The organism is Streptomyces antarcticus (assembly GCF_026627255.1).
Lineage (GTDB): Bacteria > Actinomycetota > Actinomycetes > Streptomycetales > Streptomycetaceae > Streptomyces > Streptomyces antarcticus.
The window spans coordinates 1-56,219 of record NZ_JAPNLM010000022.1 but is presented as its reverse complement, the minus strand read 5'-3'; the positions used below and the strand labels follow the sequence as shown (position 1 = coordinate 56,219).

47 protein-coding genes and 5 pseudogenes (1 of these 52 running past the window's edge) are annotated in these 56,219 nt (G+C 75.0%); 28 read left to right on the top strand and 24 right to left on the bottom strand.

Features of this window, described 5'->3' with window-relative positions:
* On the top strand, positions 1-725 hold the 3' portion of the coding sequence (locus OTB16_RS28190) for a helix-turn-helix transcriptional regulator (protein ID WP_267723696.1). It extends 97 nt beyond the left edge of the window; only the last 725 of its 822 coding nucleotides appear in the window; its start codon lies beyond the left edge, outside the window; the stop codon is at positions 723-725.
* 98 nt (positions 726-823) lie between these two features.
* Here the strand turns inward: OTB16_RS28190 and OTB16_RS28185 are convergent, their stop codons facing one another.
* The gene (locus OTB16_RS28185) at positions 824-1,768 is read right to left on the bottom strand and encodes a nucleoside hydrolase (RefSeq protein ID WP_267723611.1); all 945 of its coding nucleotides are present in this window, start codon (positions 1,766-1,768) and stop codon (positions 824-826) included.
* Between the two features lie 248 nt (positions 1,769-2,016).
* Here OTB16_RS28185 and OTB16_RS28180 point away from each other — a divergent pair, with 248 nt between their 5' ends.
* Positions 2,017-3,375 (top strand): erythromycin esterase family protein, encoded by a 1,359-nt coding sequence (locus tag OTB16_RS28180; protein WP_267723610.1) that lies wholly within the window; start codon positions 2,017-2,019, stop codon positions 3,373-3,375.
* A gap of 38 nt (positions 3,376-3,413) precedes the next feature.
* On the opposite strand, the gene OTB16_RS28175 is transcribed toward OTB16_RS28180, so the two are convergent.
* Positions 3,414-3,626: a hypothetical protein gene (locus tag OTB16_RS28175; RefSeq protein WP_267723609.1), complete on the bottom strand. Its 213-nt coding sequence runs from the start codon at positions 3,624-3,626 to the stop codon at positions 3,414-3,416.
* 54 nt (positions 3,627-3,680) lie between these two features.
* Entirely contained in the window at positions 3,681-4,769 is a 1,089-nt protein-coding gene (locus tag OTB16_RS28170; RefSeq protein ID WP_267723608.1) for a DUF2330 domain-containing protein, read from the bottom strand.
* A gap of 164 nt (positions 4,770-4,933) precedes the next feature.
* On the opposite strand from OTB16_RS28170, the pseudogene OTB16_RS28165 reads away from it, so the two are divergent.
* Positions 4,934-5,308 (top strand): annotated as a pseudogene (locus OTB16_RS28165) (TauD/TfdA family dioxygenase); the annotation flags it as partial.
* 144 nt (positions 5,309-5,452) lie between these two features.
* On the opposite strand, the pseudogene OTB16_RS28160 reads toward OTB16_RS28165, so the two are convergent.
* The 6 genes and pseudogenes from OTB16_RS28160 to OTB16_RS28135 form a co-directional block, all read right to left on the bottom strand.
* A pseudogene (locus tag OTB16_RS28160) lies at positions 5,453-5,878 on the bottom strand (GntR family transcriptional regulator); the annotation flags it as partial.
* A gap of 209 nt (positions 5,879-6,087) precedes the next feature.
* A complete protein-coding gene (locus OTB16_RS28155; protein WP_267723607.1) occupies positions 6,088-6,753 on the bottom strand; it encodes an HAD family hydrolase in 666 nt (221 codons plus the stop codon).
* A complete protein-coding gene (locus OTB16_RS28150; RefSeq protein WP_267723606.1) occupies positions 6,750-7,853 on the bottom strand; it encodes an ABC transporter ATP-binding protein in 1,104 nt (367 codons plus the stop codon). The genes OTB16_RS28155 and OTB16_RS28150 overlap by 4 nt, the downstream gene beginning before the upstream one ends.
* Before the next feature lie 4 nt (positions 7,854-7,857).
* A complete protein-coding gene (locus tag OTB16_RS28145; RefSeq protein WP_420717817.1) occupies positions 7,858-8,781 on the bottom strand; it encodes an ABC transporter permease in 924 nt (307 codons plus the stop codon).
* Positions 8,778-9,683 carry an ABC transporter permease gene (locus OTB16_RS28140; protein WP_267723604.1) on the bottom strand — a complete coding sequence of 302 codons (906 nt, stop codon included), beginning with the start codon at positions 9,681-9,683 and terminating at the stop codon, positions 8,778-8,780. The genes OTB16_RS28145 and OTB16_RS28140 overlap by 4 nt, the downstream gene beginning before the upstream one ends.
* Positions 9,683-10,849, bottom strand: coding sequence for an ABC transporter substrate-binding protein (locus tag OTB16_RS28135; protein WP_383905682.1), 1,167 nt, complete (start codon positions 10,847-10,849; stop codon positions 9,683-9,685). Before OTB16_RS28135 ends, OTB16_RS28140 begins: the two co-directional genes overlap by 1 nt.
* A gap of 274 nt (positions 10,850-11,123) precedes the next feature.
* Here OTB16_RS28135 and OTB16_RS28130 point away from each other — a divergent pair, with 274 nt between their 5' ends.
* Positions 11,124-11,870 carry a GntR family transcriptional regulator gene (locus OTB16_RS28130; RefSeq protein WP_267723694.1) on the top strand — a complete coding sequence of 249 codons (747 nt, stop codon included), beginning with the start codon at positions 11,124-11,126 and terminating at the stop codon, positions 11,868-11,870.
* 39 nt (positions 11,871-11,909) lie between these two features.
* Here the strand turns inward: OTB16_RS28130 and OTB16_RS28125 are convergent, their stop codons facing one another.
* Positions 11,910-12,854: a Rossmann-fold NAD(P)-binding domain-containing protein gene (locus OTB16_RS28125; protein ID WP_267723603.1), complete on the bottom strand. Its 945-nt coding sequence runs from the start codon at positions 12,852-12,854 to the stop codon at positions 11,910-11,912.
* Between the two features lie 71 nt (positions 12,855-12,925).
* Between OTB16_RS28125 and OTB16_RS28120 the strand changes: the two genes are divergently transcribed.
* From OTB16_RS28120 to OTB16_RS28110, 3 genes are all read left to right on the top strand, one after another.
* On the top strand, positions 12,926-13,873 hold the full coding sequence (locus OTB16_RS28120) for a LysR family transcriptional regulator (protein ID WP_267723602.1): 948 nt from the start codon (positions 12,926-12,928) through the stop codon (positions 13,871-13,873).
* 150 nt (positions 13,874-14,023) lie between these two features.
* Positions 14,024-14,158 (top strand): hypothetical protein, encoded by a 135-nt coding sequence (locus OTB16_RS28115; protein ID WP_267723601.1) that lies wholly within the window; start codon positions 14,024-14,026, stop codon positions 14,156-14,158.
* Between the two features lie 122 nt (positions 14,159-14,280).
* Entirely contained in the window at positions 14,281-14,700 is a 420-nt protein-coding gene (locus tag OTB16_RS28110) for an STAS domain-containing protein (RefSeq protein WP_267723600.1), read from the top strand.
* On the opposite strand, the gene OTB16_RS28105 is transcribed toward OTB16_RS28110, so the two are convergent.
* Positions 14,690-15,418: an ABC transporter ATP-binding protein gene (locus OTB16_RS28105; RefSeq protein ID WP_267723599.1), complete on the bottom strand. Its 729-nt coding sequence runs from the start codon at positions 15,416-15,418 to the stop codon at positions 14,690-14,692. The genes OTB16_RS28110 and OTB16_RS28105 overlap by 11 nt on opposite strands.
* Before the next feature lie 170 nt (positions 15,419-15,588).
* Here OTB16_RS28105 and OTB16_RS28100 point away from each other — a divergent pair, with 170 nt between their 5' ends.
* The 4 genes from OTB16_RS28100 (at position 15,589) to OTB16_RS28085 (ending at position 24,195) form a co-directional block, all read left to right on the top strand.
* Positions 15,589-18,876 (top strand): FtsX-like permease family protein, encoded by a 3,288-nt coding sequence (locus OTB16_RS28100; protein ID WP_267723598.1) that lies wholly within the window; start codon positions 15,589-15,591, stop codon positions 18,874-18,876.
* The gene (locus tag OTB16_RS28095) at positions 18,873-21,611 is read left to right on the top strand and encodes a hypothetical protein (protein WP_267723597.1); all 2,739 of its coding nucleotides are present in this window, start codon (positions 18,873-18,875) and stop codon (positions 21,609-21,611) included. The genes OTB16_RS28100 and OTB16_RS28095 overlap by 4 nt, the downstream gene beginning before the upstream one ends.
* Entirely contained in the window at positions 21,608-22,591 is a 984-nt protein-coding gene (locus OTB16_RS28090) for an ABC transporter ATP-binding protein (RefSeq protein WP_267723596.1), read from the top strand. Before OTB16_RS28095 ends, OTB16_RS28090 begins: the two co-directional genes overlap by 4 nt.
* Before the next feature lie 125 nt (positions 22,592-22,716).
* Positions 22,717-24,195: a condensation domain-containing protein gene (locus OTB16_RS28085; RefSeq protein ID WP_267723594.1), complete on the top strand. Its 1,479-nt coding sequence runs from the start codon at positions 22,717-22,719 to the stop codon at positions 24,193-24,195.
* Between the two features lie 97 nt (positions 24,196-24,292).
* On the opposite strand, the gene OTB16_RS28080 is transcribed toward OTB16_RS28085, so the two are convergent.
* Together OTB16_RS28080 and OTB16_RS28075 are read right to left on the bottom strand one after the other, a co-directional pair.
* Positions 24,293-25,513 carry an RNA polymerase sigma factor gene (locus tag OTB16_RS28080; protein WP_267723693.1) on the bottom strand — a complete coding sequence of 407 codons (1,221 nt, stop codon included), beginning with the start codon at positions 25,511-25,513 and terminating at the stop codon, positions 24,293-24,295.
* A 90-nt stretch (positions 25,514-25,603) separates the two neighbouring features.
* Positions 25,604-25,960: a YciI family protein gene (locus tag OTB16_RS28075; protein WP_267723593.1), complete on the bottom strand. Its 357-nt coding sequence runs from the start codon at positions 25,958-25,960 to the stop codon at positions 25,604-25,606.
* Positions 25,961-26,161: 201 nt separating this feature from the next.
* Here OTB16_RS28075 and OTB16_RS28070 point away from each other — a divergent pair, with 201 nt between their 5' ends.
* Entirely contained in the window at positions 26,162-26,536 is a 375-nt protein-coding gene (locus OTB16_RS28070) for a DoxX family protein (RefSeq protein ID WP_267723592.1), read from the top strand.
* A gap of 142 nt (positions 26,537-26,678) precedes the next feature.
* On the opposite strand, the gene OTB16_RS28065 is transcribed toward OTB16_RS28070, so the two are convergent.
* Positions 26,679-26,948 (bottom strand): hypothetical protein, encoded by a 270-nt coding sequence (locus OTB16_RS28065; protein WP_267723590.1) that lies wholly within the window; start codon positions 26,946-26,948, stop codon positions 26,679-26,681.
* Between the two features lie 119 nt (positions 26,949-27,067).
* On the opposite strand from OTB16_RS28065, the gene OTB16_RS28060 reads away from it, so the two are divergent.
* From OTB16_RS28060 to OTB16_RS28040, 5 genes are all read left to right on the top strand, one after another.
* The gene (locus tag OTB16_RS28060) at positions 27,068-27,406 is read left to right on the top strand and encodes a thioredoxin family protein (protein ID WP_267723589.1); all 339 of its coding nucleotides are present in this window, start codon (positions 27,068-27,070) and stop codon (positions 27,404-27,406) included.
* Positions 27,407-27,624: 218 nt separating this feature from the next.
* Complete coding sequence (locus OTB16_RS28055; protein WP_267723588.1) at positions 27,625-28,812, top strand: cytochrome P450; 1,188 nt, start codon at positions 27,625-27,627, stop codon at positions 28,810-28,812.
* 32 nt (positions 28,813-28,844) lie between these two features.
* Entirely contained in the window at positions 28,845-29,039 is a 195-nt protein-coding gene (locus OTB16_RS28050; protein ID WP_420717816.1) for a ferredoxin, read from the top strand.
* A 173-nt stretch (positions 29,040-29,212) separates the two neighbouring features.
* Positions 29,213-29,566: a DUF1304 domain-containing protein gene (locus OTB16_RS28045; RefSeq protein ID WP_267723586.1), complete on the top strand. Its 354-nt coding sequence runs from the start codon at positions 29,213-29,215 to the stop codon at positions 29,564-29,566.
* Positions 29,563-30,135: a TetR/AcrR family transcriptional regulator gene (locus OTB16_RS28040; RefSeq protein ID WP_267723585.1), complete on the top strand. Its 573-nt coding sequence runs from the start codon at positions 29,563-29,565 to the stop codon at positions 30,133-30,135. The genes OTB16_RS28045 and OTB16_RS28040 overlap by 4 nt, the downstream gene beginning before the upstream one ends.
* A gap of 67 nt (positions 30,136-30,202) precedes the next feature.
* On the opposite strand, the gene OTB16_RS28035 is transcribed toward OTB16_RS28040, so the two are convergent.
* Together OTB16_RS28035 and OTB16_RS28030 are read right to left on the bottom strand one after the other, a co-directional pair.
* Positions 30,203-30,409, bottom strand: a complete 207-nt coding sequence (locus tag OTB16_RS28035; RefSeq protein ID WP_267723584.1) for a cold-shock protein — start codon at positions 30,407-30,409, stop codon at positions 30,203-30,205.
* A 179-nt stretch (positions 30,410-30,588) separates the two neighbouring features.
* Positions 30,589-30,969 carry an HGxxPAAW family protein gene (locus OTB16_RS28030; protein WP_267723583.1) on the bottom strand — a complete coding sequence of 127 codons (381 nt, stop codon included), beginning with the start codon at positions 30,967-30,969 and terminating at the stop codon, positions 30,589-30,591.
* Positions 30,970-31,074: 105 nt separating this feature from the next.
* On the opposite strand from OTB16_RS28030, the gene OTB16_RS28025 reads away from it, so the two are divergent.
* On the top strand, positions 31,075-31,569 hold the full coding sequence (locus OTB16_RS28025) for a MarR family transcriptional regulator (protein WP_267723582.1): 495 nt from the start codon (positions 31,075-31,077) through the stop codon (positions 31,567-31,569).
* A gap of 58 nt (positions 31,570-31,627) precedes the next feature.
* The gene (locus OTB16_RS28020) at positions 31,628-33,115 is read left to right on the top strand and encodes a DEAD/DEAH box helicase (RefSeq protein WP_420717812.1); all 1,488 of its coding nucleotides are present in this window, start codon (positions 31,628-31,630) and stop codon (positions 33,113-33,115) included.
* Between the two features lie 95 nt (positions 33,116-33,210).
* Here OTB16_RS28020 and OTB16_RS28015 read toward each other — a convergent pair whose 3' ends face one another.
* The 3 genes from OTB16_RS28015 to OTB16_RS28005 all read right to left on the bottom strand — a co-directional run bounded on the left by OTB16_RS28015 (position 33,211) and on the right by OTB16_RS28005 (position 35,893).
* Positions 33,211-33,678, bottom strand: coding sequence for a hypothetical protein (locus tag OTB16_RS28015; protein WP_267723581.1), 468 nt, complete (start codon positions 33,676-33,678; stop codon positions 33,211-33,213).
* 463 nt (positions 33,679-34,141) lie between these two features.
* Positions 34,142-34,708, bottom strand: coding sequence for an SRPBCC domain-containing protein (locus OTB16_RS28010; RefSeq protein ID WP_267723580.1), 567 nt, complete (start codon positions 34,706-34,708; stop codon positions 34,142-34,144).
* Between the two features lie 129 nt (positions 34,709-34,837).
* Positions 34,838-35,893 carry an NUDIX domain-containing protein gene (locus OTB16_RS28005; protein WP_267723579.1) on the bottom strand — a complete coding sequence of 352 codons (1,056 nt, stop codon included), beginning with the start codon at positions 35,891-35,893 and terminating at the stop codon, positions 34,838-34,840.
* Between the two features lie 221 nt (positions 35,894-36,114).
* Between OTB16_RS28005 and OTB16_RS28000 the strand changes: the two genes are divergently transcribed.
* The 3 genes from OTB16_RS28000 to OTB16_RS27990 all read left to right on the top strand — a co-directional run bounded on the left by OTB16_RS28000 (position 36,115) and on the right by OTB16_RS27990 (position 40,589).
* The gene (locus OTB16_RS28000) at positions 36,115-37,857 is read left to right on the top strand and encodes a VanW family protein (RefSeq protein WP_267723578.1); all 1,743 of its coding nucleotides are present in this window, start codon (positions 36,115-36,117) and stop codon (positions 37,855-37,857) included.
* Positions 37,848-39,083 (top strand): DUF418 domain-containing protein, encoded by a 1,236-nt coding sequence (locus tag OTB16_RS27995; RefSeq protein WP_267723577.1) that lies wholly within the window; start codon positions 37,848-37,850, stop codon positions 39,081-39,083. The genes OTB16_RS28000 and OTB16_RS27995 overlap by 10 nt, the downstream gene beginning before the upstream one ends.
* A 144-nt stretch (positions 39,084-39,227) precedes the next feature.
* The gene (locus OTB16_RS27990) at positions 39,228-40,589 is read left to right on the top strand and encodes an acyltransferase family protein (RefSeq protein ID WP_267723576.1); all 1,362 of its coding nucleotides are present in this window, start codon (positions 39,228-39,230) and stop codon (positions 40,587-40,589) included.
* A gap of 580 nt (positions 40,590-41,169) precedes the next feature.
* Here the strand turns inward: OTB16_RS27990 and OTB16_RS27985 are convergent.
* Positions 41,170-41,421: a hypothetical protein gene (locus OTB16_RS27985; RefSeq protein ID WP_267723575.1), complete on the bottom strand. Its 252-nt coding sequence runs from the start codon at positions 41,419-41,421 to the stop codon at positions 41,170-41,172.
* A gap of 88 nt (positions 41,422-41,509) precedes the next feature.
* Here OTB16_RS27985 and OTB16_RS27980 point away from each other — a divergent pair, with 88 nt between their 5' ends.
* From OTB16_RS27980 to OTB16_RS27960, 5 genes are all read left to right on the top strand, one after another.
* Positions 41,510-42,997 carry a hypothetical protein gene (locus OTB16_RS27980; protein WP_267723574.1) on the top strand — a complete coding sequence of 496 codons (1,488 nt, stop codon included), beginning with the start codon at positions 41,510-41,512 and terminating at the stop codon, positions 42,995-42,997.
* A gap of 145 nt (positions 42,998-43,142) precedes the next feature.
* Entirely contained in the window at positions 43,143-44,987 is a 1,845-nt protein-coding gene (locus tag OTB16_RS27975) for an RNA ligase family protein (RefSeq protein WP_267723573.1), read from the top strand.
* Positions 44,988-44,990: 3 nt separating this feature from the next.
* Positions 44,991-48,029 carry a poly(A) polymerase gene (locus OTB16_RS27970; RefSeq protein WP_267723572.1) on the top strand — a complete coding sequence of 1,013 codons (3,039 nt, stop codon included), beginning with the start codon at positions 44,991-44,993 and terminating at the stop codon, positions 48,027-48,029.
* Between the two features lie 822 nt (positions 48,030-48,851).
* Positions 48,852-51,008 carry a discoidin domain-containing protein gene (locus tag OTB16_RS27965; RefSeq protein WP_267723571.1) on the top strand — a complete coding sequence of 719 codons (2,157 nt, stop codon included), beginning with the start codon at positions 48,852-48,854 and terminating at the stop codon, positions 51,006-51,008.
* Between the two features lie 139 nt (positions 51,009-51,147).
* Entirely contained in the window at positions 51,148-52,227 is a 1,080-nt protein-coding gene (locus tag OTB16_RS27960; protein ID WP_267723570.1) for a DUF1996 domain-containing protein, read from the top strand.
* Positions 52,228-52,488: 261 nt separating this feature from the next.
* Here OTB16_RS27960 and OTB16_RS27955 read toward each other — a convergent pair whose 3' ends face one another.
* From OTB16_RS27955 to OTB16_RS27945, 3 genes and pseudogenes are all read right to left on the bottom strand, one after another.
* Entirely contained in the window at positions 52,489-53,406 is a 918-nt protein-coding gene (locus OTB16_RS27955; RefSeq protein ID WP_267723691.1) for an NADP-dependent oxidoreductase, read from the bottom strand.
* A gap of 195 nt (positions 53,407-53,601) precedes the next feature.
* Positions 53,602-53,799, bottom strand: a pseudogene (locus tag OTB16_RS27950) (family 1 glycosylhydrolase); the annotation flags it as partial.
* A gap of 13 nt (positions 53,800-53,812) precedes the next feature.
* Positions 53,813-54,166: pseudogene (locus tag OTB16_RS27945) on the bottom strand (extracellular solute-binding protein); the annotation flags it as partial.
* Between the two features lie 202 nt (positions 54,167-54,368).
* Here OTB16_RS27945 and OTB16_RS27940 point away from each other — a divergent pair.
* Positions 54,369-55,682 (top strand): ROK family transcriptional regulator, encoded by a 1,314-nt coding sequence (locus tag OTB16_RS27940; protein ID WP_267723569.1) that lies wholly within the window; start codon positions 54,369-54,371, stop codon positions 55,680-55,682.
* A 177-nt stretch (positions 55,683-55,859) separates the two neighbouring features.
* Here the strand turns inward: OTB16_RS27940 and OTB16_RS27935 are convergent.
* Positions 55,860-56,102: pseudogene (locus tag OTB16_RS27935) on the bottom strand (substrate-binding domain-containing protein); the annotation flags it as partial.
* Between the last annotated feature and the right edge of the window lie 117 nt (positions 56,103-56,219).

The window sequence follows — 56,219 nt, the reverse complement described above, 5'->3', positions numbered from 1 at the left end:
TGCTGGCCGGTGTCGGGGTGTCCTGGTACCAGTGGCTGGAACAGGGGCGCGACATCACCGTGTCCTCGCAGGTCCTGGACTCGGTGGGCCGGGTCCTCAAACTGACCAGCGCGGAGCGCCGGCACCTGTACGTACTGGCCGGGCTCAACCCGCCCGCCCTGGAGGTCGCCCCGGGCGACCGGGACATGTGCCACGGCCTGAAGCGGCTGATCGACACCTGGATGCCCTATCCCGCGCACATCATGGACGTGTACTGGAACACGGTGATGTACAACGAGGCGGCCGCGCTGGTGCTCGGGATGCGCCCGGAGACCGTGCAGAACTGCCTGATCGCCTTCTTCACCGACCCGATCTACCGGGTCCGCTCCGCGCGCTGGGAAGAGGTCGCGTGCGAGGTGGTGGCCCAGTTCCGGGCGGCCTGTTCGGAGCACCCGCGGGACGAGGGGTTCCGAGCGGTCATCGCCGAGGCGAGGGAACTCAGTCCGGAATTCGCCGCGTTGTGGGAGCAGCGGGACGTGCGGCCCGGCGGCCAGCTCCGGAAGGAGATGGAGCACCCCGTCGTGGGCACGCTGCACGTGGAGTCGACCCAGCTGCGCGTCCCGGCCCGCCCCGACCTGTCGATCGTGCTCCACACGCCGTTGCCGGGCACCGACACGGCCGCGAAACTGGAGTGGCTGTCGTCGCCGGAGGGCAGGCGCGGCCTGATGTACCCCGTCGCGGGCTGACGCACCCGTCCCGGGCTGACGTACCCGTCGCGGGCTGACGCACCCGTCGAAGGCTGAGCCGGACTCCGAAGACGTGAGGCGGGTTCCGGACCGGCCGGTCAGGGGGTACGGGAGCCGAGGACCGTGACGGCCGCGATCATCCGGTCCCAGAAGCGGCCTGCGTCGAGGGTGACGGCGACCCGCGCGTTCACCGGGCGGTCCAGGTACCGGTGGAGGTCCACGACGGTGGCGCCGCGGGTGTACCGGCCGTGCAGTTCGACCGTGACGTTCGCGTCCGCGCAGCCGACGATCGACCGGTCGATGACCCGGGCCACGGCGACGGGGTCGTGCAGCGGCGGGTGGGGCATGCCCCACAGGCGGAGGTAGGCGGAGGCGAAGTAGGCCAGCAGTCCGGCGCAGGTGTCGCCCAGTTCGGTGCCGAGGCCTTCGAAGCGGGCCAGGACCTCGGGGGTGGCCAGGGCCTGGTGGGTGACGTTGAGCCCGCACATGGTGACGGGGACTCCGCTGCGGAAGACGATGTCCGCGGCCTCCGGGTCGGTGTAGATGTTGAACTCGGCCGCGGGCGTGCGGTTGCCGCGTTCCGTGGAGCCGCCCATCAGCACGATCTCGCGGATGCGGGCGGCGCTCCCGGGATAGCGGGTGAGCAGCAGCGCGATGTTGGTCAGCGGAGCGGTGGGGACGAGGGTCACCGGCTCCGGGTGGTCCTGAAGGATCCGGTGGATGAGGTCCACGGCGTGCTCGGGGACCACGTCGACGGTGGGTTCCGGGAACCGCGGCCCGTCCAGGCCGGACACGCCGTGCACGTCGTCGGCGACGGCCAGCGGCTGGACCAGCGGCCGGTCGCACCCGGCCGCGACGGGGACGTCGGTGATCCCGGCGAGGGTGCACACGCGGAGGGCGTTGAGGGTGGTCTTCTCCAGCGTCTGGTTGCCGGCGACGGTGGTGACGGCCAGCAGGTCGACCGCGGGGTCGGCGGCGGCCAGCATGATCGCGAGGGCGTCGTCGTGTCCGGGGTCGCAGTCGATGATCATCGGAACGGGCACGGGCGCTCCTCCTCGTCGGGGCCGGCCGGTGCGGACGCCTCCGAGCGGGGCCCAGCGGACCCCTCGGTCCCTTCGGGGGCCGCGCCGCCCGGCGTCCGTCCGGGCATGGCACGACGATACGTCGGGGCGGTGGCGGCGGCGCTCGGATCCGGCCGGATCGTGAGGCCGAGTCGGGGTGGAGGTAGCCCCACCCCGAGCCGGGGGTTTGGATCATGGTGGTGGTGGCCGCCGGCCGGGAGGCTGGGGGCATGAGACGACACACTTCCGCGCTTTCCGCCCTGCTGCTCCTCGCGTTCGGAGCGGTGCTCGCCGCCGCGCCGCCGGCCCCGGCGGTGTCGCCGGTGTCCGCCCTGGAACGAAACGCACATCCGCTGCGCACCACCGACCCCTCCGGCGGTCTGGAGGACCTGCGCCCCCTGGGCCGGATGGTCGGTGACGCCCGGGTGGTGGGCCTGGGCGAGGCCACCCACAGTTCGCACGAGTTCTTCACGATGAAACACCGCGTCTTCCGTTACCTCGTCGAGGAGAAGGGCTTCCGCACCTTCGCCCTGGAGGGCAGCTGGAGCACCGGACGGCGGCTGAACGACTACGTGCTGCACGGCAAGGGCGACGCCCGGCAGATCATGCGCGAGGAGTTCCAGAACACGTACTCCTGGTGGAACACCGACGAGCACCTCGGCCTCCTGCGGTGGATGCGCGCGTACAACGTCCAACACCCCTCGGATCCGTTGCAGTTCATGGGCGACGACTTCGCCTACACCGGCCCGGAGCTCTATGACCAGGTGACCGGCTACGTCGCCCGGACCCGTCCCGCGCTCCTGCCGGAGCTCACCGGTCTGTACGACGGCCTTCGGCCCACGACCTCCGCCGACGCCTACATGAACGCGTACCTGACGAAGCCGCCGGCCGAGCGGCAGGAGCTGGCGAACCGGACCGGGCGCGCGCTGGCCCTGCTCAGGGAGCAGCGCCCCGGGGCCGGGTCCGACGGGGAGGCGTACGCCTGGGCCGTGCAGCACGCCACCGCCATCGACCAGACGGCCAGGGGCTACGCCTTCGACTTCGCCGACCCCGCGCAGGTCGCGGCCTGCATGCGCTACCGGGACTCGGTCATGGCCGACAACGTCGACTGGTGGCAGAAGAACACCGGGGACAAGGTGGTGCTGTCGGCGCACAACGCGCACCTCGCCCTGGAGACCCGCGACCCGGCGCAGTACCCGAAGGTGCAGGGCAGCTTCCTGCGCGACAAGCTGGGCACGGACTACCTGAGCATCGGCACCACCTTCGACCGGGGCTCGTTCAACGCCACCGGTGACGACGGGAAGGTGCGCCGCCACACCATGGGTCCGGCGCGACCCGGCAGCAACGAGTACGTCCTGGACCGGGTCGGCCACCGCGACTACGTCCTGGACCTGCGCACCGCCCCGCCCGCCGCCCGCACATGGCTCGCGACGGCCCGTCCCACCAGGAGCATCGGCACCGCCTACACCGGGCCCTCGGGAGCCGAGTACCCGGTCGCGCTCGCGTCCGCGCACGACATCGTCATCCACCTGCACCGGATCACCGCCGCCCGGCTGCTGCCGGCCGGCCCGGCACCCGCCGCGCGGTGAACGGGTCCGTCCGGAGCCGGTTCAGTGCACCGCATCGGTCACCGGATCATCGTCGACCCGAGCTCGCCGGGCGTCTTCGGCACCCAACGCGCGACCGCCGTGGCTTCCGCGGGGTCCGGCTCGGCCATGCTCACCCGCCAGCCGTCACGGTGCTCGGTGGTCCCGGGCAGGACGTGGAGCTGCTTGATCTGGCCGGCGCCGTGCAGGTGGAGCACTACGGTCTGCCGGTACGAACCCTCGCGGAGGCGCACGGCCCCCGGTGCCGGGGGCCGCAGGTGGCTCCGCACCGGCCGACACCGCCGGCGTCAGGTCCCCGTGCGCCCGCGGCGGCGGCGAAGGCGGAGTGACCCGGTGAGGGCGGCCGCCGCGAGGACCAGGGCCACCGCGAGGGTCAGGAGCCAGACCGGGGTGCCGCCCCAGACCGTGAGCAGCTCGTCGTGGTGGATCACCCGCCGGTACGGGGTGTCCGCGGGCGCGGCGCGGAGTTCGTGGTCGGCGTCGATGCGGGACGGGTCCGGGAACCGCTGGTCGATCGCCGTCAGGAACACCGGTCCTGTGCCCGCCAGTTCGGCGAGCGGGCCGTCCTTCGGGGAGACGGTGCCCGCGAACGTCACCTCCGGGGCGGAGCCGCCGATGCGGGAGGCGGGTTCCATGCGGTGGCCGGCCAGGACGTACAGGCCGAGGGACTGCGGTGTCCGGGCGAGGCGGGACAGCCGCATCGGGTAGACGAGCCGCGTGCTGTCGAAGCGGATCTTCAGGGGGTCCAGGTCCCCGCGGAGCACCGCGTCCGGCCGGCGCGGGGCGAGCCGCACCGCGACGTACTCCCAGTTCTGGTCCACGTACGGCTTGACCTCGGCGGCGAGCCGTTCGGGGAGCGTGAAGCCGTTGGACTCCAGCCATTTGCGCAAGGCGTCGGGGTCGGTGGCCGTGAGGCGGGCGACGTCGAAGTCGCCGAGCTGCTCGCGGCCGACGACCCCGACCCCCGCCCCGTCGCTGCCCGGTGGCGCGGCTCCCGCGCTGTCGCCGCGGCCCGAGGAGAACGGCCAGTCGGAGTCCCGCGGCCAGAAGTAGCCGCGGGCCCGGCGCTCGGGCCGGGTGAGCGAGGCGAGTGCGCCGAACAGGTCCCCGTCGCCCAGCTCCACCGTCGCCCGCCCCGGCACCGGCATGATCCAGGCGGCCCGGCGGGCGTCGCCGCCGACCGTGAAGCGCATCACGATCTCTTCCGTACGGCCGTCCCAGCGCACCACCGAAGTCTCCCGGTCGACCCCGATCCGGGACTGCCCGTCGGGCACCATCGCCCCGCAGCCGCAGGCGTACGCCGGGCTGATCAGGGAGCCCAGCTGGGTCGCGAGCAGGGCGAACAGCAGCGCCAGGATCTTTCGTTTCGTCCACACGGGGTCTCAGACGACCGCCCCCGCGTTCCGGTTCCGCACGCCCGCACGCCCGCACGGTCCGGTCCCGCCCTCCCGCCCCGCCCTTCCCCTCGGGGCCACCTGGCCGTCCCCGGCCTTCACCGGCGCCGGGATCGCGCCGCACACCGACAACCCCCCGGGACCCGGTGCCCACGCTCCAGCTGCTGCACTGCCTGGCCAACGCGGCGCCCGGCGGTGACTCCGGGCTCGTGGACGGCTTCCACGCGGCCGCGCTGCTGCGCGCGGAGGATCCGCACGCCTTCGCCGTACTGGCCCGCACCCCCGTGGAGTTCGTGTTCGCGGACGCGCGCACCGAGCTGCGCGCCGAACGGCCGCTGATCGATGTGGACCCGCTCGGGCGCGTCCGCGAGATCCGCTTCAACAACCGGTCCACCGGCACCGTGCACGGGCCCGCCGACGCGGTCGACGCGTTCTACGCCGCCTACCGGAGCTTCGGTGAACTCCTGCTCCGCCCGGCACTGCGGCTGGACTTCCGGCTCGCGCCCGGCGACTGCGTCGTCTTCGACAACACCCGCCTGCTGCACGCCCGTACGGCATTCGCCGAGTCGGGCGAGCGCCATCCGTGCGACGAGCGCGCCGACCGCCCCCGTGTACGCCGTACGTTCCACCATCACGGGGGCACCGGAGAGCGTACGCAGCCTCAGGACGCGGTAGACCTCGGCCCCGGGCGCGATCCGCAGCCGTTCCGCCTCCTCGGCGTCGGCCGCGCCCCGGTCGACGGAGACGGTACGGCCGCCCGGCCGCTCGCCGAGCGAGCGCGCCCAGCGCGTGAAGCTCCGCAGCTCGGCGACGCCGTCCTGTGCCCCGGGGCCGGCCAGGACCACCCGGCGGGTGCCCCGGCGCGAGGTGATCAGGCCGTCGGAGCGCAGCGCGCCCAGCGCCTGGCGGACCGTTCCCCTGGACACGCCGTGGCGGCGGGCGAGTTCGTCCTCGGCGGGCAGTCGGGCGCCGGACCCGTACTCCCCCGCCGCGATGGCGGCCCGCAGGTCCGCGGCGAGCCCTAGGTAGAGCGGGGTCCGGCGGGTTCCGGGCGGCGTCGGGGCCGGTTGCGGTGGCGGTGCCTGGTTCACGCGCCCAGCCTGCCACGGCCTTCGGGGCGAACAGGACCGGGGGCCGCCGGGCGGCGGCCCCCGGTGGCAGGACGCGTCACCGCCGCCGCCCGCTGCCGGGCGGCTGGGGCGAAACGCACCGGGGCCGGCCGCACCACACCGGGCCGGCCGGCGTACCGGAGACCGCTGCACCGTACCGGGCGCGCCCGGACCCCGCCCCGTCCGGCGGCTCACGCCCGGGCCGACGCCCCCAGGCACCGGCGGAGCAGTTCCGGGGTGACGTCCTCCAGCGAGGTGGCGAAGGTGCGCGCCGCCGACGCCGGGACCGCCAGGAGCGACGGCACCACCAGGACCCCGCACCCGGCGGCCTCAGCGGAGGCGGCGCCGTCCGGCGAGTCCTCCACCGCCACGCACCGCCCGGGCGCCAGGCCCAGCCGGGCGGCGGCGGCCCGGTAGGGGTCCGGGTGCGGCTTGGTGCGTTCGGTGTCGTCGGCGGACAGGGTGAACGCGAAGGGGACGTCGGCCAGGGAGCCGCCCACCACCGAGTCCACGACCACCCGCGGCGAGGCGCTGACCAGTGCGAACGGCACGCCCTCGGCCTCCAGCCGGGCCAGCAGCCGCCGGGCTCCAGGGCGTTCGGGCGCCCCGGCGTCGACCCGGCGGAAGAAGTCCTCGGTGAGTGCGGCGGCGACCTCCGCCGTGTCGCCCGCACCCGCGGCCCGTACGAGGTGGGCGGCGGTGTCCGGCACCGCCCGGCCGACGACCTCCGGCGCGTCCGCGCCGGTCAGCGCGTACCCGAGGGTCCGGGCGGTCTCCTCGGTGGTCCGCCACCACAGCACCTCGGTGTCGACGAGCGTGCCGTCCATGTCGAACAGGACCGCTCCGAGGGTGCTCACGCGGGCCCCGCCACGACGAGCACGGGCCGCTGGGCCAGGCCCATGGCGGCGCGGGTGCCGGTCGCCAGGTCTCCCGCGTCCCGCGAGGGCAGGTCCGCCTTGACCCTTACGCCGCCGGGCAGTTCGAGGTGGAGCCGGGTGACGGAGCCGAAGAAGGAGGCGGAGACGACGGTGGCGTCGCCGTCGGGGTCGGCGCTCGCCGTCACGTTCTCGGGGCGTACGAGGACCTCCACGTCCGCGGTGGCCGGCACGGGGCCGTCCACGGGCAGCCGTACGCCCGCCACCTCCACGAGGCCGGAGCCCGCGAGCCGTCCGGGCAGCCGGTTCATGGTGCCGACGAACTCGGCCACGAACGGCGTCGAGGGGCGCTCGTACAGCTCGGCCGGGGCCGCGCACTGCTCCAGCTTCCCGGCGTTGAGGACCGCGACCCGGTCGGCCATCGACAGGGCCTCCTCCTGGTCGTGGGTGACGAACACGGTGGTGATGCCCAGGGACAGCTGGAGCCTGCGGATCTCCTCGCGCAGGTTGGCCCGTACCTTCGCGTCCAGCGCGGAGAGCGGTTCGTCGAGGAGGAGCACGCGTGGGCGCAGGGCCAGGGCGCGGGCGAGCGCGACGCGCTGCTGCTGGCCGCCGGACATCTGGTGCGGGTAGCGGTCGCCGTGGTCCGGCAGGCCCACCAGGTCGAGGAGTTCGGCGGCGCGCTCGCGGCGCTGTGCCGCGCCGACCTTGCGGACGCGCAGGCCGAAGGCGACGTTGTCGCGGGCGCTGAGGTTCGGGAAGAGGCTGTACGACTGGAAGACCATCCCGGCGTCACGGCGGTTGGCGGGGACGCGGGTGATGTCCTGCCCGTCGACCAGGACTTCGCCGGAGTCCGGCTGCTCGAAGCCGGCGACCACGCGCAGGGCGGTGGTCTTCCCGCAGCCCGACGGGCCCAGCAGGGCGAGGAGTTCGCCGGGCTCGACGGTCAGGTCGAGGCCGTCCAGCGCGACGGTGGAGCCGAACGCCCGGCGCAGGGCGCGGAACTCGACGCGCGCGCCCGCGGGCGCGGCGGAGTCGGCGGGCTTCGCGGCCGTGGGGGCGGTGGTGGGCGTGGTGGACATGGGCTCAGGATTCCTTGCGGGAGGTGGTGGCGGGCGCCGCCGCGGCCGTGGACGGGACGGTCCCGGCCCGGGACAGGGCGAGCAGCAGCAGCCAGGTGATGAGGAGGCTGAGGACGGAGACGGCGACCGACATGCGGGCCTGGGCCCCGGAGATCGACACGATCCAGACGGCGAAGGGCTGGAAGCCGAGGAGGGAGGCGATGGTGAACTCGCCGAGGACCAGGGCGAGCGTGAGGAACGCGGCTCCGGCGAGCGAGGCCCGCAGGTTGGGCAGCAGGACGCGCAGAACGACGTACGGCCAGCTCGCGCCGCAGCTGCGGGCGGCCTCGACCAGGGTCGGCACGTCGACGGCGCGCAGGCCGGCGTCGAGCGAGCGATAGACGAACGGCAGGGCCAGCACGGTGTAGGCGAGGACCAGGACGACCGGGAAGCTCTCGTTCTGCACGGCCAGGAAGGTCTGGTAGAGCGGGGTCCGCGACAGGTGCTCGGGGCCCCAGCGCAGCACGGTGGTGATCCCGGTGACCAGGGCGATCGGCGGTACCACCAGCGGCAGCATGCACATCACCTCGACGACGGGCCGCAGCCGCGGGGAGCCGATCCGTACGGCCACCAGCGCGGGCACCGCGAGCACCAGGGACAGGGCGATGGTGGCGGCGGCGAGGCCCAGGGAGAGCAGCAGGCTCTCGGTGAAGCCGTCGGCGGCGAGCAGTCCCGTGTAGGCCTCGAAGGAGATGCCCTGCCCGGGCACGTGCACGGTGAAGACGAACGAGGCGAGGAGCGGCACGAGGAAGTAGGCGCCCGCGAGGGCGAGTACGGCGCCGCGCCAGACGCGGGGCCGGCGCCGGGCCCGGAAGGCGCCGGGGCGCGGGGCCGGGACCGGAGCCCCGGCGGCGGCCTCCGGGGTGGTGCGGGCGGCGGTCGGGGTCATCGCAGCCATCGGGCGCTCCGTCGCTGGAGGGGCAGGTAGACGGCCATGACCAGGCCGGCGATCAGGATCATGTCGAGGCCGAGGGCGAGCGCGACGTTCTCCTGGCCGGTGAGCACGTTGCCGGAGAGCGCGTCCGCGATCTTCAGGGTGACCAGGGGTACGGATCCGCCGACGAGGGCGGCCGCCGTGGCGTGCGCCGCGAAGGCGGTGCCGAAGAGCAGCACGAACCCGCCGAGCAGCGAGGGCGCGAGCACCGGCAGGCCGACGTGGCGCCAGAACTGTCCGGTGGTGGCCCCGCTGCTCTGCGCGGCTTCGCGCCACTGGGGACGCAGTCCGTCCAGGGCGGGGGCGATCACCAGCACCATCAGGGGGGTGAGGAAGTACAGGTAGACCACGGTGAGTCCGGTGAAGGAGTACAGGTTCCAGCCGAGGCTGCCGAGGTCGGCGAGTTGGGTGACGACTCCGGAGATCCCGGCGGTGGCGATGAACGCGAAGGCCAGGGGGACGCCGCCGAAGTTGGCCAGGACGCCGGAGGCGGTGAGGGCCGCGCCGCGCAGTCCGGCCGAGCCGGAGGTGACGACGGCCTGGGCGATGATGACGCCGAGGACTCCGCCGATCAGCGCGGTGAGGGCGGAGAGCTGGACGCTGCCGACGAGCGAGCCCAGGTACGGGCCCTGGAGGGAGCGGGCGAGGTGCTCGCCGGTCAGCGCGGTGGCGCCGGTCGCCGGGTCGGTGCGGGTGACGGCGCCGAAGGCAATGGCGCCGAGCGGGATCCCGAAGCACAGGCCGGTGAAGGCGAGGAGGGGGAGGGCGGCGAGCCAGGTGCGCGGGCCGCGCCGCCGGCGGCGGCTGGCGCCGCCGGCGGTCCCCGGCGGGTGGGGGGCGGTGGAGGTGGCGGACATCAGGAGAGGGCCTTGTCCCACTTCTCGGCGAGGGCGGCCTTGGCCTTGTCGAGCTCCTCGGACGCCGGGAACGCCGGGGTGCCCTGGACCTGGGGGAGCTTGGCGACGGCGTCCTTGTCGGCGGTGCCGTCCTGGGTCATGGCGGGCAGCAGCACCGGGCGGGCGTAGCCCTTCAGCCACAGGTTCTGGCCCTCGGCGCTGTAGAGGAACTCCATCCACAGGCGGGCGGCCGCCGGGTTGGGGGCCTCCTTGTTGATGGCCTGCGAGTAGAACTGGGCGAAGACGCCGTCGGAGGGGACGGCGACCTTCCAGTCGACGCCCTTGCCCTTGAACTGCTGGGCGTAGCCGGCGTTCAGGTAGTCCCAGTCGATGGAGATGGGCGTCTCGCCCTTCTCGACGGTGGCCGGGGTGGACTCGACGGGGATGAAGTTCCCGCTCTTCTTCAGCTGCCCGAAGAAGTCGATGCCGGGCTGGATGTCGGCGAAGGAGCCCTTGTTGGCGAGGGCGGCCGCGTAGACGCCGCCGAAGGCGGAGCCGGACTTGGTGGGGTTGCCGTTGAGGGCGACCTTGCCCTTGTACTCGGGCTTGAGCAGGTCCGCGAAGGTCTGCGGGCAGGTGGGGACGCGGGCGGCGTCGCAGCCGATGGAGACGTAGCCGCCGTAGTCGTTGTACCAGCGGCCGTCGGCGTCCTTCTGGCCTGCGGGGATCTTGTCCCAGGCGGCGACCTTGTACGGGGCGAAGAGGTTCTCGGCGGCGCCGCTGCGGGCGAAGGCGATGCCGAGGTCCAGTACGTCGGGGGCGCGCTTCTGGCCCTTGCGGGACTTGACGGCGGCGATCTCGTCGGAGCTGGACGCGTCCGGGTTCTCGCTGTTGACCTTGATCTTGTACTTGGCCTCGAAGGCCTTGATGATCTCGCCGTAGTTCGCCCAGTCCGGGGGCAGCGCGATCACGTTGAGCTGGCCCTCCTTCTGGGCGGCGGCGGTGAGGGCCTCCACGGAGCCGAAGTCGGCCGCGGAGGTGGCGGCGCCCGGCTGCTTCGCGTTCTTCGCGTCGCCGGTGGCACCCGCGGGCTGCGGGTCGGGGGCGGCGCCGCACGCGCTGAGCGTGGTGAGGACGGCGGCACTGAGCAGTACGGCCGCACCGCGACGGGCGGAGGAACTGAGCACGGTCTCTCCCGGAGACGGATCCAAAAGGGGGTCGTTCACTTGTCTGAACAAGTTGGCTCCAGTTCGCCCGGGCCCGCTGTACGGACGGTGAACGGCGGCCGTCGCCGGGAGCACGACTCGGGGAAGAGACGAGAATGGCCGGAAGAAGACGTGCCCGGAGCTGCTGGAGTGATCATGGAGGGGTCGGGGTGCCGTGGTGCGGGATCCCGGCACCCGGCACACCGCCGGCGGGCACACCCCGCCGGCGCACATCCGCGACGAGGGAGCGAACGGCATGGGCACGGTCCGGTACCTGGAGATCGCCGCCGCGCTGCGCGGGTCGATCGCCTCCGGCGAACTCCCGGTGGGCGGGCAGCTGCCCTCCGAGAGCGATCTGGCGGCCCGCTGGTCCGCCTCGCGCGGCACGGTCCGCCAAGCGGTCGCGACGCTCGCCTCGGAGGGCCTGATCGGTTCCCGGCAGGGGGCGCGCCGGATCGTCCTGCGGCACGAACGCCGGCACAGTTTCGGCGAGTTGAACAGCTTCGCCCAGTGGGCCGAGGGGGTGGGGCACGAGGCCGGGAGCCGGTTCCTGTCCCGGGTCCGGCGGCCCGCCACGGCCGAGGAGGCGGACCGGCTGCACCTGGCGCCGGGCACCGGGATCCTGGCCGTGCTGCGGCTGCGCCTGCTGGACGGGGAGCCGGTCATGGTGGAGCGGACGGCGTACGCCGACTGGGTCGCGGCGGCGGTCGAGGCGATGCCGGCGGACTGCCGCTCCGTCATGGACGCCCTGGCCGAGGGCTCGGGGGTGGTGGCCCACTACGGCGAGCACCTCATCGACGCGCTCGCGGCGGGCAGCGAGGACGCCCGTCTCCTGGGGATCCGGCGGGGCAGCCCGCTTTTGCGCCAACGGCACGTCTCGGCGACGGCTGCCGCCCGCCCCATCGAGTGGTCCGACGACCGCTACCGGGCGGGCAGTGTGACCTTCAGTGTGAGCAACTCTGCGGTAGCAACCCCCTTGGAACGCCGGGCAGGCGACCGCTGAAACCCTCGGGCCGCCGCACTCGGCCCCGGAAGGGGCCGGTCAGGCGGCGCGGGCCGCTTCGGTGATCGCGGCCGGCAGCCAGTCGGAGGTCCGGCCGAAGCGGAAGCCGAGGGCGGCGGCCCGGCCGTTGTCCATGGCGTACGCCCGGTCGAAGGAGAACGGGGAGGCTTCGGCGCCGGCCGCGACGACCCGGTACCGCGGTGGCCGCCCCAGGCGCTCCGCGACCGCCTCGCAGAGCGCGGTCACGTCCAGCGCGCCGTGCGAGGCGGCGTTGACCGGCCCGGTGAACTCCCCCTCCGCCGCCCAGCGCAGGAACTCCGCGATCTCCAGATGGTGGATGAACGAGGTGGCGTACGGGGCCTCGTGGACCGACACCGGGCTGCCGGAGCCGATCCGCCCGACGTAGTGCGCCAGCCGCCCGGTGAAGTCCGCCGGGCCGCCGCCGAGGACGTGCGCGACCCGCACCGGGACGGACGGGAAGGCGGGCTCGCGCAGGAAGACCGCCTCGGCCTGCCGCTTCCCCTCGGCGTACGCGCGCACGGGCCCGATCCGGCGCTCCACCTCCCACGGGTCCCACCACGGGTGCGCGGCCGGGGACGGCGCCCGCCCCGGGTCGGCGTCCTCCTCGGTCACCGGGACCCGCCGCCCGGGGTCCGCCGGTCCGGACAGGGTGGCGGGGTCGTACACCTCCATCGTCGAGGTCATGACGTATCGCCCGGTCCGCCCGGCGAACACCCGCCGGGCGACGGCGGCCTGGAGCGGCGTGTAGCAGACCTGGTCGACGACGACGTCGAACGTCCGCGCCCCCAGCGCCGCCCGCAGCGCCCCCTCGTCGTCGCGGTCGGCGACGAGCCGGCCGACGCCGAAGGGCGGGGCGGCCGACCCCCTGTTGAGCACCGTGACCGTGTTCCCCGCCTCCCGCAACAGCGTGACCAGGGTCTTTCCGAAGTACCGGCTTCCGCCGACGACGAGAATGTTGCGCATGCCCACGACACTGCCGCTGTATCGTCCCCAGCGGAACCGGTGACCGGCTGAACGCGGCGTAAGGAAAACTGATGATCGACGTGCAGCGGCTGCGCATCCTGCGCGCCGTGGCCGAGCACGGCAGTTTCAACCGGGCGGCCGCCGCCCTGCTCCTCACCCCGTCGGCCGTCTCCCAGCACATCGCCGCGCTGGAGCGCTCCCTCGGCCACCCGGTGGCCGTGCGCAGCAGCCGCGGGGTCACGCTCACCGAGCCCGGCCGCCTGCTGGTCGAGGCGGCGGAGACGATATCCGCCGAACTGGACCAGGTCCGCCACGCCATCGACCGGCTCACGGCGCCCCGGCCGAGGCTGACCGTCGCGACGTTCACCAGCGGGGGGCGGCACCTGCTGCCCGGCGCGCTGGACCGGTTCGTGGCCGCGTACCCGGAGGTGGAGCTGACGCTCCTGGAGAGCGAACCGGAGGCCGCCGTACCGATGGTGCGCTCCGGCGCGGCCGACCTCGCCCTGGCCTACCACCTCGACGGGCCGCCGCCGGTCCGGCCGGACCGGCGTCCCGGGCTCGACTGGATCCCGCTGATGGACGATCCGCTGTGGCTGGTCCTGCCGAGCGGCCACCGGTTCGCGGACCGGGCCTCGCTCGGCCCGGCCGAACTGGCCTCCGACCGCTGGGTGCTGGGCTGCCTGAAGACGGAGGCCTTCCTGCGCCGCTACGCGGAGCTCGCCGGCTTCGAACTCCGGGTGGCCGCCTCCACCACCGACTACTTCTTCGCGCAGACCCTGGTCGGGGCGGGCGTCGGCGTCTCCCTCGTCCCGCACGTCTCGCTGGCCCCCTCCCCCGGGCTGGTCGCGGTCCGTGTCGAACCGCCGCGGCCCGCCCGGCGCATCGGCGTCGTCCTCCCCCGCGGGCGCCACTCCCGCCCGTACGCACGAGCCCTGACCGACGCCCTGACCGCCACAGCCACAGCCACAGCCACCGTGCCCGAGACGACCCCCGCCACGGAGCACGGAGTCCGGCCGTGAACCACCTCCCGACCGGCTTCGCCGCCAATCCCGCGCTGCCCGACCGGCTCACAGCGCTCGGCGCGGCCCCGGTCGCCGGACGCGCCGACCTGCCGCAGGACGCGCGCCCGGCTCGCGCGCGACCCGGACCCGGGTGTCCTGGCCGCGGCCATGAAGGACGTGTGGCACGCGCCGCAGCTGGCCGGCATGTTCCTGGCGGGGGTGATGATCGCCGTCCTCGGCTCCCTGGTCCCGGCCCGGTCGGCCGCGCGGATGACGATCGCCTCGGCGCTGCACACCGAGTAGCGGCCGCCGGGGCTCCCGGGGGCGGGGCGAAGATCGCCGGAACGGGTCAGCGGCGCGGCCCGCTCGGGTGAAAGAGCGGGCCCGGCCCGTTCCGCTCCGCGGGGCCGTCCGTTGGGGGAGGCATGCGCACTCCGATAGACGCCCCGATACACGCCCCGATGGACGCCCCGGTCCTGCCCGCCGCCGCTCCCCGCGAGTCCTTCGCGGAGCTCGCGGCCGAGGCCGGCCCCGACCCCCTCCCCCGCATACGGGCCACGCTGCGGGGCGACGTCCTCGCCGTCGGCCTGGCCGGGGAGTTCGACCACTACACCTGCGCTCCCCTGCACCGCCTCCTCGCGGACGGCGCCGCCCGCGGCGCCCGCCGCCTCGTCCTCGACGCGGCCCGCGTGACCTTCTGCGACTCGGCCCTCCTGCTCGTACTGGACCGGTGGGTCCGGGCCGGCGGCCGCGTGGAGGTCGCCGCCGGCTCCCGGGCGGTCCGGGTGCTGATGGAGCTGGCGGCGCGCCTGCCCCTGCCGCCCGGCGGCGGGTTCAGACCGTAGCCGCCTGATCCGCGCCCTGCCGCTCGACGACGCGGCCGTCGCGCAGTTCCACGACCCGGTCGGCGAGTTCGATCAGGACCGGGTCGTGGGTGGCGACGAGGACGGTGACGCCCTCGCTGCGCACCACGGCCCGCAGCAGCCCCATGATCTGCCGCCCGGTCTCGGAGTCGAGCTGTCCGGTCGGTTCGTCCGCGATGATCAGGTCGGGCTCGTTGGCCAGGGCGCGGGCCACCGCGACGCGCTGCTGCTGACCGCCGGAGAGCTCGCCGGGACGCTGTCCCGCGTGCTCGCTCAGGCCCACCAGGGCGAGCAGGGTGCGGGCCCGTTCCTCGCGCTGCGCCGCCGGCACCTTGCGCAGGCGCATCGGTACGCCGACGTTCTCGGCGGCGGTGAGCACCGGGATCAGGCCGAAGGACTGGAACACGAAGCCGATCCGGTCGCGGCGCAGTTCCAGCAGCCCGGCCTCGTCCAGGTCCGCCAGGTCCGTGCCGTCGAGGGAGACGGTGCCGCGTGACGGGGTGTCGAGGCCGCCGACCACGTTCAGCAGGGTGGTCTTGCCCGAGCCGGACCGGCCCTTGAGCGCGGTGAGTTCACCCCTTCGCACGTCGAACGAGACACCCCGCAGCGCGTGCACGGCCTGCTCTGCGGTGCCGAAGCTGCGGTGCACGTCGGCCACCCTCAGGATGGGTTCCGACGTACTCTCCCGGTGCTGCGTCATCGTGTGCGCTCCCCCTGCGATCGGCCTTCCGGCGGCGTCCGAGACGCCGCCCTTTCGCATTTGCTCACCCGTCACATCGATCGCGCAAGTCCCTTCCGCCATGCGTTCGCATCTGGCAGCATCGTCCGCTATCCGGTACCAACGGTCCGGATGGGGGAGGAAACAGGCACATGCTCGGCTTCGTCACGCGCCGGCTGCGCGGGCGACTGCCGCTCGCCGGCGCCGTACTGCTCACCGTTCTGATCACCACGACCGTGCTGACGGCGCTGTTCACCTTCACCCGCGGCGTCGGTGAGGCGGGGCTGCGGCAGGCCCTCCAGGGCCCGGGCCACTCCCGCGCCACCGTGCTGGTCACCTCCGAGCACGCCACGGCCTCCCGCGCCGCCGACGACCAGGCGGTACGCGCCTTCTCCGGCGAACTGTTCGGCCGGCTGCCGGTCGGCGTCGAGAGCGTGGCCCGCAGCCGTCCCTACGGGCTGCCCGGCGCGGCCTCCCCTGGCAAGCAGGCAGACCTGACCCTGCTCGCCTCCCTCGACCGCGCGCGCGTACGCCTCCTCGCGGGCGAGTTGCCCGCCGCCGCGGGGCCCGGCCCGCTCGCGGTCGCCGCGCCGCGGGCCGCGCTGGCCCGGCTCGGGCTGACCGAGGCCGCGCTGCCCGCCGAGGTCCGCCTGGAGGACCGGTTCGGCGGCGCCCCGCTCACCGTCCGGGTCACCGGCGTGTACCTGGCCGCCGACCCCGGCGCCCCGTACTGGCGGCTCGACCCGGTCGGGGGGCGCGGGCTCCAGGTCGGCGGGTTCACCACGTACGGGCCGCTGCTGGTGGACGACTCCGCCTTCACCTCCGGCGCCCTCGCGCAGAACGGCCGCGCCTCGCTGTTGGACCCCGACTTCTCCGCCGTCGACGCGGTCGGGGCCGAGGCGGTCCGCGGCCGTGCGGCGGGACTGGCGGACGGGGCCCCCGAGGGGTCCGGGGTGAAGACCCCCGCCGGGTTCCAGGTCAAGACGGAACTCCCCGCCGTACTGGCCGAACTGCGCTCCGGGCAGGCCGTCGCCCGCTCCTCGCTGCTGGTCGGCGCGCTCCAGCTGGCCGTGCTGGCCGGGGCGGCGCTGCTGCTCGTCTCCCGTCTCCTGACCGACCGGCAGGAGCCGGAGCGGGTCCTGCTGACCTCGCGCGGCGCCTCCCGGCTGCGGCTGGGCGCCCTGGGCGCGGCCGAGTCGCTCCTCCTCGCCCTGCCCGCCGCCGTCCTGGCCCCGCTGCTCTCGCCGCCCCTGCTGGACCTGCTCGCCGGCTTCGGTCCGCTGTCCGCGGTCCCCCTCGACACCTCCGGTACGTGGCTGCTGTGGCCGGTCGCGGCCGCCTGCGCCCTCGGGTGCGTGCTGCTGACCACGCTGCCCGCCGCACTGCGCGGCGCGGGGGCGGCCGCGCTGCGCCGCAGCGGCCGCCGTCAGGCGCTCGTCGCCGGGGCGGCCCGGTCGGGCGCCGACCTGGCGCTGGTGGCCCTCGCCGTCCTCGCGTACCGCCGGCTCGCCCGGTACGGCGGCGGGCGGGGCCCCGCGGACGGGAGCGGCGACCCCGCCGGGCTCGGCGTCGACCCGGTGCTGGTCGTCGCGCCGACGCTGGCCATGTGCGCCGGCACCCTGCTCGTCCTGCGGCTGCTGCCCTTCGCCGCCCGGCTGGGCGGGCGGATCGCCGCGCGCGGCAGCGGGCTCGGGCCGGCCCTCGTCGGCTGGCAGCTGGCCCGCCGGCCGAAGCGGTCCACCGGGCCGGTGCTGCTCCTCGTACTCGCCGTCTCCAGCGGTGTCCTGGCGCTCGGCCAGCACACCGCCTGGTCCGCGTCCCAGCGCGACCAGGCCGACTTCGCCACCGCCGGCGGCCTGCGGATCTCCGGCAGCGAACTGAACCCCCTCGGCCGCGGCGGCCGGTACGCCGCGCTGCCCGGCGGCGAACGCGTCGTCCCGGTGGTGCGCACGGTCCAGGACCTGCCGGGCGGTAAGCCCGCCCAGGTGCTCGCGCTGGACGCCGCCGCCGTCGCCGACCGGGTGCCGCTGCGCGCCGACCTGCGCGACGGACGCCCGATGCGGGAGCTGTTCGGGCCGCTGGCGGCGGCCGGCCCGGCCGGTGGGAACACCGTCGAGCTGCCCGGACGGCCGCACCGGATCGATGTGGACGTGACGGTGCGGGCGCCGGCGGGTGCCTCGCGGGCGGGCCTCGGACTGCTGTTGCGGGACCGCTTCGGGCTGACGTTCCGGTCGCCGATGCTCCGCCTGCCGGAGTCCGGGGACGGCACCGTGTCCGTGGACGTCGACGCGCTGGCCGGGGCGCCGCTGGGCGCTCCCGCCGCCCCCCTGTCGCTGGCGGGGCTGGTCGTCTCGTACGGCGCGGAGTACGGCACCTACCGGTTCCCGTCCGAGGACTCCTCGGCCCCCGGGGAACTGGCCGTACGCCGCCTCGGCGTCGCCGAAGGCCCCGGCGGGCCGTCCGTGACCGTACCGGTGCCGGCCGGGGCTCCCGGCTGGACCCTGAAGACCCCGCTGCTGAACGGCGGCGCCCCCGCCGCGGAACTGCTGCCCGCGCCGGACGGCGCAGCGGCGCTGCCGCGGCTGCGCTACCGCGGTGGCGAGGACTCCGCCGGCGGCATCCAGCTCGGGCTGGTCCCGGGTGGGGCGCCCGCGCCCGAGCTGCCCGGGATCGCCACCCGCGGCTACCTCGCCGCCGTCGGGGCGGGGGTCGGCGACCTGGTCCCCGTCCCGCTGGGCGGGGCCACCGTCCCGGTCCGGGTGACCGCGGCCGTCGGCTCGCTCCCGGTGGCCGGCGACACCGCGCTCGCCGTCGACCTGGCCGCCGCCGGACGGCTGCTGGCGGCCGGCGGCGGGCTGGAGCTGCCCCCGGCCGGCGAGTGGTGGCTGCCCGCCGTGTCGCCGTCCGACCCCGCGCCGGAGCGCGCGGCGGCCGAACTGCGCGCGGGCGCCGGGTCACAGCAGGTGGAACTGCGCGAGGAGGTCGCCGCCGTGCTGCTGGACGACCCGCTGAGCGCGGGCCCGCAGAGCGCGCTGGCCGCCCTCGCCGTGGCCTGCGCGGTGCTGGCGGCGATCGGCTTCGGGGCGGCCGCCGCGGCCGCCCGGCGCGAGCGGGCCGCGGAGTTCGCGGTGCTGCTGGCGCTCGGCACGCCCCGCCGGAGACTGGCCCGTACGGCCGCCGCCGAAGGCGGTCTGCTGGTGGGCCTGGCCACCGCCGTCGGGCTGGGACTGGGCGCCACCGTGGTCCACCTGGTGGTGCCGCTGGTGGTGCTGACCCCGGCCGCGCGCAGGCCCGTACCGCAGGTCCTGGTGGACCTGCCGGGCACCCAGACCCTGCTGATGGCCGCCGCGATCGGCGCGGTGCCCCTGCTGTCGGCCGTCCTCGGCGGCCAGTACGACCGAGACGTGGCCGCCCGGCTGCGGCACGTGGAGGAGATGTGACCGGCCCGGCCCCCACCGCCGGCGAGCGACGACGGTCCCGGCCCGCGCCCTGGGTGCGGACCCGGCTGCGCGCGGCCCCGCTGGCCGCGCTCCTCGCCGCCGCCCTGGCGTTCGTCGCCGTACTGCTGGCGGCCGCGCTCCCGCGGGCCGTGGACCGGAGCGCCGACCACGCCCTGCGCTCCCACCTGCACGAGCGGGGGCCGAGCGAGACGAGCCTGACCGCCGTCGCCTCCGCACGGTACGGACAGCTGACGCCGGCGGACATGGACTCCGTTCTGGCGGAGCTGCGTGCGCGCACCGGCGGCGCCTTCCGGCTCGACCCGAGCGGCCCGGTGCACGGCGTACGCGCGTTGCAGGGCCGCTCCCTCGCCAACCCGGGCCTGGACCGGCCCGAGGGCGTCGCCCCGCGCCTCAGCCTGCTGCACCTGCCCGGGATCGCGGCCCACACCCGGCTGGTGGCCGGCCGCTGGCCGGAGGGCGGGGCGCCCGGCGCGCCGGTCCCGGTCGCCCTGTCCCGCAAGGCCTCCGAGACCCTCCGGGCCCCGCTGGGCACGGTGCTGGAATCCGTTGCCGACCTCGGCGTGAGCGACCGGGCCGAGGTCGTCGGCCTCTACGACGCCGACCCCGCCGACGCCTACTGGACCGACCTCCCCTGCCTGACCAAGGCCTGCGAGAACGTGACGGTGCCGCCGGAGCCGAAGATCTTCTGGGAGACCGCCGGCGTCGTCGGGTCAGACTCCATCGACCGGCTGGCGCCCTGGGGCCGCGGCGCCGACTACTTCTGGCGGCTCCCGGTGGACACCTCGGTCCTGCGCGCCGACCGGATGCCCGGTGTCGAACGGGAGGTCGCCGCGTTCGTCGCCGGCCCCACCGCCTCCGCGCTGGCCCTCGCCGTCAAGCGGCCGGACCTGCGCATCACCTCGCGCCTGCCCGAGCTGTTCGCGCGGGCCGAGGCCCGGCAGCGGGCGGCCGCGCCGCTCGCGGCGATCGGCCCGGCCGGCGTCGCCGGGGTGGCGGCCGTGGTGTTCTGCCTGGCCGCCGCGCTCGGCGGCGACCGGCGTGAGGCCGAGCTGCGGCTGCTGCTCGCGCGCGGCGGTTCGCGCCGGTCCATCGTGCGCCGCCTGCTCGGGGAGGGCGCCGTCACCGTGCTGCCCGCCTCCGCGCTCGCCTGCTGGCTCGCCCTCGTCCTGCTGCCGGCCCCGCGGGCGACGGCCTCGCTGCTCGCCGCCTCGGCGGTCGCGCTCCTGGCCCTGCTGGCCTTCCCCGTACGGGCCTTCGTACTGCTGTCCGCGCCGCGCGGGCGCAGCCCCCGGCGGCGGCTCGTCGCCGAGCTGCTCGTCGTGGCCGCCACCGCCGCGGCCGTCTTCGAGGTGCGCCGCCGCGGGATCGCCCCGGCCGGGGCCGGGCTGGACCCGCTGCTGGTCGCGGCGCCGCTGCTGCTGGCGCTGTCCGGCGGGCTGTTCCTGGCCCGCGTCCAGCCCGTGCTCGTCGGGGCGCTGGCCCGGGCCGCGGCCCGGCGGCGCGGTGTGGTCGGTTTCCTCGGGCTGGCCCGCGCGGCCCGGGGTACCGGGGGGCGCGCGCGGCCGTCGGTACTGCCGCTGGTGGCGCTGCTGCTGGCGGTGACCACCGCCGGGTTCGGGGTCACCGTGCTGGGCTCGGTGGACTCCTCCCGGCTGGAGGCGGCCCGGCAGGCCGTCGGCGGGGACAGCCGGATCCTCGCGCGGGAGGGTGAGCCCCTGCCGCAGGAGCTGGTCCGGGCCGCCGCCGCGCTGCCGGGAGTGCGTACCTCCGTACCCGTGTGGACGAGCGACGACGCGTTCCTGTTCGCCGCCGCCCAGGGCTCCCCCCACGTCACGGTGGTCGTCGCCGATCCGGTGGCGTACGCCGAGCTGGCCCGGACGGCCGGGCGCGGCGGCTTCGATCCGGCCGTCCTCGCGGCGGGCGGCCCCGGCTCCCCCGTGCCGGCGCTGTTCAGCAGCGATCTCGTCGGCCCGGCGGGAGCGGCCCCGGAGGCGCTGCGGCTGCGGATCGGCGGTGACGAGCTCCGGGTCAGGGCCGCCGCCGTGGTCGACGGGACGCCCGCGCTGGACGGCTCCGCGAAGGCCACGATCGTGCTGCCGGCCGGGCCGGCGGCCGCGGCCGTGCCCGGGTCCGCCCGGCCCAACCGGTGGTTCGCGACCGGCCTCACCGACGATGCCCGGCTCGCGGGGCTGGTCACCGCCACCGTTGCGGGGGCGACGGCGGAGCAGTACCGGACCGCCACCAGCTCCGGCATCGTGGCCGGGCTGGCCGCGGACCCGCTCCAGCGGTCGGCCGGCCGGCTGTTCTGGGCCTCGCTGGCGGGCGCGGCGGGGTTCGCCCTGCTGGCCGTCCTGCTGACCCTGGTCCGGGCCGCGCCCGAACGGGCCGCGCTGCTGGCCCGGTTGCGCACCATGGGCCTGCGGCCCCGGCAGGGTGTGGCGCTGATCCTGGCGGAGGCCCTGCCGCAGGCTCTGGCCGCCTCGTTCGGCGGTGCGCTGGTGGCACTGGCGGCGGTGGCCCTGCTCGGGCCGGCCGTGGACCTGTCCACACTCGTCGGCTCGCCGGTGCCGACCGGGCTGCGGCCGGACGTGTGGCCCGTACTGTCCCAGTCGCTGGGCCTGGCGGGCCTGGTGTCGGCGGTCGTACTGGCCGAGGCAGCGATATCCGGCAGGCGACAGATCACCACCGAGTTGAGAGCGGGAGACCAGCGATGAGCAGCGAGGCGCCGACCTACCAGGAGCTGCGGCAGCGGGCGCTGGCCGCCGCCGCACCCCGCGGGCATGCCGCCGGGACCGCGATCGTATGCGACCGCCTGGTCCGCGTCTTCACCACGGCCGGGGTGGAGGTCCAGGCCCTGCAGGGGCTCGAAATGAGCGTCGCACAGGGTGAGTTGATGGCGCTGGTCGGCGCTTCGGGCAGCGGCAAGTCCACCCTGCTGGGCATTCTCGCCGGACTGGACGTCCCGACGGCCGGTACCGCCACCGTCGGCGGCTACGACCTGTTGGAGATGTCCGCCGGGGACCGGCTGCGCTACCGCCGCGAGGCCGTCGGCTTCGTGTGGCAGCAGACGGCGCGCAACCTGCTCCCCTTCCTGACCGCCGCGCAGAACATCGCGCTCCCGATGCAGCTGCGGGGCGGCCGGCGCGGTGCGGCCCGGCGCCACGCGGCCCGCACCGCCGAGCTCCTGGAGGCCCTGGACATCGCCGACCTCGCCGGCCGCCGGCCCGCCGCGCTCTCCGGCGGCCAGCAGCAGCGGGTGGCGATCGCGGTGGCCATGGCGAACGACCCCGCCGTCCTCCTCGCCGACGAGCCGACCGGCGAGCTCGACTCCGAGACCGGGGCGGCGGTCTTCGAGGCCTTCCGGACGGTGAACCGGGAACTCGGCGCGACCGTGGTCATCGTCACCCACGACCCCCTCGTGGCCGGTGAGGTCCGGCGCACGGTCGCCATGCGCGACGGCCGCACCAGCACCGAGGTGCTGCGCCGCACCGTCACCGACGAACACGGTGCCGAGTCCGTGAGCGAACGCGAGTACGTCATGCTCGACCGCACCGGCCGCGTCCAGCTCCCCCGCAAGTTCCTCGAGGCCCTCGGCATGGAGCACCGCGTCGCGGTCGATCTCGCCCCCGACCACATCGAACTCCGCCCGGACAGCCACGGCGCCGCCGGCGCCCCGGGCGGCTCCGGCGCCTGAACCGCGCGCCGCCGGACCATCCCGCCGCAGCGCTCCCCCGGCTCCGCCCCGAGTGATTCCGTCACTTACCCGGCCCGGGGGTCGTTAGGGCCTGGGGGTTGACTCGGGGGCGAAGGGATGACGGAATGCGGCAGTTTCCTCTGGAGATGCACCACGTGGCACCCGGTCGGGTGGTCGAGTGGCGGTTGCGGTCCACGGCGGCGGAAGCCGACGGCCGGGGCGAGGGGGCGGGCAGGAGGGCGTCCTTCAACCAGGACAAGCACTTCACCGTCGCCGAGGAGAGCCGGGCCGCCGACGACCCCGTCGCCTCGTGGCTCGCCGTCACCTTCGAGGTGGCCGGAGCGCTGGACGAGCCGGCCCTGGCCCGGGCGCTGCTCACCTTCGTGCAGCGCCACGAGGTGCTGCGGTGCGCGTTCCGGCGGCTGGCCGGGGAGCTCGCCTGCGAGCCCTTCGCACCCGGCGAACTCGCCCTCGACGCCGAGCACGTGGGGACGTTCGACACCTCCGAGCGGCTGCGCGGCTTCCTCGTCGAGCGGTTCACCCGGAGCATCGACACCCTGTCGTGGCCGCTGTTCGTCATGGGCGCGGTGCTCCGCGAGGACTCGGCCACGGTCTACCTCGCGTTCGACCACATCGTGTGCGACGGCATGTCGATGCCGGTGGTCGTCCAGGAGGTGATGACGGCGTACGAGGCCCTGTGCCGCGGCGAGGAGATCGAGGTCCAGGCCGCGCCGAGCTACCTGGACTTCGCGGAGGAGCAGCGCCGCCGCTACCTGTCCATCGACGCCGACGACGAGCGGCTGGACTACTGGAAGTCCTTCATGGGCCCGGAGGAGGAGTTCTTCCCGCGGTTCCCCCTGGACCTCGGCGTGGAGCCGGGCCGGATGTACCCGATCGTCAACGAGGCGTCCCTGCTGCTCGACCCGGGTGAGGCGGAGGTCTTCGAGAAGACGTGCCTGTCGGTCGGCGGCAAGCCGTTCATGGGGGTGCTGGCCTCGGTCGCGGTGTGTCTGCGCGAGGCGGGCGGGCCCGGGGTCTACCGGGGTCTGATGCCGGTCAGCGAGCGCGGCCGCGATACGTGGGCGGACTCGGTGGGCTGGTTCGTGAACACCATGCCGATCGAGTTCGACGCCTCGCCCGGCCGGGACTTCGGCCAGGTGATGGCGGGGGTCCGGGCCGGGTTCGGCGAGATGATCGCCCACATCGACGTGCCGTTCGTCCGGGCGTGGGAGCTGCTGGCCCCCGAGGACTTCGCCGCCCGGTCCTGGCCGTACCCGGTGAACTTCTTCTCGTACATCGACATGCGCAAGTGCCGGGGCGCCGAACGGCACGACGAGTGGCGGCCCGCCACGCACGTGTGGTCGGCGCGCGCCAACGGGGCGTGCTCCTGGTTCCAGCGGGACGCGGAGGGGCTGCACATGAACTCCCTCTACGTGGACACCGCGGCGGCCCGGCGCACCATGGGCGGCTTCCAGGAGGCACTGCGCCAGATGGTCCGGGAGGTCACCCTCTCCGGCGGCTTCGGCCGGCCCATCGCGCTGACCGCGCCGCGGCGCCCGGCGCGGACGCCGCTCGACGTGGCCGCGTTCGCCCGCCGCGGCTGAGCCGGGGCCGGCAGGTGCGGGTCCCCGGGCCGCGCGCGGATCCGTACGCGGGACCGTGTGAGGGGGGTGCCCGCCCCCGGACCGGGCTTCCGCCCGTTCAGAGGCGGGCGGCGCGCTGGAGGAGCAGGGCGCGCTCCTGCCCGTTGTGCGTGAGGGCGGCGGCCCGCTCGAACTCCGCACGGGCCTCCGCCGGGCGGCCGAGCCGCTCCAGCAGGTCGCCCCGTACGCTCGGCAACAGGTGGTAGGCGCGCAGGGCGGGTTCCGCCGCCAGGGCGTCGACCAGCGGCAGCGCCGCCTCGGGCCCCTGGGCCATCGAGACGGCCACCGCCCGGTTGAGCTCCACCACCGGTGAGGGGACGAGGAGGACGAGCCTGCCGTACAAGGTCGCAATCGCCGTCCAGTCGGTGTCCTCGTAGCGGACGGCCGCCGCGTGACAGCCGGCGATGGCGGCCTGGACGGAGTACGGGCCGGTTCCCGCGTGCCGCATCGCCGCGATGCCCCGGTGGATGAGCATCCGGTTCCACTTGGACCGGTTCTGGTCGGCGAGCAGCACCGGCTCGCCGCCGGGGCCGGTGCGGGCGGCGATCCGGGAGGCCTGGAACTCCAGCAGGGCGGCGAGCCCGTGCACCTCGGGTTCGGCGGGGATCAGGGCGGCCAGGACGCGGGCGAGGCGCAGGGCGTCCTCGCACAGGGCCGGGCGGACGAGGTCGTCGCCCGCGGTCGCCGAGTACCCCTCGTTGAAGACCAGGTAGATGACCTCCAGCACCGAGGCGAGCCGCTCGTCGCGGTCGGTCCCGTACGGCACTTCGAAGGGCACGCCGGCCTTGGCCAGTGCCCGCTTGGCCCGGACGATGCGCTGGGCGACGGTGGCCTCCGAGGTGAGGAAGGCGCGGGCGATCTCCTGGGTGGTGAGTCCGCCCATCAGGCGCAGGGTGAGGGCGATCCGGGCCTCGGTCGCCAGGACCGGATGGCAGGAGGTGAAGACCAGCCGCAGCAGGTCGTCGTCGATGTCGTCCGGGTCGGCCGGCTCGGCGGGCGGCGGTACGTCCTCCAGGGTCCGGCCGACCTCCGCGAGTTTGCGCGCGTAGGTCTCCTTGCGGCGGACGAGGTCGATCGCGCGGTGCTTGGCGGTGGCCGTGAGCCAGGCGCCCGGCCGGTCCGGGACACCCGTGGCGGGCCACTGCTCCAGGGCGGCGAGGACGGCGTCCTGGGCGAGTTCCTCGGCGATCCCGACGTCCCGCACGATCCGGGCGACGGCGGCGATGATCCGCGCGGACTCGATCCTGAACACCGTTTCGACCGCCTGGGCCGTACTCACTGCCGTCACGGCCACCCATCAGAGCAGCCGTGACGCGGCAGGGCAAACGCGGCGCGGGACGCCGCCGGGTCACATCTCCTGGATGCCGGGTCACATCTCCTGGATCTCGCGCACCTCGGCGCTGAGGTTCCAGTGGGCCGGGTGGATCTCCAGGAACCGCTTGGTCCACTCGACGGCCTCGGCCTTGTCCTTGCACTGGCTCAGGGAGTAGCCGCCGACGACCTCCTTGGTCTCGGTGAAGGGACCGTCGGTGTAGCTGATCTTCCCGCCGGACCAGCTGAGGCGGGTGGCCTCGGAGGTGGGGAGCAGCCCGGCGGTGTCGAGCATGACCCCGGCCTTGGTGATCTCCTCGAGGAGGGCGCCCATGCGCTGCTCGAAGTCGGCGGGGAAGCCCTCGGTGGGCTGGTTCTGCTCGTCGATGCGGATCATCGTCAGGAAGCGCGGCATGGTGACTCCTCGGTCGGGAGGGCGGGGCCGTTCCCCGCCTCTCACCTCTGCGTCGAACGGGAGGCGCCCGGATCGACAGCTCCCGGAAGATTCTTCGAGGAAACTTCGGGAGCGGCCACCGGACCGTCCGACCGGACCCTCCCGCCGGGTACTACCCGCGAGTAGGATCGGCGGGCCCAGGCCGCTCCCGAGAGGAACCCGATGCCGCGCCCCTCCTCCCACCTGCTCCTCGCCGGACTGCTGGCCGGGTCCGCGGTCGCCCACGCGGCCCTGCCCGGCCCCTTCGACGCGATGGTCCCCCGCTCGCTGCCGGGCCGGCCGCGGCAGTGGACGTACGCGAGCGGGGTGGCCGAGCTCGCCCTCGCCGCGGGCGTCGCCCATCCGCGGACCCGGCGTACAGCGGCGCTGGCCGCGGCGGTGTTCTTCGTCGGGGTGCTCCCGGCGAACGTGAAGATGGCCGCCGACGCCCGGCACGGCTCCCCCGCCGCCCGGGCCGCGACGCTCGCCCGGCTGCCGCTCCAGGTGCCGCTGGTGCTGTGGGCCCGCAGCGTGAGCCGCAACGCGGCGGGCCGCTGACGCATCCGGTCGCGGTGCCGCGCCGGAAGAGCGGTACGAGCCCCCGGTCACACGTCGGCGGACCGGGGGCTCACCCGGCCGACCGAGGCCGCGGCCGGCGCCGACGCGGACAACGACGCCTACGCCGGATACCGGTCAGCGGTCAGCGGCTGTCGCCCGTCCAGTCCCAGCGGCCCGGATCGGCGGAGCGGCGCCGGTAGTGGGCGCGGCCTCCGGCGCCGTAGCGCCCTATCTCCGTGGGGAGGCGGGCCTCTTCGGCGAGCCGCGGCGCGCTCCAGCCGGTGACGTCGAGAAGGAGCCCGTCGAGGGGGCCTCCCACGAGTTCGCCGTAGACGTGGCCGGGGCGCGGGCCGGGGTCGGGGTCGTCGTGGTCGGCGCCGTAGACCCGGCGCCGGAGCATCCTGTCGTCCATGGGTCCAGCTTCACAGGCGCCACTGACAACGGGCCCGCCGTGGGCCGCCGCGCCGACCGGCGATGATGAGGGGCGCCCCGCCGACCCCCGGCGGGACGCACGAGCGAGGAGCGGCACGTATGGCACGTCGGGTACACCAGCCACTGGAGGACCAGGAGTTCGACTTCATCCTCTCCATGACGCCCGGGCCGGTCCTCGCCTACTTCTGCGGGACCTGGCCCAAGGCCGTCGAGGCCTGCCGGGCGATGGACGCGGTCGTGGCCGAGCTGTCGCAGGAGTACGGGACGCGGTTCACGGCCGTACGCACCGACATCACCCGCTGCCCCGGCCCGACCAGGCGCTACGGGGTGACCGGCGCCCCGACCGCCGTACTCCTCAAGGACGGCGCGGCGGTCGCGAGCCAGGCCGGACCGATGACGCGCGAGGAGTTCCGGGAGTTCCTGGACGCCCACCTGTAGGACGCCCGCCGCCACCGCCCATCCGGCCCACTGCCCCACTGCCCCAAGCCCACCGCCCACCGCCCACTCACAGGGCGCCCTCCTCCCGGATCCGCACCGCATCGACTGGGCCCTGTGGGCGAACTTGGGTGATCTGGCCGAAAGTGGCATAGGTGGGATAGGTGCCTCAGGCATGTAATGGAGTCCGGCAAGACGGAACCATCGCAGCGAGGTGCTTCATGTCCGAGACCGTCGCGTTCCCCCAGGACCGAACCTGCCCCTACCACCCGCCGGCCGCGTACGAGCCGCTGCGGCAGGGCCGCCCGCTCTCCCGGGTCACCCTCTTCGACGGACGCTCCGTGTGGGTCGTCACCGGGCACGCCGAGGCGCGCGCCCTGCTCTCCGACGGGCGGCTGTCCACCGACCGCGAGAACGCCGCGTTCCCCACCCCCACGAAGCGGTTCGCGGGACTGAGGGTCCGGCGCACCGCGCTGCTCGGGGTCGACGACCCCGAGCACAACACCCAGCGCCGGATGCTGATCCCCAGCTTCACGCTGAAGCGGACCGCCGACCTGCGCCCGCGGATCCGCGAGACCGTGGACCGGCTGATCGACGAGATGGTGGCCGCGGGGCCGCGGGCGGAGCTCGTGAGCGCCTTCGCCCTGCCGGTCCCCTCGATGGTGATCTGCGCCCTGCTCGGAGTCCCTTACGGGGACCACGAGTTCTTCGAGGGGCAGTCGCGGCGGCTGCTGCGCGGGCCGGAGGCCGCCGACGTGGAGGACGCCCGGCGGCTGCTCGACGCCTACCTCGGCGACCTCGTCGAGCGCAAACGCCGGGAGCCCGGCGAGGGACTGCTCGACGAGCTGATCGCCCGGCGCCTGGAGACCGGCGAGATCGACGTCGAGGAGCTGGTCTCGCTCGCGGTGATCCTGCTGGTCGCCGGGCACGAGACCACCGCCAACATGATCTCCCTCGGCACCTTCACCCTGTTGCGGCACCCGGAGCAGCTGGCCGAACTGCGGGCCGAGCCCGAGCTGATGCCGACGGCCGTGGAGGAGCTGATGCGGTTCCTGTCGATCGCGGACGGGATGCTGCGGGTGGCCACCGAGGACATCGAGGTCGGCGGGGTGACGGTCCGCGCGGACGACGGGGTGGTCTTCTCCACGTCCGTCATCAACCGCGACGGGCAGGTGTTCGAGGAACCCGACCGATTGGACTGGCACCGGCCCAGCCGGCACCACCTGGCCTTCGGCTTCGGCATCCACCAGTGCCTGGGCCAGAACCTGGCGCGCGCGGAGATGGAGATCGCCCTGTCCGCGCTCTTCGAACGGCTCCCCGGCCTGAGGCTGGCGGCCGATCCGGCCCGCATCCCCTTCAAGCCCGGCGACACGATCCAGGGGATGGTCGAACTCCCCGTGGCGTGGTGAGGGGCGTGATGGGGGGCGGGCCGGCGGGCCGCCTGGCGATCGACATCGACACCGGGGCCTGCATCGGCGCCGGCCAGTGCGCGCTGACCGCGCCCGGGGTGTTCACCCAGGACGACGACGGCATCAGCGAGCTGCTCCCGGGCCGTGAGGACGGCGCCGGCGGCGCACTGGTCCGCGAGGCCGCCCGGGCCTGCCCGGTCTCGGCCATCTCGGTACGGGAGGCCTGAGGAGCCGCGGGCCGGAGGAGCCGCAGGCCGGAGGGGCCGGGCCCGCCGGAGCACGCCGCCGGGCCCGACCCTGCCTGCACACCCGCAACCACCGGAAGGACTTCCTGTACAGTTGTCCAGGAAATGAGGGGCCACCGCCCCCTGCCCGACCCTTCCGAGAAGTGGAGGCGGCCATGCACGCGGTCGCTCATGTCCTCATCGGCCTCGTCGCCGCGCTGCACGCGTACTTCCTGATCCTGGAGATGTTCCTGTGGCAGCGGCCGCCGGGCCGCGCACTGTCCGGCTTCGACGCGGACACCGCCCGCCTCACCGCCCCCCTCGCGGCCAACCAGGGTCTGTACAACGGGTTCCTGGCCGCCGGCCTGGTCTGGGCGCTGGTCATCGACTCGCTCGCCACGCAGGTCTTCTTCCTCGTCTGCGTGATCATCGCCGGGGTCTACGGGGCGGCCACCGCCAACAAGCGCATCCTGTTCGCCCAGGCCCTGCCGGGCGCGCTCGCCCTCGGCGCCGCGCTGCTGGCCGCGTGACCTCCCCCGTACGCCCCGAGGACCCCCGTACGGCCCGTACGAAGGCCAGGCTGCGCGAGAGCCTCCTCGCCGAGTGCGCGGGGCGGCCGCTCGCCGAGGTGAGCGTCTCCGCGGTGGTGCGCCGGGCGGACGTCGGCCGCGCCACCTTCTACCTGCACTACGAGGACCTGACCGCGCTCGCCGTCGACGCGTGCGCCGACGTGGTCCACGCCGGGGTCGACGCCCTGCACGCCTGGCAGACCGGCCCCTCGGCGCGCGCCCCCGCGCGGCCGCCCGCCGCGCTGGCCGCGTTCCTGGCCGGGGCGGCCGGGCGGGCGGCCCTGTACCGCACCCTGCTGCTGCCGGGCGGTGGCGGCCCCCTCGGCGACCGGCTCCACCGGGAGCTGCGCGAGCGCGCCCGCGCCGAGCGCGCGGCGGTCGGCGCCCCCGATCCGGAACTCGTCGCCTCGGCGGTGGCCGCCACCTTCACGGGGGTCCTCGCGGACTGGCTCCACGGCGGAATCCCGGCGGATCCGGCCGGCCTGGCGGACCGCCTGTGGACGCTGCTGCTGGCGCTGCACCGCGCCTGAAACGCGGCTGAGCCCCGCCGGACGGACCGGCGGGGCTCAGCTCACGGGCCGGGCCCGTGAAGCGGCACTACGAGAAGGGGACCACCCGCTCAGCCTGGGGACCCTTGGGGCCCTGGGTGACGTCGTACTCGACCTTCGCGTTCTCCTCCAGCGACTTGAAGCCGGTGGACTCGATGGCCGAGAAGTGCACGAACACGTCCGGGCCGCCGTCGTCCTGCTGGATGAAGCCGAACCCCTTCTCGGAGTTGAACCACTTCACGATGCCTGTTGCCATCTTGCTGATCCTTCACGACGTTCCACTGCGGGCCGCACACGCGGCCGTCTTCGATCCTGCCTGACGGCCCCGCGCACCACACGCCCAACGCGGCCAACCGGGGTGCGGCGCGGATTCGAACTTCCGGCCGCCCCGTCCGCGCATCGGGGGACGCGCGCGGCGTGGCACCTCCCGGCGGGCTACGACGACACGGCGGCGCGGGGCCGGGCCTCCACCGCCGGTGCCCCGGGCCCGACCGCGAGGCCTCCCGGGCGGGCCCGGCGCGGCCCGGCGAGCCGGCAGCCCAGGCAGTCGGCGTGCCCCGCGTGCGCGGCGGTGTCCCGTACCCGCCAGTCGCGACGGGAGGCGGGGCGGGGGCCGCTCGTTTTCCCCCATCCGGCGAGGTGCAGCAGCCACGTGGCGACCCCCGCCGCGGCGACGACCGCGAGGCCGATCCAGACGCCGGGGACCCAGGCCGCGCACACCGCGAGCCCCGATCCGGTGAAGCCCAGCAGGGCCAGTGTGGTGCCGGTCCATCCGGCCGCGGTGTGGCCGAGGTCGACGTCGCCGTGCGCGCTCATGATTCTCCCTGGTCGTATGGGCGGCACTAGGCTCGGAACGGGACGCTTACTTCACGAAATAAGCATCTCACGAGCTAAGCAACTTAGACACTAAGGAGTATTCGGGTGCAGGGCAAGTCCCGCCCGCCGGCCACCGCCGGGGAGGCGCTTTCGCGCATGGACCACTACGTCGCCCTGGGGATCGTCGGCCAGCAGGAGATGGCGCAGCTCCTCGGGCTGAACGTCACGGACCTGACCTGCCTGGGCCACGTCCTGGGCGCCGGGGACACCCCGCTCGCCGCCGGGGACCTGGCCGAGCTGGTGAACCTCACCACGGGAGCCGTGACGGGGGTCCTCAACCGCCTGGAGCGGGCCGGATACGCGCACCGGCAGCCCGACCCGGCCGACCGGCGCCGGGTCCGGGTGGTGGCCGACCCGCAGGCCGCGGTCCGGGTCTTCGCGGTGTACCAGCCCTTCTACGACCGGCTCGGAGCCCTGTTCGCCGACTACACGCCCGACGAGATCGCGGTGATCGCCGACTGGTTCGGGCGGGCAGCCGGCGAGGCCCGCGCCCACCTGGCCCAGGTCCGGGCCGGGGAACTGGACGCCGGGGAGGCTTAGCCTCCGCTGGTACCATGGGCGGTTGACCATCTTTTGTTCTTGATTCGAAAGGTTCTGCATGAAGAACCCGTCAGTTCATGGGCGCTTCGGTGTGAAGGCGGGTGCGAAGGGCGGCGGCAAGTCCGCCGCCAAGGCCACGCGCACCCTCGGACCGCAGGGCGAGTTCTCGATGCCCCGGTCGACGACGCCGGCGCTTCCGCCGGTGGCGTCGTTCTCCGAGCTCGACCTGCCCCTTGAGCTGGTGAAGACCCTGGCCGACAAGGCGGTGAAGGACCCCTTCCCCATCCAGGCCGCCACCCTGCCGAACGCACTGGCCGGCCGCGACGTCCTGGGCCGCGCGCGGACCGGTTCGGGCAAGACGCTGGCGTTCGGCCTGGCCCTGCTGGCGCGCACCGCGGGGCAGGAGGCGGACCCCAAGCGGCCCCTCGCGCTGGTCCTCGTACCGACGCGCGAGCTGGCGCAGCAGGTGACCGAGGCCCTGACCCCGTACGCCGAGGCCCTGGGACTGCGGATGGTCACCGTCGTCGGCGGCCTGTCCATCGGCCGGCAGGTCAGCGCGCTGCGTACGGGTGCCGAGGTCGTGGTGGCCACCCCCGGACGGCTCAGCGACCTGGTGGGCCGACGGGACGTGCACTTGGAGCGCGTGAAGATCGCCGTGCTCGACGAGGCCGACCAGATGTGCGACATGGGCTTCATGCCGCAGGTCACGGAGATCCTGGACCAGGTGCACCACGCGGGGCAGCGCATGCTGTTCTCCGCGACCCTGGACCGCAACGTCGACCAGCTGGTCCGCACCTACCTGAAGGACCCCGTCGCCCACTCCGTGGACCCGCAGGCGGGCGCGGTGACCACGATGGACCACCACGTGCTGCACATCCACGCGGCGGACAAGATCTCGGCGGCGACCGAGATCGCGGCGCGCGAGGGCCGGGTGCTGATGTTCCTGGACACCAAGCACGGCGTCGACCAGTTCGTGAAGCACCTGCGCGCCGTGGGCGTACGGGCCGAGGGCCTGCACAGCGGCAAGTCGCAGCCGCAGCGCACGCGGACGCTGGCGCAGTTCAAGACCGGCGCCGTCAACGTCCTGGTCGCCACGAACGTCGCGGCGCGCGGCATCCACATCGACGACCTCGACCTCGTGGTCAACGTGGACCCGCCCGCCGACCACAAGGACTACCTGCACCGGGGCGGCCGTACGGCGCGGGCCGGCGAGTCCGGCCGGGTCGTCACGCTCGTCACGCCGAACCAGCGCCGGGACATGGTCCGGCTGATGGCGGACGCCCGCATCCGGCCGGAGATCACCCAGGTGCGCTCCGGCGAGGCCGCGCTCAGCCGGATCACCGGGGCCAAGGCGCCCTCCGGGGTACCGCTGGCCGGCTCCGCGCCCACCGACGCCAAGGGCAAGCCCTCGGGCTCGGAGCTGGGCTTCCGCGGCATGGGCACGCGCCCGGGGCGTCCGGGCAGGGGCAAGGAGTCCCGCAAGACGGCTGAGGCCCGCCTGACGGCCGAGGCACGCGCGGCGGCGCGCGTCCGCAAGGCCAACTGACGCGTCCGCACGCCCAATAGGCACACCCCGGGCGGGTGTTGACCTCAGGCCGGTGTTGGCCTCGGGCCAGAGTTCAGATCAGGCCGGAGTTCGCCTCAGGCCGGATCGCGGCCGCGCAGGCGCTGCGCGGCGGCGTTGCGGACGCGGCGGGTGCGGGCGTCCGCGGCGAGCAGGGTGAGGGCCTCGTACGAGGTCACCGACTGGGCGGCGGTGCGCTGGCACCAGTCGGAGGCCGCGGTGAGCTCCGCCGCCGACCAGGGCCCGCCCCCGTCGACGGCCCGCAGCAGGGTCCACTCGCGCAGCCGGCGCTCGGGGAACGCGCGGCCCGCGAGCGCGGCGCCGAGGGCGTGGGCCCAGGCGGGGAACGCCTCGTCGGCCAGCAGCCGTACCGCCCGGCGGTCGAGGTGGGTGACCACGGCACTCTCGGCCATCACCGGGTCGGGGTCGCGGAGTACGGCGGCCACCGCGTCGGCTTCGGCGGCCGGGTCCGGCGTCGCGGCCAGGGACTCCAGGTGGCTGGCGTAGCGCCAGTGTTCGGAGGCGGCGGCGCGGGAGTGGTTCATCGCGCGGCGCCTTCGCCGGTGTGCCCCGTCCACGATCCGTCCGGGTACGGGTCCCCGCCGGTCCGGACCGGCCGGCCGTGCGGCCCGGCCGCCCGGGCGGCGTTCTCGGCCGAACGGCCCCCGGCCCGTGCGGTATTCACGACGCACCCGCCGCGCCGCCCGCACCCACCCCCGCGACGGACCGCGCCCGGCCGCACCGCGCCGGCACGACCCGTACCGACGTCGGCATGCCGGTGGCCGCCGGCCACTGCTTCTTCCCTCTCGCCATGGCACCCATTGCACACGACCGCCGTGAACGGCCGGTGGCCAGGGTGCCGTCGGGCATCGGCGCGGGTGCGCCGCCGGCTTCAGCCGGCGGGGGCCGGCCACAACGACTCGGCGCCGACCGGGCGCAAGCCCGCCGCCCGGAAGGCGCGGGGTCCGGCTGTCCGGGTGGGGTCCGGCGGGCGGCGGCGCCGAGGGATCAGCCCTCGCGGGTGCCGTCGGTCCGGTGCGGCTCGTGCGCCTCGTACGCCTCGTAGCCGCCGTCGCCCTGCTCGGCGTCGTGGCCCGGCCCGGGCAGCGGAGCGCCGGTCTCCAGCAGGGTCTTGAGGCTGGAGGCGAGCAGCGGCCACGTCCGCCCGCACATGCCGATCAGGGTCCCGCCGGGCCGGAACCCCTCGTGCAGGACGGTGAGTCGGGAGAGGGTGTCTCCGACGGGCTCGATCTCGTACGTCACCTTCGTACGGCGCTCCCGTGCCAGCTCGGCCCGCAGTTCCTCCCCGATGCCGACGGCCGCCGCCCACTGCGGGGTGAAGGTGTGCCAGGTGTAGGAGAGCCGCCGGTCGGGGACGCAGTCCAGGACCACCTGGGCGGGGTCGCTGGTGCGGGCCCCGCGCTCGACCCAGTCCATCGTCGAGCCCACGGCCCAGTCGGTCTCGAAGCTCAGGCCCCAGTACCGGCGGGTGAGGGCGGGTTCGGTGAGGGCCTGCCAGACCCGGGCGGGATCGGCCTGGATGTACAGGGTGTAGGTGATCGCGCTGTCGCTCATGGGCCCATGCTGCGGGACCGCGGGCCGCCGCGGCCGGATTTCCCGGTCATGGCGCAGGCCCGGTCCCGCAGGCCCGGCCCCACGAGCCCGGTCCCACGGCACCGGGCTCGCGGGACCGGGTTCGCGCCGTCACCAGCGGACGGCTTCATCGGGCAGTTCGGTGGGCGGGGTGCGGGCCGGAGCCGGGAGGGACAGCCGGGTGCGCGCCGCGCGGACCGCCGCGAGTTCGCGTTCCCCGGCCGGACCCCAGTCGCTGAGCTCGCGGACCTGCTCGGCGGTGGCCAGCAGCCGGGCGTACGCCGGATCCGCGAGCGGGGCGAGGGCGGTGAGGCGGGCCGCCGTGCGGAGGTGGGCGCCGTCCCCGGTCAGCCGGTGGCCCAGCGGAGCGGCCCCGGCGGTGGTTCCGGCGGCCGGGGGCGGGAGGTGGGCGGCGCCGGTGGCGCGGGCGATCAGGAGCAGCACCCGGCCGTCGGGGGCGAACAGCCAGCCGCAGTGGTCCCGCACGGGCAGCCGCGCGGGCACCGGGCCCGGCCGCCAGGTGCCGTGCTGCCGGGCGCGGCGGGTGCGGAGCACCCCGAGCCGGTCGAGGGCCGTGGGCGTCGTGGGGCGGCCGTCCTCCAGCAGGGCGGTGCCGCAGCCGGCGATCCGGGCGCGCAGGGCGGACAGGGTGCGGCGGGCGTCGCCGGGGTCCATCAGGGCGGGCAGGTCTGCGGGTTCGGCGAAGTGGATGCCGGTGATCTCCTGGGCCGGGAGGCGGACGGCGTCGATCCGGTCCGGGGCCCAGGTGCCGCCGTCGTAGACGAACAGGACCTCGCCGGGGAACCGCGTTTCGGGCGGGAAGCCGGGGTCCTCCCGCGGGATCCAGTCCACGGCGAGGCCGCGCGGGTAGCGGCCGTCGACGCCCAGTTCCTCGCGCACCTCCCGGGCCGCCGCGGCGGACGGGGACTCGCCGGCGTCCACGGCCCCGCCGGGGAGCAGCCGGTCGGCACGGTAGTCGACGCTCTGGACGAGGACGCGGCCCTCGGCGTCGGTGACGAGGACCACGGCCCCGGTCCACAGGGCGGCGCGCGAGGCGCCGTACGCCTCCGGGGTCATGCGGGTGCCCGCCCCGTCGGGCCCGGCGGGGCCTGGCGCCGCCTGCGCCGTCTTGCCGGGCACGGCCTTGTCGTCGGTCAGCTGCGGCATCGGAACTCCGTTCACCGTGGGTGGGGACCCGCAGGCTGTGCAACAGCGGCCGCGACTCCCGGGTTACGGCGGGCCCGGGTCCGGGGACCGAACTCCGCGCTTTGCCGGATCTATACCTCCTTATTACCTGGTTATGTATCCCTTGGTAGCTTTCCCCGTGCGGACTGGCGGCGTTGAACCCGCCGGTCCGACCACTTCACCGGACACGGGAGAGACCCCACATGCGACGCCGTTCCCCCACGGGCCCTGCGGACTCCACGGGAAAGCGGTGGTCCGTGCCGGTGCTCGCCGGTGTGGCCGGCGGCGCCGCGGCCCTCGGCTTCGGCGGGCTGTACGCCGCCGGACTGCTCCTGGCCGGCGAGGACGTCGCCCCGGGGACGAAGGTGCGCGGTGTCGACATAGGCGGCATGAGCCGTGCCGAGGCCCGCCAGGCCCTGGACCGGGAACTCGGCCCGTCGGCCGCGGCCCCGGTCGCGCTGCGGATCGGCGACCGTTCCGAGCAGGCGGGCCCGGAGACCCTGGGCCTGTCCCTGGACACCGCCGCGACGGCCGAGCGCGCCGCCGGCTCCGGCTCCGACCCGTTCGCGGTGATCGGCCGGCTGTTCTCCCGGGGCGATCCGGACGTGGCGCCCGTGGTCCGGCTGGACGCGCGGGCGGCCCGCGCCACGCTCGACACCCTGGGCAAGAAGGCTGCGCAGGAGGTCCGGGAGGGCTCGGTCACCTTCGAGAAGGGCAAGGCGAAGGCGGTGGACCCGGTGACGGGGACGGCCCTGGACGTGGACGGCTCCCTGGACGCACTGCGCGGGGCCTATCCGCGCACCTCGGCGGAGCCCGTCGTCCTGCCCGTCCGGCGGACCGAACCGCGGATCGGGAAGCAGGAGACGGACCGGGCCCTGAAGGAGTTCGCCGGTCCGGCGATGTCCGCCCCCGTCACCCTGACCGTCGCGGGCAAGCGGATACCCGTCGGCCCCGCGGTCCTCTCCAAGCACCTGGCCCTGAAGGACGACGGCAAGGGCCGGCTCGTCCCCGGCGTCGACGCCGGGGCGCTCCTCGCCGATCCGGCCCTGGCCGGGCCGCTGCGGCAGGCCGTCCCCGGTCCGGCCGAGGCCCGGCTGGCGGTCGACGGCGCGGGCCGGGTGGGGGTCGCCGAGGAGGGGCGGCCCGGCCGTCAGGTCTCCGAGCAGGCCCTGAGCGGGGCGCTCCTGCCTCTGCTGACCGGGTCCGGGGCGAGCGCCCGTACCGGAGAGGTCGCCACCGAGGAGGCCCGGCCCCGGCTGTCCGCGGACACGGTCCAGCAGCTGGGCATCAAGGAGAAGGTGTCCTCCTTCACCGTGACGTTCGAGCCGGCCGCGTACCGCACGACGAACATCGGCCGGGCCGCCGAGCTGATCGACGGCTCGCTGGTCCTGCCCGACGAGACCTGGAGCTTCAACCGCACGGTCGGCGAGCGCACCAAGGAGAACGGCTTCGTCGACGGCCTGATCATCAACAACGGCCAGTACGAGAAGGCGGCCGGAGGCGGTGTCTCGGCGGTCGCGACGACCGTCTTCAACGCCGTGTTCTTCGCGGGGGTCAAGCCCGTCGAGTACGGCGCCCACTCCTTCTACATCGAGCGCTATCCGGAGGGCCGCGAGGCCACCGTCGCGTGGGGCAGCCTCGACCTGCGCTTCGCCAACGACTCGGGCAAGGCCCTGTACATCCAGGCCGAGGCCACGGAGACCTCCATCACCATCACCTTCCTGGGCACGAAGAAGTACGAGGAGATCCGCGCGGTCCAGGGCCCCCGGACCAACGTCCGCCAGCCCGCCGTCCGCAAGGACAACGGCCCCAAGTGCGAGCCCCAGGCCCCGCTGGAGGGCTTCGACGTCGCCGTCGACCGCGTCTTCGTCCAGGGCGGCAAGGAAGCCAAGCGGGAGACGATGAAGACCCGTTACACGCCGCGGGACAGCGTCACGTGCGGCTGACCCGGGGCGCCGCACCGGGCGCGGGGGCGCGCACCGGGGCCGCCGGCGGCCGGCTGGCCGGGGTGGACGCCGTGCGCGGCCTCGCCGTCCTCGGCATGTTCGCCGTGCACGTCGGGCCGACCCCGGAGCCCGAGGGCGCCCGGTACCTGATGGTCGCGGCGGACGGCCGCGCACCGGCCCTGTTCACCCTCCTCGCGGGCTTCTCCCTGCTCCTCGCCCAGCGCGGCCAGGATCCGGCGGCGCGGCCCGAGGGCTGGGGCCGGCGCTGGCGCCCGCTGCTGATCCGCTGCGCCGTCCTGGCCGCACTCGGGCTCCTGCTGGCCGCGCTGTGGCCCGGGATCCTGGTCATCCTGGCCTTCTTCGCCGTGTACTTCCTGGCCGCCGAACCCTTCACCCGGCTCTCCACACCCGTGCTGTCCGCCGTCGCGGGGGCGTCGGTGGTCGCCGGCCCGCTGCTGTCGTTCCTGCTGGGCCCGGTGTTCGGGTACGGGGCGTCCGGCCGGGGCGCGGTACCCGAGGCCACGCAGCTGACCAGTTGGTCCGGCGCCGGGGAGGTGGTGTGCGAGCTGCTGCTCACGGGCGCGTATCCGCTGGCCACCTACTTCCCGTACGTGCTGGCCGGGATGGCCCTCGCCCGGCTCTGCGACGTGCGGGACCGCGGCGTGACCCTGCGGATGGCCGCGTGGGGCACGGCCGCGGCCGTCGCCGGCTACGGCTCCGCCTGGCTCGCCACCCACGCGTTCGGGGCCCGCGAACGGCTGCTGGGGGCCATCGCCGTCCACCATCCCGAGGCGATGGCCGCCGCCGACCCCGTACGGGAGGTGCTGCGCGGGCAGTTCGGAGCCGTGCCGAGCACGTCGTGGGACTGGCTCCTGGTGGCCGACCCGTACAGCCAGACCCCGCTGGAGACCCTGGGCAACGCGGGAGTGGGCTGCGCCCTGATCGGCCTGTGCGTCTTCGCCGCGCGGCACCGCACCGGCGCCCGGCTGCTGCGGCCGCTGGCGGTGCTCGGGGCGATGGCCCTGAGCGCGTACGTGATCCACGCGCTGGTGCTGGCCGGTCCGGCGTACGGCGTCGCCTCCTGGTTCGCCTGGATCGCCTTCAGCGGCACGGCGCTGGCCCTCACCTGGGCCTGGCAACGCGCCTGGGCGCACAGCCCGCTGCGCCGCGGGCCCGTGGAACACGCCCTGCGCCTGGTGACACAAGGCCGGACCCGGCCCCTATGAGGCGCCCGCGCCCCTGTGATGATGCGCACAAGGGACGCCGGGGCCCGCCCCACGTGCGGGTCCCCGGACCGCGAGCGGGCCCGCTCGCGCCCGCGGCCGACGGCCCGGGAGGGCCCCGCGCGGGCCGTCGGCTAGGGTCCTGCCGTGAAGAAGCTCATTCCCCCACTCGCCCGGCGGACCCCCACCGCCGCCGTGGCACCGCCCGCACCCGCGACCGCCGCCCGCCTGGGCTGGCTGGACGCGCTGCGCGGCATAGCCGCCCTCATCGTCGCGCTGCACCACTTCGACGTGCTGCGGATGCTGCCCTTCGGGGGCTTCGTGTGGCGGAACTTCGACATGGGCGTCTTCGGCGTCATGCTCTTCTTCATAGTCAGCGGCTACATCATCCCCGCCTCGCTGGAGCGCCGCGGGGACGTCCGGGCCTTCTGGATCGGCCGGATCTTCCGGATCTATCCGGCGCTGATCGCCGGTCTGGCCGTCTCGATGCTCATCCTGCCGGCCGGCGACGGCTCGGTGGCGCTGCTGCGCACCGGTGACGACCTCGCCTCGCTCGTCGCGAACGGCCTGATGCTCCAGGACGTGCTCGGTGTCGTCAACGCCATGAACGTCACCTGGACGCTCACCTACGAGATGATCTTCTACTTCTTCGTCACCGCCCTGTTCACCCGCGGCCTGCACCGGCACAGCGGCGCCATCGCCGTCGGCTTCGCCGCCGTCGCCCTGGCGGTCGGCACGGCCCTGGGCACTCACCTCCTGACCGACGGGATCGGCTCCACCCGCCTGCTCGTCCTCGTCGTCGCGGCGATCGTCCTCGTCGGCTTCGCGGGCGTGCTCAGCGGCAACCGGAAGCTGACCGCGACCGGCGCCGTGCTCCTCGGCGTGACCGGCCTGGTCCTGATCACCCTCAACAGCCGGGCCCCCGGCTTCGAAACCTGGATGATCTTCGCGACCATGTTCGCCGGCACCATCGTCTACCGGGTGCAGCACGGCCAGCTCGCCCGGGTCCCCGGCCTGCTCTGCCTCGGCTTCGTCGTCCTGGCGGGCGTCCTGACCGGCTGGCTGTACAACCGGGGCGCGACCGCCGACGCCACCTGGACCTCCGGCTGGAAGGCCTGGTCCGTCGCCTACCTGGCGGCGTGGGCCCTCTTCGGCCTCGGCTACCTGCTGCGCGCACGGCGCTTCCCGAAGGTGCTGACCTGGCTCGGCGCCGTCAGCTTCTCCGTGTACCTGCTGCACATCGCGCTGGTGCACACGGTCGGTCCGCTGGTGGGGGTCCCGCCGATGCCGTCCTCGACGCTGGGCAAGGTCGTGTGGACCGCCCTGTTCCTCGCCGTCCTGCTCACCGCGAGCCACCTCATGTACCGGCTGGTCGAGCTGCCCATGCAGGGCGTCGGGCGCCGGGTGCAGAAGGCCGTCGACCGCCGCTGGCCGCGCGCCGTACCGGCCGGTCCCGCACCGCGGGCGCAGGCCCCCGACCGCGAGCCGGAACCGGCCTCGAGGAGCTGACCGGCGGCCCGCGGGCCGTTCCTCAGCCGGACTGATTCCGACGGCGGCGGCGAACCCGGCGACCGAGAGCTTGCGCTGGGCGAGTTGCACGTCGAGGTCGACGATGGAGGTCGACGATGATGGCCATCAGACCACCTCGGCGAGTTCGCTCTCCATCGTGTTCGCCTTCAGCAGACCCCGCATGCTGACGAAGAGCATGGCAGGCAGGCCCCGATGCCGGTGGTCGCGGTCGCGGCCGCCAGGGTGCTGATGGGCTCCATCCCGTCATCGGAAGAGTTCCGGGCGGGCCCGGTCCCCCCTTGGCCGCGGGCGAGCGCGGGGAATCACCCATCCGCGTGACGGGTGCGGTTCCGCGTGCGCGGGTACGGCAGGGTGGGCGGATGCAGCTGCGCCGGGCCCTGCCCCTGACCCTTGCCGCGCTCGTCATGGCCACGGGTTGTGTGACCGTGCGTCCCGCCGTTCCGCCCGAGTCACCGCGGCCGCTCCCCGCACCCGCCCGGTCCGGGCCCGCGCGACCGGAGCCCGACGCCCGGCCGTTGAGCGGGCTTCCGGGTTCGCCGCGGCCCGCGGCCGCGCCCGCTCACGCGCCCGCGTCCCCGGTCCCGCGTGCTCGGACGGTTCCGGCGCGGGCGGCCGCGCCCGCCGACCGCCCCGGTTCCGCCGCGGCCGAGCCGCGCCGCCCGCGCCGGGCCAAGGCCGTGAAACCCGCCCGGCGGCCGCCCGCCGCGGCCCCCGCCACGTCCCGCGAGCGGGTACCGGCGAAGGCCCGGCCCCGGCCCGCGCCGCGGCGTACGTACGACATGGCGCCGCTGTGCGAGGCGGCCAGGGGCACGGTTTCCCCGTCGATCGTGGCCCTGTGCCGGTAGCGGGCGACGGATATGGTTCGGAATCGTGAGGCGGACGACTCGGGAGCGGAAGACATGAACGACGCGGGAGTGCGGGGGGCGTCGGCGGCCGTGCGGGCGCTGAAGGAACTGGCGCAGCAGCGGGCGGACGAGGTCGAGCTGTTCGACGGATTCACGGACGCGGAGCTGGACGGCTGGAACGTTCCCGTGCCGGAGGAAGTGCGGACCGTGCTCCGGGAGATCGGCGGGCTGGAGACCCAGGAGCACGAGTACCGCTTCGGGCCGCGCGGACGCGCGGTGTTCGGCGACGGCTACTGGATCCTGGGCGAGATCGACTTCGGCGAGGGCTCGCTGATCGTCGGCGTCGGCGCCGACGGCTGGGGCCCCGTCGTGGCCGTCAACGCCTCGGGCCACGATCCGGACGTCACCGTCCGGGCCGCGGAGTTCGTGGGCTGGCTCGCCGGTGTCACCGACCGGCTGGCCGCCGGCGTGGAGGACCAGCCGCGGGCCGAGCACTTCGCGGCGGCCACCTCCAGCGTCGAGGTGGCCGAGGGAACCGACGCCGGACTCGCCGCGCTCGTCGGGCGCGGCGATCCGCTGACCGACCTCGTGGACCTGCGCGCCCTGCCCGGCTACCCCTGCACCGTGGCCTGGGAGCCGTACTTCTCCACCGCGCACAACACCGCCGACACCGGGAGCAGCGAAGTCCAGTTCCGGATCGTGGGCGACGGCCGCGCGCTCCTGCTGCGCAGCGTGGTGAGCGGCGACTTCCTCGGCCGGGCCGTACGGCGGCACACCGTTCCGGCGGACGCCGCCGGGCGGGCCGTCGCCGAGCTGCGGGAACTGGCCGTACGTCACCCCGCGTTCGTCGGGCTCGAACCGGGGCGCGCCGACGCGGACATCGACGGCTGGGGGGTCCCGGTGCCCGAGGACGTCCGCGGCCTGCTCCGCGAGGTCGGCGGGGTCACCGTCACGGGGCTGCCCGCGCTGCGCCTGCTGCCCGGCGGCCCGGGGCACGCGGTGGACGCCGAGCTGCACCGGATGCTGGGCGGTGACGGAACGTACTGGCCCGTGGCCCGGATCGAGTCCGGCCGCAACGGCGCCCTGGTCCAGATCCGCCTGGACCGGGAGAGTGGGCGGTGGGGGTACGCCGTCTCGGTGTCGGCCAGCCCCAAGGAGCTGCGCGAGTACCCCGAGGTGACCTTGGTCGCCGAGTCGCTGGCGGACCTGCTGCTGACCTACGCGCGGCTGGCCCGGCAGGCCTCGGAGCGCGCCGACTTCGCGGGCCGCGTCGCCTGCGGCTCGCGGTGGATGCAGCCCAACACCGGGGAGCCCTGGCCCCGGCCCGCGCCGGTCCGCGAGTGGGCCGGGGCGGCCGATCCGCTGCTCGCGGCGGCCGCGGAGCTGCCGGACGGAACGCACGCGGCCGATCTGCGGGAGGTCCCGATCCCGAGCGACCTCTGCTTCTACCGGGCGGCGGGCTGGCCGTACGCCGCCCGGCTGGACCGGTTGCACTTCGCCGAGGGCGGCCGGCTGGCCGCGGCGGTGCCGGTCGGCGGCTGATTGTTCGTCAGTTGACGGATGACGGCCCGGCAGTTGTCCGTGTGGGGCGCGTGCGTGGAGCGGGCGGGCGGGGTTAATCGGTGGCCGGTCCAGGTCCGGATACCTAGAGTGACGGGACCCCCGGATCGTCGAGCAGGAGCGGACCATGCGCGCGCACTACCCCCGTACGGCACACCTGCCCTGGTCCCCGGGGGCCACCGCGGACGACGTGCGGGCCGCCGGGCTGACCGGCATGGCCGGGCGGGAGGTCGTGGTGACCGAGAAGCTCGACGGAGAGAACACCACGCTCTACGCGGACGGCATGCACGCGCGGTCGCCCGACTCCGCGCACCATCCTTCGCGGGCGTGGGTCAAGGGCCTCCAGGGCCGGATCGGCGCCGGGATCCCGGCCGGCCGGCGGGTGTGCGGGGAGAACCTGTACGCGCGGCACTCGCTCGCGTACGAGGACCTGGACAGCTGGTTCTACGGCTTCTCGGTGTGGGACGGCGAGCACTGCCTGGACTGGGACGGGACCGTGCGCTTCCTGCGCGGTCTGGGGGTGCCCGCTCCGCGCGTGCTGTGGCGCGGCACCTTCGACGAGCGGACGCTGCGCAGGCTCAAGGTCGACACGGCGCGGCAGGAGGGGTACGTCGTACGGACCGTGGACGGCTTCGCGCGCGAGGACTTCGGGCGGTGCGTGGCGAAGTGGGTGCGGGGCGGCCACGTGCAGACCGGCACGCACTGGATGTTCGCGCCGGTGGTGCCCAACGGGCTGGGAGCGGCCGCCCCGTTGTGGGCGGTCCGGTCCGGGTCCGAAGCCGACGTGGCGGGACTGCTGGAGGCCGTGGGGATGACCGGCGCCGACGCCGGTGCCGCGTCCGGGGCCACCGGGGTTACCCCGGTCGGCGGCGCGGTCGCCGAGGCGGTGGCCGACGTGGCGGCGCGCATCGACGGGTCGGGGCGTACCGGCGAGGCCCGGCTGGCCGGGGTACTGGCCGCCGCGCTGCACGGAGCGCCGCGGGCCCGGCTCGCCGCCCGGCTCGCGGCGGGGCCGCTCGGGATGCCCCTCGCGCGCCGGGTAGCGGACCTCGTGGGGCTGTACCCGTACCTCCAGCGGCCGTTCCCGGACGCGGAGCGGCGGGCCGGGCTGGTGCGGTTGTCCGCGGCGGCCGACCTGGGGGTGCTGCACGCGCTCGCCGGGGTGCTGCTCCCCGGCGGGGACGCGGACGGCGCCGCGGCGCGGGAGTGCGCCGAGTGGTCGGCGCTGTGTGCCGAGGAGGCGGGGCTGCTGGGGGCGGACCCGCTGCGGTTCCTGCGGGGCGCCCTGCGCGAGTCCCTCGCCGGTCTCGGGGCGGACGCGGCGGACCGCTGCTGGGCCGAGGCGCGGCGCGCGTTCGCGCAGGGCCGGATCTCGGGTCCCGGGGGCGGTCCGGGCGCGGGTATGGGTACGGGGGCGGGGGCGGGCGCCGGATCGGGCGCCGAGGAGGCTGTGGCGGCCACCTGGCGGTGGCGTGACGGATCGTTTCCCCGGCTGGTGCAGTTGTCCGGCCCCTCGGGCAGCGGCAAGAGCACCTTCGGTCGCGCCCTGCCCGGCGTGGACACGTACATCAGTCTCGACGACCTGCGCGGGGCCCGGGGCTCCCGGGCTGACCAGCGGGCCAACGCCGCCGTGCTGAGCGAGGGCCTGGACCGGCTCGACGCCGCCCTGGCCCGCGGCGGCACCGTGGTGTGGGACGCGACCTCGCTCACCGACCAGCAGCGCGGGCTGGCCGGCTCGGTCGCCCGGCGCCGCGACGCGCTGGTCACCCACGCCGTGGTGCTGGTCGGCGAAGAGGAGCTGGTGCGGCGCAATGCCGTGCGCCCCCACCCCGTGCCCCCGCAGGTGCTGAACTCGCAACTGCACCGGTTCAGCCCGTCCTACCCGAGCCAGGCGCACCGTACGTGGTACATCGGCGCGGACGGCCGCGTCGAGGACACGGCCGGCGCCCTGGCCGCGACCGACGGGGAGTGACTGATGCGGACGAGCGAGGAGCTGTACCACCAGGTCCGCTGGGACCCCCGGTTCGACCCGGCGCGGTTCGTGCTCGGGCTGCTCCAGCGCGGGGCCGCGCCGAAGCGCGTGCCGCTGCCGTCGTTCGTGCCCGGCGGCGACATCCCCTGGCACCGGGTGCTGTTCGTCGAGGCGGACGGCGAGCTGGTGTGGGACCGGGCCACCGGCGTGGACCGGATCGACGCGACGGGTGCGGGGCGCGTCCGCGATCCCCGGCTGCTGCGGGCGCCGTTCTTCACCGCCCGCGTCCCGCACGCGTGGGACCCGGCGGGCGGCGGGTCCTGGCGGCCCTCGGAGACCGGACCGCGCGACAGCGCGGACGCCCCCGACCGGGTGCGGCTGCTGACGTGGAACACCCTCTGGGACCGGTACGACGCCCCGCGCATCGCCACCGCCCGGCGCAGGCCGCTGCTGCTGGCCGACCTCGCGGCCTCCGACGCCGACGTCATCGCGCTCCAGGAGGTGGAACCCGAGCTGCTCGGCATGCTCCTGGCGGCGCCCTGGGTGAGGGCCCGCTACACCGTGGGAACGGACCCGGCCGGGCGGGACGTCGCCGAGCACGGGCTGCTGGTGCTGAGCCGGCTGCCCGTACGCGAGGCCGGGTCGCACGCCCTGGGCCCGCACAAGGCGGTCACCGCCGTGGTGGTGGAGACGGCGGCCGGCGCGCTGGTCGTCGCCGCCACGCACCTGACCAGCGACCACACGCAGAACGGGGAAGCCCGGCGTACGGTCGAACTCGCCGTGCTCGCCGAGGGGTTCGGCGGGGTCATGGCCGAAGCCGGAGCAGGGGTCGCCCTGCTGGGCGACTTCAACGACGGTCGGGCCGGGGCCGACGGGCCCGCGGCGGCGCTGGGCCTGCGGGACGCCTGGAGCGAGGTGCACGGGCCGGCCGACGGGACTCCGACCTTCGACCCGGCGGCCAATCCGCTGGCCGCGGTGGGCTCGTTGTCGGGGCGGGCCGCACGGCTGGACCGGATCCTGCTGGGGGCGGCCGGAGCCCGTGTGGAACGTGCCGGGCTGCGCGGGGACGCGCCGGGTCCGGAGGGGCTGTTCATCTCCGACCACTACGGGGTGGAGGCCACGGTGGAGTTCGGGGCGCCGGACGGCGCGGGTCCCGCGCGGCTCGCGGGCCTCACGCGGCTGTCCGTACCGGCGACGGCGCGGACCGCGGTGGCCTGGCTGCCGCCGGAGGACCCGCGGGTGGCGGAGCTCCGCCGCAGGCACGATCCGCAGGTCGGCCGGTGGCCGGCGCACGTGAACCTGCTGTCCGGCTTCGTGCCGGAGCACTGCTTCGAGGAGGCCCTGCCCCTGCTGGCGGAGGCGGTGGCGGGCGTGCCGGAGTTCACCGCGCGCATGGAGGGCGTGCACAGCTTCGGGCACCGTGAGGACGCGACGGTGTGGCTCGATCCGGCGGCGGGCGGCGAGGCTCCGTGGCAGGAGCTGCGGCGGGCACTGGCCGAACGGTTCCCGGGGTGCCGGGGGCGCGCCGACGGCGAGCGGGGCTACACACCGCACCTGACCCTGGGGCGGAGCCGGGACCCGCGGCGAGTGACGGCGGAGTGGGCGGCCCGGCTGGGCGGCGGCACGTCCGCGCCGGTCGGGGAGCTGTCGGTGCTCTCGCGGCGCGGCGACGGGCCGATGCGGGTGCGGGTGCGGGCGACGGTGACGCTGGGCACGGGCGAGGTGCGGTGGGCGCCGGAGCACGGCGAGGCGGTGGACGACGGCGCGGCGGTGGACGACGGCGCGGCGGTGGAGCGCGGCGCGGCCGAGGGGGCGGCCGCCGAGGACCTCGCCCGGGCGGTGACCGGGCGGGTGGCGGCGGCTCTCGGCGACGGGCTGGTACGGGTCGCCGGGTCGCGACGGATGCGCTGCGCGCTTCCCCAGGCGGATCTGGACCTCGTGGCTGCCCTGCCGGGTGCGGCCGAACTCGGCCAGGTGCGGCGCACGTTGGCGGCGGCCTTTCCGGAGGCCGAGCGGATGCGGGAGGTGACCGGCGCCCGGGTTCCGGGGCTGCGGTTCCGCGTGGGGGCCCTGCCCGTGGACCTGGTGGTGGTCGGATGCGGCCCGCTGGAACCTGAGCGGGCGCTCGCGCGACGGGCCGAGCTCGACGAGGCGGCGGCCGTCGCGCTGAGCGCGCTGAGCGACGCCGACGCCGTACGGGACTTCGCGGGGGCGGAGCACGCCGCCGCCTTCACCCGGCTGGCGCGAGAGGTCAAGGCCTGGGCGCGCGCCCGGGGGCTGGACTCGGCACCGTTCGGCGGGCTGCCGGGCATCGCCTGGGCGGTACTCGCGGCGCGCACGGTTCGGGCGGCGGGCCCGCTGGAACCCGAGGCCCTGCTGCGGGAGTTCTTCGGCACCTGGGCCGCCTGGGACTGGCGTCACCCGGTGGCCCTGCCTCCGGCACCGGAACCCACGCCCGCGGCGGGCCCAGGCTCAGCCCCGGTCCCGGGTCCGGTCGACGCGTGGCCGGGGGCCCGTACCGGCCCGGTTCCCCCCGGTCCGGACCCGAGGACGGCGGGCGGCCCGGCGGCGGTGACCGTACTGACTCCGTCGGAGCCGGTGCGCAGCTGTACCGCTCAGGTCGGGCCGGGCATGCGTGACCTGCTCGTACGGGAGCTGTACCGGGCCTGGGACGTGCTGGAGGAGGACCCGGGGGGCTTCGACGAGGTCCTGGCCGTGCCGCCGCTGCACCGCCGGCACGCCGCGTGGGCGGTGGTGACGGTGCGGGGACCGGCGGCCGGAGGGTTCGAGGACGCCCTCGGCCGGACACGGGGGCGCATGCGGGCGCTGCTCGGCGCCCTGGAAGAGGCGGGCGTGGCGGACGCGCACGCCTGGCCGAGGCCCTTCGCGTCGGGGCCGGGCCTGGTCCGGTACGCGGTGGGCCTGGGCTCGGCCCCGCCGGACGCCGCGCGCCTGGCCTGGCTGGCGGCGCCCTGGACGTCCGGCCTGGCGGGGGTCGAGGTCACCTGGGCCGCGGGCGGGGACGTCCCGGACCTGCCCTGAGCCCCGGTCCCGATCGGGGTCCCGGCCCCCTTGCGGCGCACGAACCCGCCCGGGGAGACCACCCCGCCGGCGGCCACCGGGCGTCACGGGCCGCGCTCGCACCCCGCCGATGCCGCCTCCCCGGTGTCCCGCTCGGGGCCACGAGCACGACGGCCCGGACGGGCCCGTTCCCCGACAGAAGGCCGGGCACCTCCCGGCGTACAGAAGGCCGGGCACCTCCCGCCGTGCGGAGGGCAGACGCGGCGCGGCGGGGGCAGCCCGACGCCGCCGGTACGGACAGGGCGTGGCCAGCCGCCCCCGACCAGCCACGTCCACGCCCACGCACGCGCCGCAGCCGCAGCCGCAGCCAGAGCCACGGCCACAGCCGATCCGCGGAACGGCTCTCCCCCTGCGCGAGCCGCACCGCGAGCCGCACCGCATCCGTCCCGCCTCCCTGCCACGGTCCGGCACCGGCCCGGCACCGGCCCGGATCCGGAGCGGGGGTGGGCGGCGGCCGGGGCACGCCTCGTAGCGACGACCAACGAACACACGCCGCCGCAACCGCTCGTGGCTCGGACACCTCCCGAACGCTTCCCGCCGCTCCGTCCCGCCCGGCGGGCGCGGCGGGACGGAGCGGTCAGGAGCCTCAGTACAGCGCTGCCGGGTTTTTTCGTCAACACTTTTCACAAGGATTGAAGAAACTCCAAGTTCACAGGCCTGATGCACAGTTGACACATCGTTTGATCTTCAGTTCATGAACGCTCAAACCCTTGACGGCCTCTCCTGCGGGCAGTTCACTCACGCTTCGATCCCCCCGGATCCCCGACGTCAGGAGCACCCCGCATGACCCTCCTCTCCGACCGGCCGCCACGCCTCGCCGTCGCGGCGCTCGCCGCGGCGCTGGTCGCCGCCCTCCTCGTGCTGCTTCCCGGCACCGCCGCGCACGCGGCGCCGGTCCTGCTCTCGCAGGGCAAGGCCGCCACCGCCTCCAGCCTGGAGGGCGCCGGTACCCCGGCCGGGGCCGCCGTCGACGGCGACAACGGCACCCGCTGGTCCAGCCAGTTCGCCGATCCCCAATGGATACAGGTCGACCTCGGCTCGCCCGCCCAGCTGAGCCAGGTCGTGCTGCGCTGGGAGGCCGCGGCCGCCAAGGCGTACCGCGTCGAACTGTCCACCGACGGCACCAACTGGTCCACCGCCTACTCGACCACCGCCGGCGCGGGCGGCAACGTCACCCACGACGTCACCGGCACCGCCCGGTACGTGCGGGTGTACGGGACCCAGCGCACCACCGGATACGGCTACTCCCTCTGGGAGTTCCAGGTCTACGGCACCACCGGCACCGGACCGGTCATCCCCGGCGGCGGCGACCTCGGACCCAACGTGATCGTCTTCGATCCGTCGACGCCGAACATCCAGGCCAGGCTTGACCAGGTCTTCGCCCAGCAGGAGTCGGCGCAGTTCGGTTCGGGCCGCTACCAGTTCCTGTTCAAGCCCGGCACGTACAACGGGCTCAACGCGCAGATCGGCTTCTACACCTCCATCTCGGGCCTCGGGCTGAATCCCGACGACACCACCATCAACGGCGACGTGACCGTCGACGCCGGGTGGTTCGGGGGCAACGCCACACAGAACTTCTGGCGTTCCGCCGAGAACCTCGCCCTGAACCCGGTGAGCGGGACCAACCGCTGGGCCGTCTCGCAGGCCGCGCCGTTCCGCCGGATGCACGTCAAGGGCGGCCTGAACCTCGCTCCGAACGGCTACGGCTGGGCGTCCGGCGGCTACATCGCCGACTCCAAGATCGACGGGCAGGTCGGCAACTACTCGCAGCAGCAGTGGTACACCCGTGACAGCTCGATCGGCGGCTGGTCCAACGCGGTGTGGAACCAGGTGTTCTCCGGAACCCAGGGCGCGCCCGCGCAGTCGTACCCGAACCCGCCGTACACCACCCTGGACACCACGCCCGTCTCCCGTGAGAAGCCGTTCCTCTACCTGGACGGCGCCGACTACAAGGTCTTCGTCCCGGCCAAGCGGACCAACGCCCGCGGCACGTCCTGGGGCAACGGTGCGCCGCAGGGTTCCTCGATCCCGCTGAGCCAGTTCTACGTGGTGAAGCCGGGCGCGAGCGCGGCGACGATCAACGCCGCCCTGGCGCAGGGGCTGCACCTGCTCTTCACGCCCGGGGTCTACCACGTGAACCAGACCATCCAGGTGAACCGCCCGGACACAGTCGTGCTGGGCCTGGGCCTCGCCACGATCATCCCGGACAACGGGGTCACCGCGATGAAGGTCGCCGACGTGGACGGCGTGAAGCTCGCCGGTTTCCTGATCGACGCGGGCACCGTCAACTCGCCCACCTTGCTGGAGGTCGGCCCGGCCGGCACCACCACGGACCACGCGGCGAACCCGACCACCGTCCAGGACGTCTTCATCCGGGTCGGCGGCGCCGGCGCGGGCAAGGCCACGCTCGGCATGGTGGTCAACAACCACGACACGATCGTCGACCACACGTGGATCTGGCGGGCCGACCACGGCGACGGGGTGGGCTGGGAGACCAACCGCTCCGACTACGGGTTCCGGGTGAACGGCGACGACGTGCTCGCCACCGGCTTGTTCGTCGAGCACTTCAACAAGTACGACGTCGAGTGGAACGGCGAGCGCGGCCGCACGATCTTCTTCCAGAACGAGAAGGCGTACGACGCGCCGAACCAGGCCGCGATCCAGAACGGGTCCGTCAAGGGCTACGCGGCCTACAAGGTGGCCGACTCGGTGAACACCCACGAGGGCTGGGGCCTGGGCAGCTACTGCTATTACAACGTGGACCCGACGATCCGTCAGGAACACGGCTTCCAGGCGCCGGTGAAGCCCGGCGTGAAGTTCCACGACCTCCTGGTCGTCTCGCTCGGCGGCAACGGCCAGTACGAACACGTCATCAACGGCATCGGCGCCCCCACCTCGGGCACCTCGACCGTCCCCTCCACCGTCCTCTCGTTCCCCTGATCCACCCCTGACCCCCGGAAGACGCGGGGCGGCCCGGCGGCCGCCCCGCGTTTTCCGGGCCATCTGAGAGAGCGCTCTCCCACAGCACGCTCCCGGGAGCGCCCTCCCGCCACCCCGCCCCACCGAAGGAGCCGCAGAAATGACACTCCGACCGCGGACCCTGTCCGCCTTACTGGTCTCGGCGGCCCTCGCCGTGACCGCGGCCGCCGGTCTCGGCGGCCTCGCCCTGACCGCCCAGGCCTCGCCCGACGGCGGTGGCACGGCCGTCCACGCGGGCATGAACCACGCCGCCGTCGCCCCCCTCGCCACCGGCGACGACCCGGACGGCGACGGCTACATCCCGGCGGTGCCGCAGGTCACCGGGGTCACCCCGTCCTGGGAGAACCCCCCGGACCGGTACTTCCACGAGTTCCAGGCCAACTGCGCCGTCACCAAGACCGCGTCCGACGACCCGATCGTCTACGCGGGCCGTCCGGGCGCCTCCCACAACCACACCTTCATGGGCAACAAAACGACGGACGCCTTCAGCACGACCGCCTCGCTCAGCGCGGGCGGGACCGCCTGCACCGCCCCCGGCGACCTCTCCGGGTACTGGATGCCGACGCTCTACAACGGCGACCAGCCCGTCCTGCCGACAGGACCGCAGGTGATCTACTACAAGACCGGCGTGACCGACTACAAGAGCGTGCGCCCCTTCCCCAAGGGCCTGCGCTTCCTCGTCGGCAGTCCGACGCAGACGGCGGCCGAGTTCCGCGGCCACCGCGGCTGGGTCGAGGGATGGGAGTGCGGCGAGAGCTTCAAGAACACCGAGATCCCCGCCAGCTGCCCGCCCGGAAGCCAGCTCAACATCCGCATGCAGTCCCCCAGTTGCTGGGACGGCACGTTCCTGGACACCCCCGACCACAAGGCGCACATGGCCTACCCGGTCGTGAAGCCCGGCAATAACGACAACGTGTGCCCGGCCGGCCACCCGGTGGCCGTCCCCATGGTCGAGTTCAAGATGGCCTTCCCGGTCAGCGGCGACATATCGCGGGTCCGGCTCTCCAGCGGGAGCGGGCACTCCTTCCACTACGACTTCTTCAACGCCTGGGACGACCGGACCCTGAAGGCGCTCGTCGACCACTGCATCCGCGGCGGGCTCCAGTGCAACGCCCGCGGCTACGACGAGACCCACCCCGCGGCGGGCGCCGCCCTGGGCCCGGACTACCGCCTCCCGTGACCCCCTCCCCCGTTCCCCCCACTCCTCCAGGAGGTCCCCGCGTGCCCTCCCGCATGCGTTCCCTCGTCACGGCCGCGCATGCCTGACCGGTTCGGGGTCCGTGTCCGACCGCCTCGGCGCCCGTTCCCGACCGGTTCGGCGTCCGTGTCCGGCCGGGCCCCCTGACGCTCCCCGCGCACTCCGCGCGCCGCCCTTCCACCCCGCCGGGCGGCGCGCGGTTCGGCGTGCCCGGGGCCGGGTGCCGCGGGGCCCGGCCCGTGCTCAGACCTCGATGACGATCTTCCCGGCGGTGTGGCCGTCCTGGCTGAGCGCGAAGGCGGCCGCCGTCTCGGCGAGGGGGAAGGTCTCGGCGACGGTGACCGTCAGCTTGCCCTCGTCGGCGAGGCGGGCCAGTTCGGCCAGGTCGGAGCCGACCGGGCGGACCCACATCCACTCGCCGCCGGAGCCGGTCACCGTGGGGTCGGCGATCGAGGCGTGCCGGCCGTCATTGTGGAGCACCTCGCGGGTCACGGAGAGGACGCCGCCGACGAAGTCCGCGACGACGGTGGCGCCTTCGGGGGCGAGCGCGCGCACCCGGTCCGCGAGGCCGTCCCCGTACGCGACGGGTTCCGCGCCGAGGGCGCGCACCCGGTCGTGGTTGCGCGGGGAGGCGGTGCCGATGACCCGCGCGCCGAGCGCGCGGGCGATCTGGACGCCGAGGGATCCCACGCCGCCGGCGGCGCCGTGGATGAGGACGGTGTCGCCCTTGCCCGTGCCCAGCCGGGTGAGCACCTGGTAGGCGGTGAGCCCCGCGAGCGGGAGTCCGGCCGCTTCGGCCCAGCCGAGCGAGGCGGGCTTGTGCGCCAGGGCGCGTACGGGCACGGTCACGAACTCGGCGAAGGTGCCGCCGTGCACGTAGTCCTTGCGGGCGTACGCCATGACCTCGTCGCCCTCGGCGTACTCGGGGGTGTCGATCCCGACGCGTTCGACGGTGCCGGCGACGTCCCAGCCGGGGACGACCGGGTACACGACGTCCATCAGGGCGTCGAGCCCGCCGGACATGATCTTCCAGTCAACGGGGTTGACGCCCGCGTACTTCACCCGGACCAGGACCTCGCCCGGGCCCACCTTCGGCACCGGCAGCCGGGTCTCGGCGAGCACCTCCGTCCCGCCGTACGTCTCGTACGCCATCGCCCTCATGGTGGCCTCGGCCATGTTCCGACCTCTCCGTGTGGTGGTGGACCCCGCCCCGGGACCCGTCGCCCAGGGGCGCGTCACCCGGGGCCATCCCACCACGCACGCCGCGCCCGGCCCCCGAAGCGGGGCGGGCGCGGCGCGGCGCTGCGCAGGGTCGGGCCGGGGCCAGCCGGGGCGGTGGGCGGCGCCGTGGGCGGCGATGACGTCGGCGTAGTGGCGGCCGCTGGACTTGACGGTGCGGCGCTGGGTCGCGTAGTCGACGTGGACCAGGCCGAAGCACTTGTCGTAGCCGTAGGCCCACTCCAAGTTGTCCAGCAGGGACCAGGCGTAGTAGCAGACGACCGGCGCGCCGCGGCGGGCCGCGCGGGCGCGGGCGGCGAGGTGGGCGGTCAGGTACGCGGTGCGCTCGCAGCAGGGCTCCGGTGGCCTGGAGGAAGGAGGACCAGGTGTTGCCGATGTTGAGGACGTCGGGGCCCTGGCCGGAGGCGGTGGCCGCCAGGATCCGGTTGAGCAGGTCCGACCAGGGGACCACCTCGAGCTTGACCTTGATGCCGGTCTGCTCCTCGAACTTCTTCAGTTCCGGACCGAGCGTCGCCTGGTCCGCCGTGATGTCGGGGCCCTGGTTGGAGGCCCAGTAGGTGAGCTCCTTGGGGGCCGTGTTGGAGCCGCCCCCGTTGTCCGCGGATCCCCCGCCACAGGCGGTGACGGCGGAGAGGAGGGAGACTGCGACGGCGGCGGCTGCGGCGGCTCTGGTTCTGCGCATGACGGCTCGGTCCCTTTCGGCAGGGTCGGAGGAAGGCCTGCGGGGTCGGCGGGGTGGTGCCGGGAGTCGTCCGCCCCGGCATCTCCGCTGCGCCTGTTTTCGCCCAGGATTTAATTTAATACGTGAGTTAAGCCGCGCCAAGGGGTCGCGCAAGGGTATGTTGCGAGCGAAGTGACACCGACGTCACTGCGGAAGGGGCCAGATGACCACGGGGCGTAACGGACGAACGGTGCGGGACCTGCGGCGCGGCAACCGGAGCGCCGTTCTCCAACGGCTCTACTTCGGCGGACCGATGAGCCGGCAGGAACTGGGGCCCGCCACCGGGCTGAGCTCGGGATCCGTCAGCAATGTCGTGGGCGAGCTCGTCGCGGACGGACTGCTGGAGGAGGCGGGCGTCGTCGACTCCGACGGCGGCCGGCCCCGCACCCTGCTGCGCGTGGCGCCCGGCAGCGCCCACATGATCGGGGTGGACGTCGGCGAAACCCGCGTCCGCGTCGAGCTGTTCGACCTGACCCTGACCGAACTCGCGCGCACCGAGATGCCGTTGCTGCCCCGCGGCTGCTACGACGTCGGCCCCATCGTCGACCACATCCGGACCGGCATCGCCACGGTCCTCGCCGAGGCCGGGGTCGGTACGGAGCGGCTGCTCGGCGTCGGAGTCGGCGTGCCGGGCATCGTGGACCGCGGGTCGCCCGGCGGAGCCGTGGTGCACGGCCAGACCATCGGCTGGGACGCGGTGCCGCTGGAGGGACTGCTGCGGGCGACGGGAGCCCTCCCGGACGAGGTCCCGTACATCATCGACAACGGCGCCCGGACGCTCGGTCAGGCCGAGATGTGGTTCGGCGCGGGACGCGGGGCCCGCGAGGCGGTCGTCGTGCTGTTCGGCTCGGGCGTCGGGGCGAGCCTGATCACGGACGGCTCACCGGAGGGCGGCACCACGGAGGGAACCCCCCTGGAGTGGGGCCACTTGACGGTGTCGGTACGGGGCCGGCGGTGCCGGTGCGGGGCCCTGGGCTGCCTGGAGGCGTACACCGGGGCGGAGTCCCTGCTGGCCCGGTGGACCGAACGGGGCGGACGCCCGGGGGACTCGGCCGACGAGGAGGAGGCCGTGGCCGCCCTCCTCGCGGCGGCCGGCGCGGCGGACCCGGTGGCGCTGGCGGTGCTGGAGGAGACGGCGGAGTACCTGGGCGCCGGCCTGTCGGACCTGATCAACCTGTTCCGGCCCGAGCGCATCCTGATCGGCGGCTGGGCGGGCCTGATGCTGGGCCCGCACATCCTCCCCGCGGTACGGGAGCACGCGACGCGGTACTCCCTGCGCCACCCGGCCGGCCGGGTCGCCATCAGCATGGGCTCCCTGGGCCCGGACGCGGTCACGGTGGGCGCGGCCACCCTCCCGCTGTCGGCGTTCTTCACGACGGGCGGCCGCCGCGCGGCCCCCGAACCGCGGACGGAACCCCCGGGCTGGCGCACGGCCCTGGACGTCCGCGGCGAGGCGGCGGCGGCCCGCCGGGCGTGAGGGGGCGCGGGGCCCGGAGGGGGCGCGGACCCCGGAGGAGGCGCGGGGGCGGGTACGGGTACGGGGCCTAGGGCGGGCACGGGTACGAGGCCTAGGGCGGGCGCGAGTACGGCTACGGGTGCGCGCGGGCGCGGGTACGGCGGCACGGGGCCGAGGGCGGGCGCCGCGCGCTTCCGGTCAGGCCGACGCGCGGATCACCAGTTCCGGGACGAACAGCACGGCCTCCGGTTCGGCGCCCGCCGCGCCCGTCACCCGGTCCAGGAGCAGCCGGACCATCTCGGCCGCCATGTCCTCCACCGGCTGCCGTACGGTCGTCAGCCGCGGCCGGCACGCCGCCGCGGCGCTGGAGTCGTCGAAGCCGACGACCGCCACGTCGTCCGGGACCCGGCGCCCGTGCTCGGCGAGCACCAGGCACGCCCCTGGAAGCCTCCGGCTTCCACGCCACCCCCCGGGGCCTGCGCCTGCGCACCTGACGGCCGCGGGGCCCTCACCCCTTCCGCGTCCCGGCCTCCACGTCCGTGGCGCGCCCCGCAGCCA

Coding starts and splice junctions, on each gene's coding strand:
- OTB16_RS28180 (WP_267723610.1), top strand. CDS start 2,017: ATGAGACGACACACTTCCGCGCTTTCCGCCCTGCTGCTCCTCGCGTTC.
- OTB16_RS28150 (WP_267723606.1), bottom strand. CDS start 7,853: ATGTCCACCACGCCCACCACCGCCCCCACGGCCGCGAAGCCCGCCGAC.
- OTB16_RS28145 (WP_420717817.1), bottom strand. CDS start 8,781: ATGACCCCGACCGCCGCCCGCACCACCCCGGAGGCCGCCGCCGGGGCT.
- OTB16_RS28140 (WP_267723604.1), bottom strand. CDS start 9,683: ATGTCCGCCACCTCCACCGCCCCCCACCCGCCGGGGACCGCCGGCGGC.
- OTB16_RS28130 (WP_267723694.1), top strand. CDS start 11,124: ATGGGCACGGTCCGGTACCTGGAGATCGCCGCCGCGCTGCGCGGGTCG.
- OTB16_RS28125 (WP_267723603.1), bottom strand. CDS start 12,854: ATGCGCAACATTCTCGTCGTCGGCGGAAGCCGGTACTTCGGAAAGACC.
- OTB16_RS28120 (WP_267723602.1), top strand. CDS start 12,926: ATGATCGACGTGCAGCGGCTGCGCATCCTGCGCGCCGTGGCCGAGCAC.
- OTB16_RS28115 (WP_267723601.1), top strand. CDS start 14,024: ATGAAGGACGTGTGGCACGCGCCGCAGCTGGCCGGCATGTTCCTGGCG.
- OTB16_RS28110 (WP_267723600.1), top strand. CDS start 14,281: ATGCGCACTCCGATAGACGCCCCGATACACGCCCCGATGGACGCCCCG.
- OTB16_RS28105 (WP_267723599.1), bottom strand. CDS start 15,418: ATGACGCAGCACCGGGAGAGTACGTCGGAACCCATCCTGAGGGTGGCC.
- OTB16_RS28100 (WP_267723598.1), top strand. CDS start 15,589: ATGCTCGGCTTCGTCACGCGCCGGCTGCGCGGGCGACTGCCGCTCGCC.
- OTB16_RS28090 (WP_267723596.1), top strand. CDS start 21,608: ATGAGCAGCGAGGCGCCGACCTACCAGGAGCTGCGGCAGCGGGCGCTG.
- OTB16_RS28085 (WP_267723594.1), top strand. CDS start 22,717: ATGCGGCAGTTTCCTCTGGAGATGCACCACGTGGCACCCGGTCGGGTG.
- OTB16_RS28075 (WP_267723593.1), bottom strand. CDS start 25,960: ATGCCGCGCTTCCTGACGATGATCCGCATCGACGAGCAGAACCAGCCC.
- OTB16_RS28070 (WP_267723592.1), top strand. CDS start 26,162: ATGCCGCGCCCCTCCTCCCACCTGCTCCTCGCCGGACTGCTGGCCGGG.
- OTB16_RS28065 (WP_267723590.1), bottom strand. CDS start 26,948: ATGGACGACAGGATGCTCCGGCGCCGGGTCTACGGCGCCGACCACGAC.
- OTB16_RS28060 (WP_267723589.1), top strand. CDS start 27,068: ATGGCACGTCGGGTACACCAGCCACTGGAGGACCAGGAGTTCGACTTC.
- OTB16_RS28055 (WP_267723588.1), top strand. CDS start 27,625: ATGTCCGAGACCGTCGCGTTCCCCCAGGACCGAACCTGCCCCTACCAC.
- OTB16_RS28045 (WP_267723586.1), top strand. CDS start 29,213: ATGCACGCGGTCGCTCATGTCCTCATCGGCCTCGTCGCCGCGCTGCAC.
- OTB16_RS28035 (WP_267723584.1), bottom strand. CDS start 30,409: ATGGCAACAGGCATCGTGAAGTGGTTCAACTCCGAGAAGGGGTTCGGC.
- OTB16_RS28030 (WP_267723583.1), bottom strand. CDS start 30,969: ATGAGCGCGCACGGCGACGTCGACCTCGGCCACACCGCGGCCGGATGG.
- OTB16_RS28020 (WP_420717812.1), top strand. CDS start 31,628: ATGAAGAACCCGTCAGTTCATGGGCGCTTCGGTGTGAAGGCGGGTGCG.
- OTB16_RS28015 (WP_267723581.1), bottom strand. CDS start 33,678: ATGAACCACTCCCGCGCCGCCGCCTCCGAACACTGGCGCTACGCCAGC.
- OTB16_RS28010 (WP_267723580.1), bottom strand. CDS start 34,708: ATGAGCGACAGCGCGATCACCTACACCCTGTACATCCAGGCCGATCCC.
- OTB16_RS28005 (WP_267723579.1), bottom strand. CDS start 35,893: ATGCCGCAGCTGACCGACGACAAGGCCGTGCCCGGCAAGACGGCGCAG.
- OTB16_RS28000 (WP_267723578.1), top strand. CDS start 36,115: ATGCGACGCCGTTCCCCCACGGGCCCTGCGGACTCCACGGGAAAGCGG.
- OTB16_RS27980 (WP_267723574.1), top strand. CDS start 41,510: ATGAACGACGCGGGAGTGCGGGGGGCGTCGGCGGCCGTGCGGGCGCTG.
- OTB16_RS27975 (WP_267723573.1), top strand. CDS start 43,143: ATGCGCGCGCACTACCCCCGTACGGCACACCTGCCCTGGTCCCCGGGG.
- OTB16_RS27970 (WP_267723572.1), top strand. CDS start 44,991: ATGCGGACGAGCGAGGAGCTGTACCACCAGGTCCGCTGGGACCCCCGG.
- OTB16_RS27965 (WP_267723571.1), top strand. CDS start 48,852: ATGACCCTCCTCTCCGACCGGCCGCCACGCCTCGCCGTCGCGGCGCTC.
- OTB16_RS27960 (WP_267723570.1), top strand. CDS start 51,148: ATGACACTCCGACCGCGGACCCTGTCCGCCTTACTGGTCTCGGCGGCC.
- OTB16_RS27955 (WP_267723691.1), bottom strand. CDS start 53,406: ATGAGGGCGATGGCGTACGAGACGTACGGCGGGACGGAGGTGCTCGCC.
- OTB16_RS27940 (WP_267723569.1), top strand. CDS start 54,369: ATGACCACGGGGCGTAACGGACGAACGGTGCGGGACCTGCGGCGCGGC.